The organism is Halomonas sp. MES3-P3E, assembly GCF_002836035.1.
Classification (GTDB): Bacteria; Pseudomonadota; Gammaproteobacteria; order Pseudomonadales; family Halomonadaceae; genus Vreelandella; species Vreelandella arctica.
On record NZ_PJBT01000011.1, the window covers coordinates 1 to 43,526 of the forward strand.

General features: G+C 55.7%; 41 protein-coding genes. 21 read left to right on the plus strand and 20 right to left on the minus strand.

Translation table 11 applies throughout. The annotated features are described in order from the left end of the window. The coding region (locus CXF87_RS03305; protein WP_157826464.1) for an MFS transporter at positions 1-524 on the minus strand (524 nt) is incomplete at its 3' end. A 270-nt stretch (positions 525-794) separates the two neighbouring features. On the opposite strand from CXF87_RS03305, the gene yccS reads away from it, so the two are divergent. After that, a complete protein-coding gene (yccS, locus tag CXF87_RS03310) occupies positions 795-2,999 on the plus strand; it encodes a YccS family putative transporter (RefSeq protein WP_101145459.1) in 2,205 nt (734 codons plus the stop codon). Here the strand turns inward: yccS and recG are convergent. Together recG and CXF87_RS03320 are read right to left on the minus strand one after the other, a co-directional pair. Beyond that, positions 2,996-5,074 carry an ATP-dependent DNA helicase RecG gene (recG, locus tag CXF87_RS03315; RefSeq protein WP_101145460.1) on the minus strand — a complete coding sequence of 693 codons (2,079 nt, stop codon included), beginning with the start codon at positions 5,072-5,074 and terminating at the stop codon, positions 2,996-2,998. The genes yccS and recG overlap by 4 nt on opposite strands. Further along, positions 5,071-6,000 carry a hydrogen peroxide-inducible genes activator gene (locus CXF87_RS03320; RefSeq protein WP_101145461.1) on the minus strand — a complete coding sequence of 310 codons (930 nt, stop codon included), beginning with the start codon at positions 5,998-6,000 and terminating at the stop codon, positions 5,071-5,073. The genes recG and CXF87_RS03320 overlap by 4 nt, the downstream gene beginning before the upstream one ends. Positions 6,001-6,234: 234 nt before the next feature. On the opposite strand from CXF87_RS03320, the gene CXF87_RS03325 reads away from it, so the two are divergent. After that, positions 6,235-7,116 (plus strand): SDR family oxidoreductase, encoded by an 882-nt coding sequence (locus tag CXF87_RS03325; RefSeq protein ID WP_101145462.1) that lies wholly within the window; start codon positions 6,235-6,237, stop codon positions 7,114-7,116. Positions 7,117-7,125: 9 nt separating this feature from the next. Here the strand turns inward: CXF87_RS03325 and CXF87_RS03330 are convergent, their stop codons facing one another. The 4 genes from CXF87_RS03330 to gmk form a co-directional block, all read right to left on the minus strand. Next, a complete protein-coding gene (locus CXF87_RS03330) occupies positions 7,126-7,515 on the minus strand; it encodes a RidA family protein (protein WP_101145463.1) in 390 nt (129 codons plus the stop codon). A gap of 109 nt (positions 7,516-7,624) precedes the next feature. Next, entirely contained in the window at positions 7,625-9,757 is a 2,133-nt protein-coding gene (locus CXF87_RS03335) for a RelA/SpoT family protein (protein ID WP_101145464.1), read from the minus strand. 30 nt (positions 9,758-9,787) lie between these two features. Beyond that, a complete protein-coding gene (rpoZ, locus tag CXF87_RS03340) occupies positions 9,788-10,045 on the minus strand; it encodes a DNA-directed RNA polymerase subunit omega (RefSeq protein WP_007112267.1) in 258 nt (85 codons plus the stop codon). A gap of 119 nt (positions 10,046-10,164) precedes the next feature. Next, positions 10,165-10,797: a guanylate kinase gene (gene gmk, locus CXF87_RS03345; RefSeq protein ID WP_101145465.1), complete on the minus strand. Its 633-nt coding sequence runs from the start codon at positions 10,795-10,797 to the stop codon at positions 10,165-10,167. A 149-nt stretch (positions 10,798-10,946) separates the two neighbouring features. Here gmk and CXF87_RS03350 point away from each other — a divergent pair, with 149 nt between their 5' ends. After that, positions 10,947-11,642 (plus strand): extensin-like domain-containing protein, encoded by a 696-nt coding sequence (locus tag CXF87_RS03350; protein ID WP_101145466.1) that lies wholly within the window; start codon positions 10,947-10,949, stop codon positions 11,640-11,642. 14 nt (positions 11,643-11,656) lie between these two features. Here the strand turns inward: CXF87_RS03350 and CXF87_RS03355 are convergent, their stop codons facing one another. Further along, the gene (locus CXF87_RS03355) at positions 11,657-11,908 is read right to left on the minus strand and encodes a hypothetical protein (protein ID WP_101145467.1); all 252 of its coding nucleotides are present in this window, start codon (positions 11,906-11,908) and stop codon (positions 11,657-11,659) included. Between the two features lie 113 nt (positions 11,909-12,021). Further along, a complete protein-coding gene (locus CXF87_RS03360) occupies positions 12,022-13,233 on the minus strand; it encodes an MFS transporter (RefSeq protein ID WP_101145468.1) in 1,212 nt (403 codons plus the stop codon). 184 nt (positions 13,234-13,417) lie between these two features. Between CXF87_RS03360 and CXF87_RS03365 the strand changes: the two genes are divergently transcribed. Continuing rightward, on the plus strand, positions 13,418-14,029 hold the full coding sequence (locus CXF87_RS03365; RefSeq protein WP_101145490.1) for a DNA-3-methyladenine glycosylase family protein: 612 nt from the start codon (positions 13,418-13,420) through the stop codon (positions 14,027-14,029). A 146-nt stretch (positions 14,030-14,175) separates the two neighbouring features. Here CXF87_RS03365 and CXF87_RS03370 read toward each other — a convergent pair whose 3' ends face one another. From CXF87_RS03370 to CXF87_RS03390, 5 genes are all read right to left on the minus strand, one after another. Then, positions 14,176-15,051 (minus strand): pirin family protein, encoded by an 876-nt coding sequence (locus CXF87_RS03370; protein ID WP_101145469.1) that lies wholly within the window; start codon positions 15,049-15,051, stop codon positions 14,176-14,178. 112 nt (positions 15,052-15,163) lie between these two features. Further along, entirely contained in the window at positions 15,164-16,204 is a 1,041-nt protein-coding gene (locus CXF87_RS03375) for a zinc-dependent alcohol dehydrogenase family protein (RefSeq protein WP_101145470.1), read from the minus strand. A 62-nt stretch (positions 16,205-16,266) separates the two neighbouring features. Beyond that, on the minus strand, positions 16,267-16,842 hold the full coding sequence (locus CXF87_RS03380; protein ID WP_101145471.1) for a histidine phosphatase family protein: 576 nt from the start codon (positions 16,840-16,842) through the stop codon (positions 16,267-16,269). Positions 16,843-17,069: 227 nt separating this feature from the next. Next, positions 17,070-17,933 carry a YicC/YloC family endoribonuclease gene (locus CXF87_RS03385; protein WP_101145472.1) on the minus strand — a complete coding sequence of 288 codons (864 nt, stop codon included), beginning with the start codon at positions 17,931-17,933 and terminating at the stop codon, positions 17,070-17,072. Positions 17,934-18,049: 116 nt separating this feature from the next. Then, positions 18,050-19,066: a substrate-binding domain-containing protein gene (locus CXF87_RS03390; protein ID WP_101145473.1), complete on the minus strand. Its 1,017-nt coding sequence runs from the start codon at positions 19,064-19,066 to the stop codon at positions 18,050-18,052. Between the two features lie 315 nt (positions 19,067-19,381). Between CXF87_RS03390 and CXF87_RS03395 the strand changes: the two genes are divergently transcribed. The 7 genes from CXF87_RS03395 to rph all read left to right on the plus strand — a co-directional run bounded on the left by CXF87_RS03395 (position 19,382) and on the right by rph (position 26,339). Continuing rightward, on the plus strand, positions 19,382-20,059 hold the full coding sequence (locus CXF87_RS03395) for a substrate-binding domain-containing protein (RefSeq protein ID WP_198555990.1): 678 nt from the start codon (positions 19,382-19,384) through the stop codon (positions 20,057-20,059). Then, on the plus strand, positions 20,034-20,351 hold the full coding sequence (locus CXF87_RS21720) for a hypothetical protein (protein ID WP_198555991.1): 318 nt from the start codon (positions 20,034-20,036) through the stop codon (positions 20,349-20,351). The genes CXF87_RS03395 and CXF87_RS21720 overlap by 26 nt, the downstream gene beginning before the upstream one ends. Positions 20,352-20,444: 93 nt before the next feature. Beyond that, on the plus strand, positions 20,445-21,932 hold the full coding sequence (locus tag CXF87_RS03400; protein WP_198555992.1) for a sugar ABC transporter ATP-binding protein: 1,488 nt from the start codon (positions 20,445-20,447) through the stop codon (positions 21,930-21,932). Next, positions 21,925-22,923, plus strand: coding sequence for an ABC transporter permease (locus CXF87_RS03405; protein ID WP_101145475.1), 999 nt, complete (start codon positions 21,925-21,927; stop codon positions 22,921-22,923). Before CXF87_RS03400 ends, CXF87_RS03405 begins: the two co-directional genes overlap by 8 nt. Then, a complete protein-coding gene (locus tag CXF87_RS03410; protein ID WP_198555993.1) occupies positions 22,920-23,909 on the plus strand; it encodes an ABC transporter permease in 990 nt (329 codons plus the stop codon). The genes CXF87_RS03405 and CXF87_RS03410 overlap by 4 nt, the downstream gene beginning before the upstream one ends. Before the next feature lie 12 nt (positions 23,910-23,921). Then, positions 23,922-25,478 (plus strand): FGGY family pentulose kinase, encoded by a 1,557-nt coding sequence (locus CXF87_RS03415; protein ID WP_101145476.1) that lies wholly within the window; start codon positions 23,922-23,924, stop codon positions 25,476-25,478. Positions 25,479-25,616: 138 nt separating this feature from the next. Beyond that, complete coding sequence (rph, locus tag CXF87_RS03420) at positions 25,617-26,339, plus strand: ribonuclease PH (RefSeq protein WP_008959048.1); 723 nt, start codon at positions 25,617-25,619, stop codon at positions 26,337-26,339. A gap of 108 nt (positions 26,340-26,447) precedes the next feature. On the opposite strand, the gene CXF87_RS03425 is transcribed toward rph, so the two are convergent. Beyond that, positions 26,448-27,215 carry an exodeoxyribonuclease III gene (locus CXF87_RS03425; protein ID WP_008959049.1) on the minus strand — a complete coding sequence of 256 codons (768 nt, stop codon included), beginning with the start codon at positions 27,213-27,215 and terminating at the stop codon, positions 26,448-26,450. 141 nt (positions 27,216-27,356) lie between these two features. Here CXF87_RS03425 and pyrE point away from each other — a divergent pair, with 141 nt between their 5' ends. After that, complete coding sequence (pyrE, locus tag CXF87_RS03430; RefSeq protein WP_101145477.1) at positions 27,357-28,022, plus strand: orotate phosphoribosyltransferase; 666 nt, start codon at positions 27,357-27,359, stop codon at positions 28,020-28,022. Here pyrE and CXF87_RS03435 read toward each other — a convergent pair whose 3' ends face one another. Then, positions 28,023-28,493 carry a tRNA (cytidine(34)-2'-O)-methyltransferase gene (locus tag CXF87_RS03435; RefSeq protein WP_008959051.1) on the minus strand — a complete coding sequence of 157 codons (471 nt, stop codon included), beginning with the start codon at positions 28,491-28,493 and terminating at the stop codon, positions 28,023-28,025. Positions 28,494-28,592: 99 nt separating this feature from the next. Here CXF87_RS03435 and rep point away from each other — a divergent pair, with 99 nt between their 5' ends. Continuing rightward, the gene (rep, locus tag CXF87_RS03440; protein ID WP_101145478.1) at positions 28,593-30,662 is read left to right on the plus strand and encodes a DNA helicase Rep; all 2,070 of its coding nucleotides are present in this window, start codon (positions 28,593-28,595) and stop codon (positions 30,660-30,662) included. A gap of 107 nt (positions 30,663-30,769) precedes the next feature. Here rep and CXF87_RS03445 read toward each other — a convergent pair whose 3' ends face one another. Together CXF87_RS03445 and CXF87_RS03450 are read right to left on the minus strand one after the other, a co-directional pair. Continuing rightward, the gene (locus tag CXF87_RS03445; RefSeq protein ID WP_101145479.1) at positions 30,770-31,633 is read right to left on the minus strand and encodes a c-type cytochrome; all 864 of its coding nucleotides are present in this window, start codon (positions 31,631-31,633) and stop codon (positions 30,770-30,772) included. 184 nt (positions 31,634-31,817) lie between these two features. Next, positions 31,818-32,753 (minus strand): GNAT family N-acetyltransferase, encoded by a 936-nt coding sequence (locus CXF87_RS03450; RefSeq protein ID WP_101145480.1) that lies wholly within the window; start codon positions 32,751-32,753, stop codon positions 31,818-31,820. 114 nt (positions 32,754-32,867) lie between these two features. On the opposite strand from CXF87_RS03450, the gene CXF87_RS03455 reads away from it, so the two are divergent. The 8 genes from CXF87_RS03455 to CXF87_RS03490 all read left to right on the plus strand — a co-directional run bounded on the left by CXF87_RS03455 (position 32,868) and on the right by CXF87_RS03490 (position 39,931). Beyond that, complete coding sequence (locus CXF87_RS03455; RefSeq protein ID WP_101145481.1) at positions 32,868-33,509, plus strand: thermostable hemolysin; 642 nt, start codon at positions 32,868-32,870, stop codon at positions 33,507-33,509. Further along, positions 33,493-34,953: an AMP-binding protein gene (locus tag CXF87_RS03460; RefSeq protein WP_101145482.1), complete on the plus strand. Its 1,461-nt coding sequence runs from the start codon at positions 33,493-33,495 to the stop codon at positions 34,951-34,953. Before CXF87_RS03455 ends, CXF87_RS03460 begins: the two co-directional genes overlap by 17 nt. Continuing rightward, the gene (locus CXF87_RS03465) at positions 34,950-35,642 is read left to right on the plus strand and encodes a TenA family transcriptional regulator (RefSeq protein WP_101145483.1); all 693 of its coding nucleotides are present in this window, start codon (positions 34,950-34,952) and stop codon (positions 35,640-35,642) included. The genes CXF87_RS03460 and CXF87_RS03465 overlap by 4 nt, the downstream gene beginning before the upstream one ends. Beyond that, complete coding sequence (locus CXF87_RS03470; RefSeq protein WP_101145484.1) at positions 35,629-36,471, plus strand: SDR family oxidoreductase; 843 nt, start codon at positions 35,629-35,631, stop codon at positions 36,469-36,471. The genes CXF87_RS03465 and CXF87_RS03470 overlap by 14 nt, the downstream gene beginning before the upstream one ends. Beyond that, on the plus strand, positions 36,468-37,133 hold the full coding sequence (locus CXF87_RS03475) for a hypothetical protein (protein ID WP_101145485.1): 666 nt from the start codon (positions 36,468-36,470) through the stop codon (positions 37,131-37,133). The genes CXF87_RS03470 and CXF87_RS03475 overlap by 4 nt, the downstream gene beginning before the upstream one ends. A gap of 11 nt (positions 37,134-37,144) precedes the next feature. Continuing rightward, a complete protein-coding gene (locus CXF87_RS03480) occupies positions 37,145-37,819 on the plus strand; it encodes a response regulator transcription factor (protein ID WP_101145486.1) in 675 nt (224 codons plus the stop codon). Further along, positions 37,816-39,201, plus strand: coding sequence for an ATP-binding protein (locus CXF87_RS03485; protein WP_101145487.1), 1,386 nt, complete (start codon positions 37,816-37,818; stop codon positions 39,199-39,201). Before CXF87_RS03480 ends, CXF87_RS03485 begins: the two co-directional genes overlap by 4 nt. A gap of 130 nt (positions 39,202-39,331) precedes the next feature. Continuing rightward, a complete protein-coding gene (locus tag CXF87_RS03490; RefSeq protein WP_101145488.1) occupies positions 39,332-39,931 on the plus strand; it encodes a CBS domain-containing protein in 600 nt (199 codons plus the stop codon). 92 nt (positions 39,932-40,023) lie between these two features. On the opposite strand, the gene nhaD is transcribed toward CXF87_RS03490, so the two are convergent. Beyond that, complete coding sequence (nhaD, locus tag CXF87_RS03495) at positions 40,024-41,490, minus strand: sodium:proton antiporter NhaD (RefSeq protein ID WP_101145489.1); 1,467 nt, start codon at positions 41,488-41,490, stop codon at positions 40,024-40,026. Positions 41,491-41,860: 370 nt separating this feature from the next. Continuing rightward, on the minus strand, positions 41,861-43,526 hold a 1,666-nt coding region (locus CXF87_RS03500; RefSeq protein WP_157826465.1), incomplete at its 5' end, for a Tn7-like element transposition protein TnsE.

Below are 43,526 nucleotides of genomic sequence, written 5' to 3' on the forward strand. Positions count from 1 at the left end.
GCCATAAAAGCCATCAAATAAAACACCGCCTCAACGCCGTAAAAATAGCCTGCCAAGGCTGCTAACACGGCAGCGGTGGCATTGCCGCCATGGTTATAGGCCTGGTTTTGCCCCAACTGATGAGCAAGCCCCGTCTGGCCCACTAAGCCTAGGGTTAAGCTGAGCATAGCGGGGCCAATGGCCGCCGCGGCGATACCCGTGGCAATCTGTGAAAACGCAATAAACCAGGTTTGTGGCCAGAACAATAGGACCAGATTGACGGTGGCTACCAATACCGCACAGCCCACCACCAACAAACGTTTATAGCGTGTAGCATCTGCTAACATACCGGCGGGCGTTGTCGCTATCAGGCTAGCAAACCCGGCAATGGTCATCACGAAGCCGATTTCAGCGGGCGACCATCCCAGCGCCACAAGGTAAATGCCTAAAAACGGACCGAGGCCATCGCGCACATCGGCCAGCGAAAAATTTACCAACGACAATGCACGCGTCGAGCGTAAAACGGCAGGCTGCTGATTATTCATGGATGTTCCTATCACAACGACTACCGATCAAAATGTGGCTACCATCAGCATCAGGCAAGCCGCGCGAAGCAACAATGACAGCAATATCTTATACCAACCCAGTACGTGAGTAGGACAGCTGAATTTCAACGTATAGCAATTTAAGGTATGGCAAGCAGCAGAATAAGCGCATGTCGCTAAACGTTGATTGAACCGGTAGCGACAAACGCCCCGGCCACCCTCTATACTAGCAACTTATACTAAAGTCTAAACAACATCCTAAGAGACCCTATGCCCATTTCTTTGCCGCTGCGGCGCCTTTGGACGCTGGATAAATTCGCCTACAGCCTGCGCGTGTTTATAGCCTTCAGCGGTGCGCTGCTGTTTAGCGGCTTAATGGGCAATGTGGCTCTGGTGATTCCCCTCTTTCTGGGCATCATCGCCTGTGCATTGTCTGAAACTGACGACAGCTGGCAAGGTCGCTTTCAAGCCCTGATGGTGACGCTGGTGTGCTTTACCTCGGCGTCTTTTATTGTCCAGTGGCTGTTTCCCTGGCCGTGGCTGTTCGTGGTGGGCCTGGGCATTTCAACGTTTACCCTGATCATGCTGGGCGCTATCGGGCAGCGTTACGCCACGATAGCCTCCGGCACGTTAATCCTGTCGATTTACTCGATGATCAATATTGAGCAGCACGGCGGCGTTGATGAAGATGTGGCCACGCGCCAACTGCTGCTGTTGGCGGGGGCGGTCTGGTACGGGTTAATTTCGATCGTATGGTGCGCGCTATTTTCGCGCCAACCGGTGAAGCAGAGCATGGCGCGAGTGTACAAGGCGCTGGGCGAGTTTCTGATTCTGAAGTCGGCGCTATTCGAGCCGGTGCGGGGCGTAGACGTGGAGGCGCGCCGGGTAGCACTGGCACGCCAGAACGGCAAAGTGGTCGATGCCCTGAATCAAGCCAAAGAGATGATTTTTAGACGGCTTGAAGGCCAGCGCGGAGACCGCAAGCTTAACCGCTACCTGCGTATCTACTTTATCGCTCAGGACATTCATGAACGCGCCAGCTCCACTCACTACCCGTACAGCGCGCTCAGCAAAGCGTTCTTCCATCATGATGTGCTGTTTCGCTGCCAAAGGCTGCTGGATCAGCAGGGGCGCTCCTGTCGCCAGCTAGCCAAATCGCTGCTACTCAACCGGCCGTTTGACCATCAGCAGAGTGAAGAGGCGCTGGCCGATTTACACGCTTCGATTGAGAACTTACGCGACCGAGGTAAGCCCGAGTGGCGTCCGCTACTTTATCCACTAAGTGCGCTGGCAGATAACCTAGCCACGTTGGAAAACCAGCTCGCCAGTGCCCACAATCCTGGTGTCAGCGATGAACGGCGCGACAGCTCGCTTTATGACCGCTCACCGTCCAGTGTGCTGGAAGCATGGAAGCGGGTGCGCCTCAACTTTACCCTTGGCTCGCCCACCTTTCGTCACGCCGTGCGGCTCTCGATTGCGTTAATGACGGGCTACGGGATTCTGCAATGGATCGACCCCGAACAGGGTTTCTGGATTCTGCTCACCACCCTGTTTGTCTGCCGACCCAACTTCGCTACCACGCGACGCTTCTTATCACAGCGGATTATGGGCACGGTCCTGGGGCTGTTGGTGGGCTGGGCGTCGATCAGCCTTTTCCCGCACCCGCTGGTGCAGAGCATGATCGCCGTGGCCGCTGGGGTGTCGTTCTTCGCCAACCGCGAAAAACACTACGTGATTGCCACTGCCTCCATCACGCTACTGGTGCTGTGCAGCTTCAACCAGGTAGGGGATGGTTTTGACCTGATCTTGCCCCGCCTGTTTGATACCTTGATTGGCTCGCTGATCGCGGGCTTAGCGGTGTTTTTTATTTTGCCCGACTGGCAGGGGCGCAGGCTTTACCGCGAGGCCGCCAATGCGCTGAATAACCACCGCCGCTACCTGGAAGAGATTATCCATCAGTACGAGGAAGGTAAGCAGGATGACTTGGCCTATCGCCTAGCCCGGCGCAATGCTCATAACGCTGACGCGGCACTCTCCACGCTACTCACCAATATGCTCCACGAGCCAGGGCACTACCGTAAACTGGACGCAGACAATGGCCTGCGCTTTCTGGTGCTCTCCAACACTCTGCTTAGCCACCTTTCAGCACTAGGCGCCCACCGCCATCAGTTGGCAGATGATGAAGACGACGCCACTTTGGTACCGGTAGCAAAACGCATTGGAGAGCTGTTGGGTCAGATCGCAGAACAGCTGAATAAACGCCAGCCGATAGAGGCGCTAACGGATCAAACCGCCAAACTGTTAGCCCAATTAGAAGGGCAGAATACCGCTATTACGGATGAAAAAGCCGTCGCCCTTTATCGCCCTATTCAGAGCCAGCTCCGTCTTATTACAGAGCAGCTCGCCCCGCTAGGCGAGGCGGCAAATCGATTAGTGGGAAGCGAAGCGCCCACCGCCAGCAGTACAGCGGCTTAAACCTGCCCATAGCGCCCTGCGGCTTCGCCTAACCAACGGCGTACCAGCACGGCGGTAATCTCAGGATTGCCCTGTAGCGTTTGGGCCATGGTGCTCACTCGTTCCAGAAGGTCGGCATCGCGTTCCAGGTCGGCAATTTTCATCTGTGCCAAGCCGGTTTGGCGGGTGCCGAGTACTTCGCCGGGGCCGCGGATTTCCAGGTCTTTCTCGGCGATGCGGAAGCCGTCAGTAGTTTCGCGCATCACTGCCAAGCGCTGGCGGGAGCTTTTCGACAGCGGCGGATGATAGAGCAGCACACAGAAGCTTTCCGTGCTGCCGCGGCCTACCCGGCCGCGCAACTGGTGAAGCTGCGAAAGCCCCAGACGCTCGGGGTTTTCGATAACCATCAGGCTGGCGTTGGGCACATCCACCCCCACCTCAATGACCGTGGTAGCCACCAGCAGATCCAGCTCCCCCGCTTTGAAGGCAGTCATCACCTCGGCTTTCTCGCTTGATTTCATCCGTCCATGCACCAAGCCCACCGCCAACTCAGGCAGCGCCTCCGTTAGCTCATCACGGGTAACTTCGGCGGCCTGACACTGCAGCACGTCGGACTCATCAATCAGCGTACAGACCCAATAGGCCTGACGACCCTCGCTGCAGGCCAGTCGAATGCGCTCAACCACTTCGGGGCGGCGCTCATCGGGCACCACCACGGTTTTCACCGGCGTACGGCCGGGAGGCAGCTCGTCGATCACCGACACATCCAGATCCGCGTAGGCGCTCATGGCCAAAGTGCGGGGGATCGGCGTAGCAGTCATAATCAATTGGTGCGGGGTAAGCCCGCCCGCTTCGCCTTTCTCGCGCAATGCCAGGCGCTGGTGCACGCCAAAGCGGTGCTGCTCATCAATAATCGCCAGCCCCAAGCATTCAAAGTGCACGTCGTCCTGAAACAGCGCATGGGTGCCCACCACCATACGCGCACGGCCATCGGCAATCGCTGCCTTGGCATCCAGCCGCGCTTTGCCTTTAAGCTTGCCCGCCAGCCACGCCACTTCAATACCCAGCGGCTCAAACCAGGCTTTAAACGAGCGGTAGTGCTGCTCGGCGAGGATTTCAGTCGGCGCCATAATCGCCGCCTGACAATTGCCCGCCAAAGCGCTCAGCGCGGCCATGGCGGCGACCACGGTTTTTCCCGAACCCACATCACCCTGAATCAGCCGTAGCATTGGCGCCGGGCGGCTTAAATCGTGGCTGATCTCTTCCAGCACGCGGCGCTGGGCGCCGGTTAGCGCAAACGGTAATTGGGCCAAAAAGCGCGCCTGCAGGCTGCGCCCAGAGGGCAGCGTGGGCGCGCCATCGGCCTGAATACGCAAGCGAACCTCGCGCAGGCTAAGCTGGTGAGCAAGCAGCTCTTCCAGCGCTAAACGCCGCGTGGCCGGGTGCTGGCCGCTGGTGAGTTGCTCGATGTTCACATCGGGCGGTGGCTGATGTAACAGGTGCAGGCTGGCGTGCAAGCCCGGCAGCTGAAAGCGCTGAAGCAGCGTATCGGGAATGACATCGGGCAAGGCCTCGGGGGCACTGTCGAGAAGCCCAAGCGCCTGTTGAGCCAGAGCGCGCAGCCGGGGTTGGTTCAAGCCTTCCGTGGTGGGGTAAATGGGTGTGAAATACTCATCGACCGGCGTTTCACTGCCACCACTGAGGCGGTATTCGGGGTGATAGATCTCTAAACCGGTTGCCCCGGCCCGCGCTTCACCGAAGGCGCGTACCGTCGCACCAGGGCGTAGCTGTTGCTGCTGGGCAGGCGAAAAGTGAAAAAAGCGCAGGCTCAGAATGCCGCTGGCATCACGCAGGCGTACCAACAGGCTGCGGCGGCGACCTTTAACCACATCGCAGGCGGTCACTTCGCCTTCGATCACCGCCTCCTGCCCTGCCCGCAGCAGGCCAATCGGCGTCAGCCGCGTACGGTCCTGATAGCGCAGCGGCAGGTGAAACAGTAGATCGCTGACCCGCTCAATCCCCAGCCGGCCAAGCTTCAGCGACAACGCTTCGCCCACGCCTTTCAGCGCGGTGATGGGCGCGGAGAGATCGCTCATGGGGCGCTTTTCACGGCCTGAGTAGGCTGCTGGCAGTGGCTGATCGCCTGAATCAGCGCCTCAATGGCTTTAGGGCGTGGAAAGCTCGCTCGCCAGGCAATCGCCACGGTGCGCGACGGTGCTGGCGCCACAAACGGCCGACTGACCAGTAGGGCGTTTTCATACTGATTAGTGCCCAACGCCGACTGCGGTAGAACGGTAATCCCCAGCCGGGAAGCGACCATATGGCGAATGGTTTCCAGCGAGCCCCCTTCCGCAATCAGCGTGTTGTTAGGACTGTTGAGCTTTTGGGTAATCGCCGGGCAGGCTTCCAGAATCTGATCGCGGAAGCAGTGACCTTCACCGAGCAATAGCAGGCGCTCTTCGAGTAAATCCTCTTTATTGATCGCTTCGCGCGACACCCAAGGGTGATTGGCGGGCATCAATACCTCAAAGTCTTCCTCGTAGATGGCCTTTGTCACTACATCGGTTTCTGTAAACGGCAGTGCCACAATGATGACATCCAGCTCACCGCTTCTGAGTTTGGCGCGCAGCGTGCCAGTCATGCCTTCTTCAATATACAGCGGCATCTGCGGGGCCGCATTTGCCAGCGCAGGGACCAGATGAGGAAACAGGTAGGGCCCGATCGTATAAATCGCGCCAATGCGCAGCGGGTTGGCCAACTGGTCTTTGCCGCTACTGGCCAGCTCGAAAATCAGCGTGCTCTGTTCCAGCACACGCTGCGCCTGAGCAACGATCTTTTCACCCAGCGGGGTAACTTGTACGGTGGACTTAGAGCGCTCAAATAGCGGCGTTTCAAGCTCCTCCTCCAGCTTTTTCACCGCCACGGAGAGTGTGGGCTGTGAAACGTGGCAGCGTTCTGCCGCGCGTCCAAAATGGCGCTCCTGGGCGAGGGTTACGATGTAGCGAAGTTCTGTTAAAGTCATAGCGGTGCCAGTGGCATCCTCTCGTAGCAGCTTGTGACTAGGGTATGTACGAAAACAGTGTTTGTACGAAAATAGTGTTGTACGAAAAACCTAGCATCATAGCAGTCAGCGGGATGGTAAAGGACAAGCAAGCTCTGCCGACGGTTTTCTCACCCGACAATGACACAGTTCAATGTCAACGTTGGTAGAGACTTTGCATCTAATAGGGAATATTAATCAAGAGGAGTGAGCACGGTGAAGCTAACCGTACTGATTATCGGCTGTGGCGATATTGGGATCAACCTTGGGCGCGAGTTGCTTGAGGAAGGGCACCAAGTGATTGGGATGCGGCGCAACGTCGAGGCCTTAAAAGGCACCGGCATTAAACCGCTGAAGCTGGATTTAAACGACCTCGAAGATGCCGATGCCAAAAGTCTTCCTCACGCCGACTATGTGGTTTATACCGTCAGCGCTGACCGTTTCGAAGAAAGTGCCTATCAAACCGCCTACCCAGAAGGGTTAAAGCGCGTTCTGAGTGTGATGGAGCAGCACAAGACGCCACCACGCCGGGTGTTTTTCGTCTCTTCAACCAGCGTACATGGCCAGCAGGAAGGCGAAGTAGTCAATGAAGAGAGCCCCACTGACCCCAGCAGCTTCTCTGGCACATTGATGTGCGAAGCCGAACAGGCGCTGATCAATCATTCGCTCCCTGGCACAGTCATTCGCTTCTCAGGCATTTACGGCCCAGGTCGTGACCGGCTGATTCATCAGGTCGCTGAAGGCCGCGTGGCGGCAATCACCCCAGTGATCTATTCTAATCGCATTCACCGCGACGACTGCACCGGCATTATCGCCCACCTGATTCGCTATCAAGAGAGCGGTGAAACGCTGGCCGATATCTACCTGGGCAGCGACTGCGAGCCGGTCACCATGCATAACGTGATGACGTGGTTGGCGACTCAGCTTAAAGTAGAGGCCACCGAGACCATGCAGTCCCCTTTGCGCCGTCGGACCAGCAAGCGTTGCGATAACCAGCGCATCTTGAGCACTGGTTATCAGTTCCGCTTCCCCAGCTACCGCGAAGGCTATTCACAGGTGCTCAAAGAGGGCGGCTTCCTAGAGGTGAACCAGGTCTAACCGATTAGGTTAATCGCCAATCACCATCACCGCTTCCGCTTCCACCTGACTGCCTTTGGGCAGCGCTTTCACGCCAACAGCGGCTCGGGCGGGGAAAGGCGCGGTGAAGAACTCTTCCATGACTTGGTTAACAATCGCAAAGTTATCCAAGTCGACCAAATAGAGATTCAGCTTAACGATATCGCTCAGCGAACCTGCCGCTTCTTCACACACTGCTTGCAGGTTGGTGAAGACCTGACGTGCCTGAGCTTCAAAATCCTCAGAGACAATCGTCATGGTGGTAGGGTCTAGCGGAATCTGGCCCGAGAGATACACCGTGTTCCCCGCTTTAATAGCCTGGGAGTACGGGCCAATAGCAGCGGGTGCTTTGCTGGTGTTGATAACAGCCTTATTGCTCATGCGATGTCTCGCTCCTTCAGTGGGTAATAAGTCGTTCTAATTAGTGCCCTGCCCACTCAGCCAATAGTAAACACTACCGATATACCATCAGCATGCTGTTATAGGCGTATTAGTTGGCGAGTCGGGTAATTTTGCTAACGTTGGGTAGATTTCGGATGCGTTTAATAATGCGTGCCAGATGCACGCGTCCTTTCACTGACAGCGTCAAATTAACGGTGGAAAGCCGGGCATCGCGCTCTTCAATGCCGATACGCTCGATATTGGCATCGGCATCGGTGACCAGTCCGGCCAGTTCTGCCACCAGCCCTCGGCGGCTCTCAATTTCAATACGCAGTGCCACCGGGAAGTCTTCATCAATCGTGTCCGACCATTCCAGCGCGAAGAGCTTATCGGGGTCGTTTTTATCCGCAACGTTTTTACATTCGGCGCGGTGAACGACCAAGCCTTTGCCGGTAGAAAGGTGGCCCACCACAGGGTCGCCCGGTAGCGGGTGGCAGCAGCGCGCAAAGTTAGTCACCATGCCTTCACTACCGCTGATCACCACGGCTTTGCTGCCTTCAATTCCCGCGGGATGCTCATAAGTATCATCACCGTGGGCGGCATCCACTAGGCGCCGAGCCACCACGTGCGTCATACGATTGCCTAGCCCCAGCGATTCCAATAGAGACTCTTCTGAAGAGACATCCAACTCTTTAAAGGCGCGTTTAATGGCGCTTTCATCCAGCTCTTCCAGGCTGGTATCAAACGGCGCCAGGGCTTTATTGAGCAAGCGCCGACCCAGCATGACAGCTTCGGTCTGCTGCTGGTATTTCAGCGCATGGCGGATAGCCGAGCGCGCCTTGGCGGTGGTCACAAAGCTAAGCCAGGCAAGGTTCGGGCGCGCACCAGGGGCGGTAATAATTTCCAACGTCTGGCCGCTCTCTAAGCGTGTCGAGAGCGGTGCCAAGTGACGGTCAATCCGGCAAGCAATACAGTTATTGCCAATATCCGTGTGTACGGTATAAGCGAAGTCGATCACGGTCGCGCCTTGCGGCAGCTCCATGATGTCGCCTTTGGGGGTAAACACGTAGATATCATCAGGGAACAGGTCGTTTTTAACGTGTTCGATAAACTCTAGCGAATCGCCAGCGTGGCGCTGCATCTCCAGCAAACCTTTCACCCAGGCGCGAGCACGAGCGTGGCTGCCTTCGGCAATCGGGTGCGACGTTTGCCCTGCCTTGTAAAGCCAGTGAGCGGCAATACCGTTATTGGCCATCGCTTCCATCTCACGGGTACGTATCTGTACCTCAATAGGCATACCGCGAGAACCAAACAAGGTGGTATGCAGGCTCTGGTAGCCGTTCGCTTTGGGAATCGCAATATAGTCTTTAAAGCGCCCCGGTACCGGCTTATAGAGGTTATGCACCACGCCTAAAATTCGGTAACAGCTGGCCACATCTTCGGTAATGATGCGAAATCCAAACACATCCATAATTTCGGCGAAGGGCTTACGCTGGTCGCGCATCTTCTTGTAGATCGACAGTAGATGTTTTTGCCGGCCAATCACTGTGCCGTTCAGGCCATCTTCATCCAGGCTTTTTTGCAGCGATGACTGGATTTCACGCATCGCGCTGCGCCGATGCCCACGCGCTTTAGCCACCGCACGCTTAATGCGTTCGGCGCGCATCGGGTGAATCGCTTGAAAAGAGAGATCCTCAAGCTCAACACGAATCGTGTTGATGCCCAACCGCCCGGCAATGCGGGCATAAATTTCCAGGGTTTCGCGGGCAATGCGGCGCTTTTTATCAGGGCGCAAGGCGCCCAGGGTGCGCATGTTATGCAGCCGGTCGGCCAGCTTAACGATGATAACGCGGATATCCCGCGACATCGCCAGCACCATCTTCTGGAAATTTTCCGCCTGGGCGACGGCTTTGTCTTCAAAGGTGATTTGGGTAAGTTTGGATACCCCATCGACCAGTTCTGCTACCGGTTTGCCAAACTGAGCCTCCAGGGCCTTTTTGGAAACGCCGGTATCTTCGATAACGTCATGCAGCATGGCGGCCATCAGGCTTTGATGGTCCATGTGCATATTGGCAAGAATATTCGCTACCGCCAGCGGATGGGTAACGTAAGGCTCGCCGGAACGCCGCCGCTGGCCGTCGTGGGCCTGCTCAGCATAATAAAAGGCACGTTTGACCTGCTGGATTTCATCCGGGGGTAAATAGCCGCCGAGTCGATCGGCCAGGTCATCAATGGTGAACATCTACCGCGCCTCTATCGGTTCGTTGCAACGTTAGTCGTCGATATGAGTAGGCGCCATGGCTGGGCGCGGACGCACAGCGGCTTCAACTGGCTCGTCCAATACCGTGTGATCCACCAGGCCTGCGGCAATTTCACGCAGCGCCATGACCGTGGGCTTGTCATTTTCCCATGGCAGCAGCGCATCGCGGGAGCCACGCGCCAGCTGACGAGCGCGCTGGGTGGAAATCATCACCAGCTTGAAACGGTTTTCAACATTTTCAAGACAATCTTCAACGGTTACGCGAGCCATGGGAGCCTTCCTGTTATGACGGAACCGGGCCGACACCGTAGAGAACGGCGCCGACCCAGTGAAAAAAATGGTGCGACAAAAATAGTGCAACGCAATAGAAAGTAGTAGAACCTGATAGATTACTCGACCGCAGGCGCCTGTGACAAGAGTGCAGCTAACAGTGGCGCATGGCGCTCACACATTACCGGGCGGCTTAAACGTCGGCTGATGACTAATGATTGTAACTCTTGCAGCGCCGTCGTGAAGTCATCATTCACTACCAAGTAATCATATTCGTGGTAATGGGACATTTCGCTTATTGCATCGCGCATACGCCGGGCAATCACCGCATGCTCATCGGTGCCACGGCTAGCAAGGCGCCGCTCTAACTCTTCGCGTGAAGGGGGAAGTATAAAAATCGACACCGCATCAGGCATTTGCTCACGCACTTGCTGGGCGCCCTGCCAATCGATCTCCAGAATAACATCCTGCCCAGCTGCCAGTAATACCTCGACCGCCTTCCGCGAAGTACCGTAGTAATTATCAAAGACGTTGGCATACTCAAAGAACTCGCCGCGCGCGATCATCGCTTCAAACTCAGCCACATCGATAAAATGATAATTCACGCCATCCACTTCACCCTCGCGCTTGGCACGTGTGGTATGCGAGACCGACACCTGAATCCCATCCAGGCTTTCAATTAGCTCGCGCACCAAGCTAGTCTTGCCAGCACCCGACGGAGCAGAAACGATAAAAAGCGTACCTTGGGACATGAAGCGCGTTCCCCTCAGTTGGCAAAATAAGTAGCGAAAATAAGTAGCAAAGAACAGTAAAGCGACTGCAGCAGAGCAGTAAGGCTGCGCAGTATCGCACACCCATCGCTGCGACTGTAGCGTTGGCAGCGACATACAGGGAGGTAAGCATGCGCAGTACGCTATTTATTTTAGGCCTGATTGCACTGGGTGTAGCCCTGCAAAAAGGCATTATTGAGATTCCCCGCCACTGGGCGCCCTGGGCTCCGCTACACATTGACGACCCCATCACACCGGTCACTCAACTGAAGCTAAGCCGCTTGGCCGATGACCGCGCCGGCTGTTTAGCGGCGTTAGATACGGTGCCCGAAGGCGAGCTGCGCTACACGCCGCTGGCCGATTACACCCCCACGGCAAGCTGCCCGCTTTCCAATGTCGTGCGCATGCAATCAAGCGATGTGGCATTTAATCGGAGCTTCGTGGCGTCCTGCCCCATGGCACTGGCGTGGGTGATGTATGAACGCCACGCGTTACAGCCTGCCGCCGAGGAAATTATAGGCAGCCGGGTGAGTCAGGTTAACCATGTAGGCAGCTTTGCTTGTCGTAACGTGTATGGCCGCGAAACGGGCAGACGCAGCGAACACGCCACCGCCGAAGCGCTGGATGTGGTGGGGTTTCAGTTTGAGAATGGCCAGCGTATTACGCTGATTAACGACTGGGATGATGAAGGTGCAACGGGGGAGTTTTTACGCGCCGCGCGGGATGGTGCCTGCAAGACCTTCGGCAACATATTAGGGCCGGATTACAACGCCGCGCATGCCGATCACTTTCATATGGGCATGCGCGGATTTCGTCTGTGTCGCTAACGTATCAACCGCCCTTATTCGAGGTTGATATCGTCTTCATCCGTAGCTGCACCGGTGGCGGCGCCAATACCACCGCCAATGACAGCGCCTTGCGTCATACTACCGCCTGTAGCTGCCGCTGCACCAGCGCCCACGGCCGCACCTACGCCAGCACCACTAGCAGTCCGCTCGCCGGTAGAGGTACCACAGCCTGCCAAGCCGATAGTCAACGCTACCACTGCGCCTAGAGTCACTGAACGTGTCGTTTTAAATACTTGAGTGTGCATACTCATCTCCTTATGGGTTGCTGCTTTTTCACCTTAGAGAGGATTCGCCGTCTTTGCCATATTAATTATCACTGTTCGATAACTATGCAAAGTTTATGCACAATTAGCCAACGCTAGACACGCTGGGCCACGGCCCCATAGGTGCGCTTTTCCAGCCAGCGCCCAGCCGCAAAAATCACTAAGCCGCACAATGCCAATCCAGCGCCCACCAACCCGGTGCTCGACCAGCTAAATCCCGCACTGATCGCCAGGCCCGCTAGCCACGCCCCTAAAGCGTTAGCCCCATTAAAGGCCGCATGATTGAGTGAGGCCGCCATGGTTTGTGCATCTTCCGCCACATCCATCAAGCGGGTTTGTAAAGACGGTGCCAGCGCCATGCTGGTGCCCACCAACCCGACAAACAGCAACCCTGTCCAGGTGTTATTGGCTGCAAAGTAGAACAGCCCCTGAACCACCGCACACCACACTAAGATGAGCGGAATAGCGCGCATCAGGTTTTTATCCGCCATGCGCCCGCCGATTAAATTACCGGCAATGGAACCCAGACCAAAAATCACCAGCACCAGCGGCCCCAGCGCTTCGCTCATGCCCGCCTGCTGGGTCAACGTCGGCATCACGTAACTAAAAATCGCAAACATGCCGCCACAGCCAATGCAGGCGAGGGCTAATGCGACTAATACACGCTGTTTTAATAATGCGGAGAGCTCGCGTAGCGGGCTCGCAAAGGTATCCACCGGCTGAACCGGCACATAAAACCTGATTAACAGGGCGGTGAGCAGCGCAATGCCCCCGACCCCCACAAACGCGATTTGCCAGCCAAACAGATTTCCTGTCCAGGTGCCCAGCGGCGCCCCAATCAGAATCGCCACCGTTAAGCCCATCATCACCCGGGAGATAGCCCGCGCCCGCTGGTCGACCGGCACCGCCCCCGCCGCCACCAGCGCCGCGATGCCAAAATAAGCCCCATGCGGTAAGCCAGCCAGAAAACGCAGGCCCACAAATGACCAAAACCCCGGCGCCATGGCACTGGCAATATTGCCCACGGCAAATACCAGCATCAGCACGATCAACAGCAGCCTTCTGGGCGCCCGTGCAGCCAGCGCGGAAATCAGCGGTGCGCCGACCACCACGCCCAGGGCGTAGCTACTAATTGCATAGCCCACCTGGGGCACGGTCACGGCTAAATCGCCCGCCACGCGGTTCATCAAGCCCATGATGACAAACTCGCTGGTGCCGATACCAAAGCCACCCAGCGCCAACACAAATTCAGCCAAGCGCGGGTTACGCGCCAGCCCTTGAGACGACGATGCTGTCGTATCCTGCATGTTTTTCTCCTTGGGATATCGCACTGGTGGCATCTCGGTTAGCGTTAAATGATCGCAGGATTAGACGAAAGTAGAAACACGCCGCGCTCAAAAAGTTAGCGGGCAAAGAAGATAAGCGCCGCGGTTTCCCACTTCTACGCTCGCTTTGCTAGTGTGAGGCTTTTACTAAACGCGTGAGGCAATGATGACGCCCGACACCATTGAACAAGCCATGCAAGCGTTAGCTCAAGCCGACCCAGATATTGCCCGCGCCTACCCATTGGTCGGGCCTCCTGGCCCACGCCAGCGCGACCAAGGCTTTGCGACGTTTTTCAGTACTATCGTTAGCCAGCAGCTCTCCACCGAAGCGGCTCGCGCCATTATGGGCCGCGTCAATACGCTGCTGCCCGAGCTGCACGCCAAAGCGGTCATGGAAGTAGAAAGCCAAGCACTGCGCGATGCGGGGCTCTCCTGGCGTAAGATCGAGTACGCCAAAGGCCTCGCGGAAGCGGAACTGGCGGGCACCTTTAGCGCCGATGGGCTTGAGCACCTGAGCGATGAGGAAGTGATTACCGCGATCACTCAGCTGCGTGGCTTTGGCCGCTGGAGCGCCGAGATCTACCTGATGTTCTCGCTCAAACGCCCGGATATTTTCCCAGCGGATGATCTAGCCCTGCGGGTAGCGCTAGGCCGCCTTAAAGGCATGGACGACAAACCCACGCCCAAACAGGCGCGCCAGCTCGTCGAACACTGGGCACCCTGGCGTAGCGTGGGTTCGCTGTTTCTGTGGCACTACTATCGCGGCGAGCCGCTTTAAACAGTAGGCTCAGCCTGAAAACTGGCTGCGCTCGACCATACGGCGTTAAAAATCGTCTCAAAGTACTCATTTACACAACGTAAACTCCGTCTTTTCACCGATTTTTGCCTTGTCTGGCCTTCGCTCGCCGACTTTTCAGACAGAGCCTAAGCATCCAGGCCGCCAAATTTGCCGTTCTGGTAATCGTCGACCGCCTGAACGATCTCTTCGCGGGTATTCATCACAAACGGCCCGTGGGAGTAGACCGGCTCATCAATCACTTCGCCATGGCCAAACAGCAGACGCGCATCGCTGCTGGCTTCGATAACAACGCTATCGCCATCGCGGTCTACTTCGATCAGATGGTGAGGCTGAACCGGCTCACCGCCCACTTCGACATCACCATTCACAACGTAAAGAAACACCTGCCGCCCAGGGGCAACGGGCAGCTGTTCATGGGCGCCGGCAGGCAATTTCAGCGTCGACATAAACACGCCGGTGAGCGTCTCGATAGGGCCAGCGTGCCCCTGCCACTCACCTGCAATCAGGTTCAGCTCACCGCCGCCGGGCAGCGCAATGGCAGGTATGTCCGCCTGTTGCAGCCCCACATAGCGCGGCTCCCTCATTTTCAAGCGGGATGGCAGGTTAACCCATAGCTGCAGAATTTCCAGCGGGCCACCCTCACGTAAAAACTCAGGCGGCGAAATTTCCGCATGCACGATGCCGCTACCCGCGGTCATCCACTGCACACCGCCCGCGTTGATCACGCTTTGATGCTTAGCGCTATCCGCATGGGCCAGTGAGCCCTCTAAAATAAAAGTGACTGTTTCAAACCCACGATGCGGATGCGGGCCGAACGGCAGCCCACGGTTATTGGCCGGATAGGTCTGCGGGCCATGATGGTTAAGAAACAGAAACGGATCGAGCTGTTCAAGCTGTGGCCCCGGTAGCGGCCGCCGAGTAATCAGATCACCAATATCGTCACGCTGGGCCGAATGTTGGGCGATAACGCGACGCGCTGACTGAGTAGTGTCTAATGGCATAAGTGACTCCTTATCAATACGCCCAGCGTAAAACCTCAACGCGCCGATGAGGAGCGAATAATTTGCCCCGTTTCATTGAAGGAAATTGTTATTAAACGTCTCAGCGTTTTCCTCAAAACTCGGTCACTACTGTTACGCCCGCCCCTTCGAACTTATCCATGTTCATCAGCGCATCAATCGACTGCTCAAGGGTGATCCGTTTGCCGATCAGCTTTTCAGGCGCCAGCTTTCCTGACTGTATCATCGCCAGCATGGCGTCATAGCGATGCGCCTGCATGCCATGACTGCCCAGTATTTCAAGCTCGTGGGCAATGACTTTACTCATGGGAATGGCCGGTGTGCTGTTCTCAGCCAACATCAGCCCGACCTGCACATGCTTGCCACGTTTACGCAAATTGCTGATGGAGTTAAAGCAGGTCGTTGGATGCCCCAGCGCATCCAGCGATACGTGAGCGCCTCCCCGGGTTATCTCCGCAACCGCTTCCACCATATTGGCTACCTTGGCGGCATTCACCGTGGCAGTGGCGCCCAATTGACGGGCCAGATTAAGCGCCTCTTCCGAAATATCGACGGCGACAACGTTAGCGCCAATCGCATTGGCAATCATCACCGCCGATAGACCTACACCACCACAGCCGTGGACGGCCACCCACTGGCCTGCCGCTGTTTTGCCCTGATCCACCACTGCCCGAAACGAAGTGACGAAACGGCAACCCAAGCTAGCCGCCGTTGCAAAATCCAGTGTTTCTGGCAGCGCGACCAAATTCACATCAGCGTAGTGAATACTCACATACTCGGCAAATGAGCCCCAATGGGTAAAACCGGGCTGAAACTGGCTATCGCACACCTGATGATTGCCGGAGTGGCACTCAGGGCAAGTACCACACCCACCCACGAATGGAACCGTGACACGGTCACCAATGCGCCACTTTTTTACGTCTTTGCCCACGACTTCAATCACACCGGAAAGCTCATGCCCCGGCACATGGGGAAGCTGGATATCGGTGTCATGCCCCACCCAACCATGCCAATCGCTGCGGCAAACGCCGGTCGCCATGACGTTCACCACAACGCCGTGCGGCTCAGGGGTAGGATCAGGCAGTTCCTGGATCTGTGGTGGGGCGGAAAATTGCTCAAAAACAACGGCTTTCATTCAGGTCTCCTACACTTATCGCTTTTGTACTTTATAACGGCTCCTGTGGATAAGAAGCGAATTTATTGGCTATTAATGCTTAACCGCCCCACTACCTGAAACGAATCACCCGTTGGACGCACCACGATCATCTCACCCGAGCTAACGCCGCCGCCAATCAGCGCAGTGATATTCACCTGATGGGTGACCAGCAGCAAATTACCCGGCCCCCGCCATGCGGCAATCTGCTCTTGGGCGGTTTGAGTAATTGACGCCTGATCGCCGCGCCCGCGAAAGAACGAATCCAACCAAGGGGTAGATGTTATAGGTCCCAGCGCCATCAACTCAGCGGTATCCAGCGCCCGGCACCAGCTTGATGAGTACACCGCCGCAATGGGAATATCCCGCTCACGAAACGCGCGGCCAGCAGCTTCAGCCTGAGCACGCCCAGCCGCAGAAAGATTGCGCTGAGTTTCGCAACGGCCACGCTCAAATCCCGGCGGGTCGCCAATGCCAGGGGCCAGGGAATGGCGCATTAGAATCACCAAGCCACCCTCTTCGAGTGCTTGCCAGGTGGCGTCGTTTGCCTGGGCGCTGAGTGGTAATGTACACAGCACAGAGAGCAGTAGCGTTAAGGTGAGGTGGCGTAGGGTGGGCATAGAAGGGTTCTCTATCGGTGGCGTGTCACTAGCAGCGCTGTAGACTTTATAAGCTGCCTACAGTATTCAGTTGCTATCAAGCCTTCCCCACTCAGGATACAACGTCTCTCGAATTGAGCGAGGCTCATTACTGCATTCTGCCGCAGTGTAAAATGCCCATGCCAACGCAATAGCATGGTCTCCCACTCAACTGTCACAACCAGTAATGGCCAATGTTATAGGCAGCCTCACTCAATATTCTGAATCTGCTCCCGCATCTGCTCAATCAGCACCTTTAACTCCACCGCGCAGCGGGTCGTCTCTGCCACCACGGATTTTGATGAGAGCGTATTAGCTTCCCGGTTGAGCTCCTGCATCAGGAAATCCAGGCGGCGGCCTTTGGGGCCTTTTTGGGCGAGCTGGTGGCTCACTTCTTCGATATGCGCCGTTAAGCGGTCTAGCTCTTCATCCACATCGGCTTTTTGGGCCACCAGCACCAGCTCGGCTTCCAGGCGTTGGGGGTCGAGTTCGGTTTTGGCGACTTCCAGGCGTTCCAACAGCTGGGCGCGTTGGCGCTCCAGAATCTGCGGTAACAGGCTGCGCACTGTGGCTACCTGCTCACTTGCCGCCGCCAGGCGGGTGGTAATCATTTCGGCCAGCTTGTCGCCTTCACGGGCGCGGGCGTCAATTAGCTCATCCAGCGCTTGGTCAAATAGCGCTTTGGCGGCGGCTTTGATGGAGTCTTGATCCAGGTGCTGGGTTTCCATTACGCCGGGCTGATTGAGAAGCGCGAGCGTGGTGGGCGGCACGGCGCTGGGCACCTGCTGCTGAATGGCGGCTAGGGCGTCGGCAATCTCTTTTAACCGCTGGACGTTCACCGCCGGCGCTTGAGCAGTTTCAGAACTCTCGAACCGCACGCTGCACTCCACTTTGCCACGGGCCAGGCGAGTACGCAGTGCTTCGCGCAGCACCGATTCTAAATCCCGTAGGCTTTCATGTAGGCGAAAATGTGGCTCTAAGTAGCGCTGATTCACCGAGCGAATTTCGACCTGCAAGGTGCCAAAGGGGGCGGCCTGCTCGGTGCGGGCGAAGGCGGTCATGCTGTGCGTCATGGAAAAACCTGTAGAGAGATTAGCGTGTCAGAAGTGTAGAGCATTCGCTAACACTCTTGTTTGAATTGACGCGTCTATTTATTCGATACGTTGAATACTGAGCCAAAGTACGGAAATCAAACACCCATGATGTCTGGCTGCACCTCAATAAGCAGACTGGCATCCGGCGATGGCGTATCCATCACCTCGAAGACGCGGTCGATCATCTCGCCCACGTTTTGTCGTGCCATGATCAGGTGAGGGTGAAACGCAGCGGCCAGCGGGTCCCAGTCAAAGCAGCCAACAATCACATCGTCAAGCTGATAGCCGCCCCGCTGTAGCCAGCGCACGATTCCCTCAAGCGAAATCGTTGAGTTGACGAACATCGCGCTGGGAAGCGTAGCGCGGTGGCGTATATACGCCTCTAGCGCGACCTGGGCCTTATCGGCGGCATAGTCGCAGGGAATGATGTCTGCCTCCGAGGTGGAAAGCCCGCGTTCAGCGCGAGCCTGGGTGAATCCAGCAATCCGCTCGCGGGTATTGTGATCCTCCGCACGGCCACCAATAAACAGGATGGCGTTGTCACTTGGCGCTTGGCTGGCTAGCTGATCGAGAATGGCGTGGGTCAGCTTTTGCGCGCCCTCTCGGTTATTGGAAATAATCGAGGGGGCCTTACCGCCGGGCAAATCCAGGTTAATACTCGCCACTCCGCTCTCATCGCACATCGCTGAAATCGTGTCGGGATCAGTGGCCCCGGTACTGACTAAACATTCGACCCGGTAGGCGAGCATCATGCGCGCCGCCTCGCGCTCTTGGGTCGGGTCTCGGTTGGTACAAGCGACAATCGCAAACAGCCCACGGCGCCTCGCCTGGGCTTCGAAATGTTGGGCAATCGAGCTGAAATAGCGATTGTCGTAGAGCGGCAGAATCATGCCAATAATCCCCGAACGCTCCCGGCGCAGCGCACGGGCCTGCATGTTGGCTGAATAGCCTTCCGCTTGGGCGAGGGAAAGAATTTTGCTAGCCAGTTTTTTGCTGATGCGACGGCGCTGCCAAGTGCCGTTGAGCACGGCACTGACGGTACTAGGCGACGTTTCTGCCAACCTCGCTAAGTCGTAAATAGTCAGCCGCTTGGCTGAAGAGTCGCTAACCACGGGGCAGCTCCTTGCGATTAGATAAAAGTAGCATTGACGTGATGAAGGAATAGATCAATCCTACATATTGCACAACCGATTGTGCACGCTCGGTTAAATGACAATAACGATAGCGATGACGCATCGCTTAGGTACCACTCAACGTATCCAGCACTGTGTAAAGTTTCTGTGCATTAAATTCCTATGCATTGTGAGGCTCCAAAGCGTCTGCGTCATTTCATTTGACCATGGCGCAACGTACAGCAGCACTATTAAAGCGCTTCAATGCACGCTATTCCACTGACTGGGTTAGCCAACAGCAAGCAGGAAATCACAATGAAATACAAAGCACTTCTTACCGCGGCTACGCTAACAGGCATTATCGGCAGCACCAGCGCAATGGCTCAGGAGTCTCCTACTATCGCCGTGGTCGCGAAGGTGGGTGGCATCCCCTGGTTCAATGCCATGGAGATGGGCATTGAGCAGATGGGTGAAGAGCTGGGTGTCGAGGCCTATATGGTGGGCCCCACCAGCGCAGACCCGGCCCTGCAGGTACGCGCGATTGAAGATCTGATCAGCCGCGGTGTTGATGTCATCGGCGTGGTGCCCAACGACCGTGAAGTACTGGAGCCGGTGCTTGAGCGCGCGCGTGAGCAGGGCATTATTGTGCTGACGCACGAAAGCCCTGAGTCAGTGAATATCGATTACGACTTTGAAATGATTTCAGCGCAGCAGCTCGGCGAAGAGCACGCCAAACTGCTGGCTGAGACTACTGGATGCGAGGGCTCCTATGCTGTTTATGTGGGCGGACTGAGCGTGCCCGCACACAATGCCTGGGCAGATGCTGCCGTGAACTGGCTGGATGAAAACTGCGCAGGCTTGAGCCAAGCGGCTGAACGTTTCGGTGTGGCTGAGAGCGTCGACGATAGCCGTAATACCACACTTGACCTGCTGCGCGCTCATGAAGACCTGGCGGGCATTATGTCATTTGGCAGCCAAGGCACGTGCGGTTAAAGAGCGTGGCTTAGAGGGCGATGTCGCCGTCATGGGGCTTTTCTCACCGGGTCAGGGGCGTCGTTTGGTACATGAAGGGGTTATCACAGGTGGTTTCCAATGGAGCCCACTGGAAGCAGGTAAAGCGTTCGTCGCCCTCGGGGAGATGCTCTATAGCGGCGAAGAGATTACCGATGGGGCTGAGTTGCCAGTGCTGGGCGACATCACTCTAGACGGCCACACAATCTATGCCTCGCAGCCACTGGAGCTCAATAAAGATACCGTGGATGAGTTGGCAGAGCTCGGCCTTTAAGATCGCGCTTATTCGTTTGGTGTAAATGCTGCCGCGCTCAATGAGCGCGGCAGTTATGTTAAGTGAGTCGTCATGTCTAGAGAGGAGCCGCCGATGAGCGAGATCGCGATTCGAGCGCGTCATGTTAGCAAGGTATTCGGACAAAGCCGGGTGCTGGATGATGTCGAATTCGAACTTCGCCGCGGAGAAGTCATGTGCCTGGCGGGCGAAAACGGCTGCGGTAAAAGTACCCTCATTAAAATTATCAATGGCGTTTACAAGCCCGAGCCAGGTATTGAGTTTACGTTTGGTAATGAAACCCTCTCCACCATTAGCCCGCTAGAGGCGCGCAGCCGAGGCATCCATGTCATATGGCAGGATTTGGCGCTCTTTCCGCACCTCACTGTTGCGGAAAATATCGTCTTTGATGACTACGTTGCAAAGCCATGGCGGCCGATTTCGTATAAAAAAGCGCTGCAGCAATCGCGCGAGATTATTCAGCAATTTGGTTTGAAACTGGATCCCACGGCTCGCGTTGAAGACCTTTCAATTGCCCATCGTCAGTTGGTCGCGATTTGCCGGGTGTTGCGCGCAGGGGCCAGCATTATCTTTATGGATGAGCCCACCGCTTCACTCACCTTCAAAGAGGTGCAGTCGCTGCTGGCCATTACACGCTCGCTGGCAGAAAAGGGCATTTCTATTGTGCTGGTCAGCCACCGCTTGTCAGAAGTACTGGAGGTGTGCCAGCGGGTAACCGTGCTACGTAACGGCCAATTGGTGGGTACCTTTCCCACCGAAGGAATGACCCAAGCGCGACTCTCCACGCTGATGACAGGCCTTGAGCTTGAGCTCACCCCACGGGCTAAAACCCATCAGGGTGAACCGGTACTGGAGCTTAAGCACCTGAGTCGTGCAGGCGAGTTTGAAGATATCTCTTTTACCTTACATCGCGGGGAAATTCTTGGTTTAACCGGCTTGCTGGGCGCTGGGCGTACCGAAATTGCCCACACCATTTTTGGTATGACAAAGCCCACATCGGGCGAGATTCATAAGGATGGTCAGCCGCTCAAGCTACGCTCTAACCGTGATGCGGTGCGCCATAAGATCGCCTACCTCTCGGAAGACCGGCTCCATCTTGGCCTGGTGCAAAATCAGTCGATCAATATGAATACCGCCGTGACGGTGCTACCGACGCTTGAGAAACCGCGTTTTTTCCTCTCTCCCCTGCGCATTAAGGCGCTTACCGCCCGCTGGATAGAGCGGCTTAAAACCAAGGTAAGTGATGCCGAACTGCCGGTCTCATCGCTCTCTGGTGGCAACCAACAGCGCATTGCGCTTGCCAAGTGGCTGGCGACCGAACCTGACGTTCTCATTCTCGACTGCCCAACGATTGGCGTCGATGTGGGGGCTAAAGCGGGTATTTTCGACATCATCCGCGGTCTTGCCGACCAGGGCGTAGCGATTATTTTGATCTCCGACGAAGCGGGGGAAATCTGGATGAATACTGACCGCGCGCTGGTTCTGCGCGAAGGGCGCATCGTTACCGAGGTGGTCCCCTCTGAAACAACGGAAGAAGCGCTGGAGGCGATCATCAATGCGTAATCTTTTATCGCGCACACGACTCGGCACCGAAGGGGTGCTGCTGAGCATTATTCTGGCGCTCTCGGTAGTGCTGGCGCTGACCACCGACAGTTTCTTAAGCCTTCAGAACCTGTTTGACCTGCTTAACAATCAGTCGGTCAATATCATATTTGCCGTCGGGCTGGTGGTCGTACTCATCGCGGGGGGCATTGATATCTCCTTCGCGGTGGTGGCGTCGGTGGTGCAGTATGTCGTAATGACACTGCTCATCGAAACGATGGGCGGCGGCAGCTGGCCGCTGGGCATCATCCTCTCAATGCTCGTGGGCACCCTGCTGGGGCTGTTTAATGCGCTGCTGATTCACCGTTTTCGTATTGTCTCGATTATCGTCACCATCGGCACCTTTAACCTGTTTTTCGGGCTCTTGATGTACTTCACGGGCGGGGTATCGATCTACGATATTCCCGACTGGCTCTACTACTCAATTCCTCTGCTAGACCTACCCGCCGAGCGCGGTTCGGCCACGCTCTACTTTCCCGTCGCCGTCATGGCGGTCATGGTCATGCTCACCTGGTTCATTCTGGCTCGCACAGGCTTCGGACGTGCGGTTTATGGCTTTGGCTCGAGCTCCGAGGCCGCGCGCCGTTCAGGCGTGAATGTGTGGAAAATTCACGCCTTCGCTTACGGCTGGCTAGGGCTATGTGCAGGCGTGGCAGGTCTTATGCAGGCGCATACCGTGCAAGAGGTAGTGCCTAACGCCTTGATCGGCCAGGAACTGCCCATTTTGGCTGCGGTAGTGCTGGGCGGCGCAACGCTGGGCGGCGGGCGAGGCTCGGTGCTGGGTGCGGTGCTGGGCGTGCTGCTACTCGCCGTGGTGCAAAACGGCCTTAACCTGCTGGGCGTCACGCCCTACGCTTTCCGCATGATTGTTGGGTTGATTATTTTAATCGCGATCACGACCAGTAATTTGGGCAACCTGTTGCCCCGTTCAACCAGGGCGCAAAACGTATGAACAAGCCGCTAAACATGCCATCCAGTGCTGGCGTACGCCTGAGTGGTGATAGCATCGAAGTGATGGCCATGACGGCCCTTTTGATCATCAGCATCGCGTTTTTCTCACTGCTGGCCCCGGGATTCCTCTCCGCGACAAATTTCAGCTCAATGTCGATGCAGTTGCCAGAGCTTGGACTTCTGTCACTGGCAATGCTGGTACCGATTATTTCCGGCGGACTCAACCTCTCGGTTACCTTTACCGCTAATATTGCTGGGCTCACCACCGCCTGGCTGGTACAGGGGTTACTGGCAGGCATGGGGATTCTCAGCGTGCCGATGGCGATTATGGCTGGACTTGTGGTGGGTGCTGCCGCTGGCTTTCTCATTGGCTTCATCGTTGCCTATGTGGGCGCCCATCCCATTCTGGTGTCGCTAGGTGCAATGATTTTTCTCCAGGGTATGGGCGAGTTTTTAACCCGCGGTGGCGGCATTTCAGGTATGCCTGAGGTATTTCAAACTATCGGTAGCGGAAGCTTTCTAGGCGTGCCAATTCCCATGCTGATCTTTCTCGCCGCCGCTGCTGGGCTGATGTACGTGATGCACTTTACCCGTACAGGGTTCTCGATCTATATGCTCGGCTCCAATCCCCGCGCGACTGAGTACTCGGGCATTAATGTTAAGCGCGTGCTGATTACCGTCTACACGATTTCCGGTCTGCTCGCCGGCCTCGCAGGTATGGTGATGCTCGCTCGCTTTAACTCCGTACGTGTCGGCCACGGCGAGAGTTACCTGCTGATTACCGTGCTGGCCTGTTTTCTGGCCGGGGCGAATCCCTTTGGCGGCTTTGGACGCGTACTCCCTTTGGTGCTGGGCTTGATGAGCCTGCAGGTAATCGCCTCAGGTATGAACCTGATGGGCGCCAGCCAGCATCTGGCCACCGCCGTGTGGGGTGCTTTTCTAATTATTGTAATGGCACTGCGTATGCCGTTTATTAAACAGTCTTGAGTAAGGTTTTCCATGAGTCATCAAGAACATGTTCTAGGCATTGATATCGGCACTGGCAGCGCTCGGGCGGGCATTTTCACGCTAGATGGCGTAATGCTGGCCGAAGCGAAAACCCCGATTGCGATGCATCGTCCTGCCGAGCATCACGTGGAGCAAAGCTCCACGGATATCTGGCGCGCGGTATGCAGCGCGACCCAGCGAGCCCGGCAGGCTGCCGGTGTAGCTCCCGAATCCATCACCAGCATGTCGGTAAGCGCCACCTGCTCGCTCGTTCTGTTAAATCAGCAAGATCAGCCGCTTAAGCTATCACCCGGTGATGAAGCATGGAATATCATTGTCTGGATGGATCACCGTGCCACCGCAGAAGCCGCTGAGTGCACAGCCACCGATGCGGCACCAATGGCCAACTTGGGTGGTGTCATGTCGCCCGAGATGCAGATGCCCAAACTGATGTGGCTAAAGCGTCACCGCCCAGAGCTTTATGCCCAGATTGGCTATGCGGGTGATCTTGGCGACTGGCTGGGCTTTAAATGCACGGGTTCCTTTGAGCGTTCGGTCTGCATGCTCGCCTGCAAGTGGACGTTTGATCCTCGGCCTGGGCATGGCTGGGATCACGATTTTCTAGGTCAAATCGGTATGCAGGATGTGCTCGAGCGCGCCCGCCTGCCCGACCAAGCCCTTCCGATAGGCGTAGCGCTTGGGCAGTTGACCGAAGAAGCCGCCGATGACTTGGGACTGACGACTCGGTGTACCTTTGCCGTGGGCATGATTGATGCCTATGCGGGTGCACTTGGCACGCTAGGCAGAAGTCTGGCTGATGCTCCCGAGAAACGCCTTGCGGTGATTGGCGGCACTTCTACCTGCCATATCGGGGCACAACCCCTTCGGCAAGAAGTACCCGGCGTTTGGGGCCCCTATCCAGGTGCGCTATGCGACGGTTTTGTTGCCAACGAAGGCGGGCAGAGTATTACCGGGGCGCTGCTGGATCACTTAGTGGCGATGTTCGCCGCGGGCAGCGAATTTGGCGACGATGTTCACGGCAAGCTCTCTGAGGTGCTGCTTGAACGACTGGAAAACGGCGACCCTGCACCGCATACCCACGTCTGCCCCGATTTCATCGGTAACCGCTCACCGCTAGCAGACCCGGAAATTCGCGGCGTGATCACCGGGCTCACGCTAGATACGCCACGAGAGAGCTTTATTAAGGTCTACTGGGCGGCCGCCACCGCGCTGGTGTACGGCACACGTGCGATTATCGAGCGACTTAACGCACATGGTTACGCCATTGATACGCTGCACTTAAGCGGTGGTCATGGCCGCTCGGCGCTGCTACGCAAGCTCTATGCCGACGGTACCGGATGCCGCGTTATCCTATCCGATGCACCTGAACCCGTACTGCTTGGGGCAGCCGTAGCGGCCTTGGCTGCCAAGGCCAATGGTGAGGTACTCAGCGTTGCCAATGGCCTCGCCCCAGGCGAGCAAATATTAGAACCCGAATTAGCAATGCAAACACTGCACACGACGCGCTATGCCGCTTTCAAAAAGCTTTACGAAGGGCGTCTCGACTAACGTCACCAATAGACTTCATTGCGCGAGCTGGACGTTAGCCCATCAGCGCACTCCCAGACGTGTACAATGGAGGGCTTTTACTAGTTACGCGTTTATTGAGAGGTACTATTTGTGAGCAGCGCTAAGCGTCCTGATGTTGTGCGTCCCAGCGGTCGCGAAGCCGACCAGCTCCGTGATATTCGCCTGACCCGCGATTACACCCGTCATGCGGAAGGCTCTGTGCTGGTGGAGTTTGGCGATACCAAAGTGCTGTGTAATGCCAGCGTAGAAGCCGGTGTGCCGCGCTGGCTGCGCGGCAAAAATCAGGGCTGGGTCACCGCTGAGTACGGCATGCTACCCCGCGCGACCCACACCCGTAGTGGCCGTGAAGCGACCCGCGGCAAGCAAGGCGGCCGCACGCTGGAAATTCAGCGTTTGATTGGCCGCAGCCTGCGTGCCGCGGTCAATTTAAAGAAGCTGGGTGAGTTCACCATTACCGTGGATTGCGATGTGATCCAGGCCGATGGCGGTACCCGCACCGCAGCGATTACCGGTGGCTGCGTGGCGCTGATCGATGCGATCCGTTATCTACAGCGCGAGAAAAAGATCAAAGCCGACCCTTTCAAGCAGTTGGTCAGTGCTATTTCCGTGGGTATTTATAAAGGCGTGCCGGTGCTGGATCTGGATTACCCGGAAGACAGCAAAGCCGATACCGATCTAAACGTGGTGATGACCGAAACCGGCGAGTTAATCGAAGTGCAGGGCACCGCCGAAGCAGGTGCATTCAACCGCGCCGAGCTAAACGGCATGCTTGATTTGGCCGAGAAGGCAGGCGATGCGCTGCGCGACCATCAGCGCGAAGCGCTGGGTATTCGTGGCTAAAAATTAACGCCCGCCACAATGCAACAAGCCGACCCAAGGGTCGGCTTGTTGCTTATTACCACTTATTACCTACTGACTGCGACGCGGGAAAAGTTCGTTGCCTAGCGCTTAGAGCGCTAGGTCGTACTCAATGATCAGCGGTGCGAACTCGGAGAAGGTCGCATCGTAATCAATCCACGCGTCGACCACGTGGCGACGGAAGTTGGGGCCGACTAATTGATAGTCGATCCGCCAGCCTTCCTGGCGTTCACGGGGCACGTCTTGGTCAAGCTTCGGCCACCAGGTGTACTCGCCTGCATCGCGGTTAATTTCGCGGAAGGTGTCGATAAACCCAGTGGGGCCAAGCACCTGATCCATCCAGGCGCGCTCTTCCGGGCGGAAGCCTGAGGTCAGTTGATTGTCCGACCAGTTAGCCAAGTCGACGGTTTTGTGGGCAACATGCCAAGTGCCGCAGAGGATGTATTCGCGACGTTTGCGAGACATCTTCGTCAGGTACTCCTGGTACTGCTCCATAAACGCCTGTTTGGCTTTTTGGTCACTTCCATCAGGCATCAGGAAAGAGACAATACTGAAGCGTTCATAATCCGCCTGCAGAAAACGTCCTTCATGATCACACTGAGGAAACCCTAGGCCATACATAATCGCCTTGGGGATTTTGCGGCAATAGAGTGCCACACCGGAGAAACCATCCTCTTCGGCATCCAGGAAGTAGCCTTCATAGCCTTCCGGATACAGAATGTGGTCACCCAGTTCAAAACTTTTTGCCTTGATGTTCTGCACGCAGACTACGTCGACATCCTGCTGAGCCAGCCAGTCCAGGAAGCCACGATCGACGGCATCACGAATACCATTGACATTGATGCTGGCAATTTTCATAAATCGTCCCTTTTGCGTCGCTGCTGTATGATACCCGACGTTTAGACGTTTGGGTAAAGGCAGCGACTAAAACTTGCCATTTACCCTACTTTTATTGTTGCTTTCGTGCCGATTTAAACCTACCGCCTAGTGAGGAACGCCGTGGCTACCACTCTACAACCCTACCAGCGCGATTTCATTGCCTTTGCCATTGAGCAAGGCGTGCTTAAGTTTGGCGAGTTTACGCTTAAATCTGGCCGTGTCAGTCCTTACTTTTTTAACGCCGGGCTTTTTCAGACCGGGCGCGCGTTGGCCAAGCTGGGGCGTTTTTACGCTCAAGCAATTGTCGATAGCGGCATCAATGCCGATGTGCTGTTTGGCCCCGCTTACAAGGGCATTCCGCTGGCAGCGGTTACAGCGGCGGCACTGGCCGACCATCATGATATTGATATGCCCTACGCCTTCAACCGCAAAGAGGCTAAAACCCACGGTGAAGGTGGCAATATCGTGGGTGCCGAGCTTTCCGGCGATATTTTAATTATTGATGACGTGATTACCGCGGGCACCGCGATTCGCGAAGTGATGACGTTGATTGAGCAGAGCGATGCCCACGCCGCTGGAGTGATCATTGCGCTTGATCGTCAGGAACGCGGCCAGGGCGAACAGAGTGCGATTCAGGAAGTACAGGCTCAATACGGTATGCCGGTGGTCAGCATCGTTACTCTTGAGCAAGTGCTCACTTACTTGGAAGAGCATGCTGGAGGCGAAATGCTCGCCTACGCCGAAGCGATCAGGGCCTATCGTGACCGCTATGGGATTACGCGCTGATTAGACCGGTAGCGCGCCAGTGAAACCTTGCTGGCGCCACGCTTCGTAGCTCACAATAGCCACGGCGTTGGAGAGGTTCAGGCTACGGTTGTTGGGCTGCATAGGCAGGCGCAGTTTGTGCTCAGCGGTTAGCGCTTCGTGTACCTGGGCCGAAAGCCCAGCGGTTTCAGAACCAAATAGCAGCACATCGCCCGGGGCAAAGTCGGCATCGCTGTAGGTGCGCGTGCCTTTGGTGGTAATCGCCCAGATGCGCCGCCCCTGCATGGCCTGCTGAAAGGCGTTAAAATCCGCATGGCGAGTGACGTTGTCGAGATCACGGTAATCCAGCCCGGCGCGACGCAGCTTTTTCTCTTCCAGGTCGAAGCCAAGCGGCTCAATCAGGTGTAACCGGCAGCCATTGTTGGCAACCAAGCGCATGATATTGCCCGTATTGGGCGCCATGCGCGGTTCAAAAAGCGCTACTTCAAACATCTCCACCTGCCTGTTTATTATGCCTTCGCCAAGCGGCTGATTGTACTTGAAACCGTACTTGAAACCGACTAGCAACTCTCGTAGAGGATGACCGACGCCATGACGCCTGCCACGCCCAAGAGCATTCTAAGTCGCATTAAAGGGCTCAACCCGCGCCAGCAGGAAGCCGTGCGCTACATCGATGGCCCCTGTTTGGTGTTGGCGGGCGCAGGGTCCGGTAAAACCAGCGTTATCACCACTAAAATTGCCTATTTGGTGCAAGAGTGCGGGATGAGTGCGCGCAAAATCGCGGCGGTGACCTTCACCAATAAAGCCGCCCGGGAGATGAAAGAGCGCGTCGGCCAGATGTTGCACGGCAAAGAGGGCCATGGGCTCACGGTCTCCACCTTTCACACCCTGGGGCTGAATATTATCCGCGGCGAGCTTAAAACCCTCGGCTACAAGCCCGGTTTTTCGTTGTTTGACCCGGAAGATGCCAAGGCGCTGCTACGCGATTTGATGAACAAAGATGCCCAAGTGGACGCCGAGCAGATCAACGCCGTGCAGAGCAAAATTTCCACTTGGAAGAACGACTTGGTACTGCCCAGCGATGCCCTCTCGTTTGCTGCCGACGACGATGAGCACTTTGCCGCCCGGGTGTATGAAGCCTATGTACGCCACCTGAAAGCTTACAACGCGGTGGATTTTGACGACCTGATTCTGCTGCCGGTGGTACTACTGCAACGTGATCCTGAAGCGCTGGAGCGCTGGCGGCGCAAAATCCACTACATGTTGGTGGATGAGTATCAGGACACCAACGTCTCCCAGTACCTGCTGGTGAAACTGCTCATGGCCGAGCGCTCCACCTTTACCGTGGTGGGTGACGATGATCAGTCGATTTACGCCTGGCGCGGTGCACGGCCTGAAAACTTGATTACCCTGGGTGAGGATTTCCCGCGCCTGAAAGTCATCAAGCTGGAGCAGAACTACCGCTCTACCGCCACGATACTGCGCGCCGCCAATACGCTGATCGCCAATAACCCCCACGTTTATGAGAAGACGCTGTGGTCTGATATGGGCGACGGCGCGCCCATTCGGGTGATCGTGAATCGCCATGAAGAGGCGGAGTCTGAGCGGGTCGCCAGCGAAATGCTCACCCGGCGCATTAAAGAAAAAGCCGAGTGGCGGGACTTTGCGGTGCTTTATCGCGGTAATTTCCAGGCACGATTATTAGAGCTTAAGCTGCAGCACTACCAAATTCCTTACAAGCTCTCCGGTGGTACGTCGTTCTTCTCGCGTAATGAGATCAAAGACACCATGGCTTACCTGCGCCTGCTAATTAACCCCGCGGACGACAACGCCTTTTTGCGCATTGTGAACGTACCGCGCCGTGAAGTGGGCCCTGGTACGGTAGAGAAACTCGCCAACTATGCCACTGAGCGCTCGATATCGCTGTTTGCCGCCTGCCACGAGCTTGGGTTGGAGCAAGTACTGCCGACCCGAGCGACAGAGCGCTTAAGCCGCTTTACCCACTTTATTGATGGCGTGCGTAAGCGCATGGATCAAGGCGATGCCATTGCCGCGATTCGTGACATGCTGCGGGATATGGATTACGAAGCCTGGCTGTACCAAAACGCCAGCGCGCCCACCGTGGCCGAGCGCCGCATGGCCAACGTGTGGATTTTGATCGACCAGCTAGAGAAGTCGCTTAACCGGGACCCGGAAGAGAATACCGATTCCACCGATACCGAAACCGACGGCGTTCAAGCGGCTATTTCACGCTTGGTACTGCGCGATATTCTGGAGCAGCAGGCGGAAGAGGATGACTCGGATAGAGTGCAGCTACTTACCATGCACGCCTCCAAAGGGCTGGAGTTCCCGCATGTCTATTTGATGGGGCTAGAGGAAGACCTGCTGCCCCACCGCAACGCCATTGAAGTAGGCACCGTGGAGGAAGAGCGTCGTTTGGCCTATGTGGGTATTACCCGGGCGCGGCGTACGCTGACGTTGACGCTTGCCCGCCAGCGTAAAGCCTACGGTGAACTCATGGACTGCCAGCCGAGCCGCTTTTTAGAAGAGCTGCCCGCCGAGGACCTGGAGTGGGAAGGCCGAGCAGATAAAGAAGACCCAGAGAAAAAACAGGCCCGGGGTAAAGATGCCATTGCCGGGCTGCGCTCGCTGCTGGGGTGATTGATAAGATAGGCAGATAAAAGTAATCCACAGGGCGGTGACTAAAACGCCCTGTGGATAAAGTTACCAAGCTGAATAAAGCTGCTGTTTGTCGTTACTGCTTAACGTTACTGGGCTTCCGCCATTAAGTAATCGACAACGGCCATCACTTCTTCATCCGATAGGTTGGGATTGCCGCCTTTGGCTGGCATAGCGCCAATGCCGTTAATGGCGCTGGCGTAAAGCTCATCAGCCCCTTTCTCTAAACGCGCCGCCCAAGCTTCGGAGTCGCCTTTGGTGGGAGCACCCGCAACGCCATTATCGTGGCACGCCACACAGCCAGAGCTTGCGTAGAGGGCTTCACCGTCTAAATCGCTACCGCCACTGGCTTCTTCGGATGCGGCAGCGTCTTCTTCACTCGCCGCGTCGTCGTTAGCAGCCATCTCTTCTTCAGCCGCAGCATCACCTTCAGCAGCGGCGGTCTCTTCAGCCGCTCCCTCGTCTGTTGCTGCCTCTTCAGAAGCAGCGTCATCACCACCGCCTAATTCTGGTACTTCCATTACCGGTTCAACCATATAGGCAACCGCTGCTTCGACTTCTTCGTCGGAGAGGCTAGCGTTGCCGCCTTTCGCTGGCATGGCACCAATACCGTTAATCGCGTGATCTAACAGCGTGGCGAAACCTTGTTCGGTACGTTCAGCCCAAGCCTCTTCATCACCGCGGATGGGTGCACCCGCAGCGCCGGATTCGTGGCAGGCGCTACACACGTTGCCGTAAATACCTTCACCGTCGATATCACCGCCACTGCTGGCGCTATCGCCTGCAGGTGCGGCTGCGGTTCCACAGTCTTGACCTTGCAAACAGAGTTGACCCACCGGCGCTAAACGCTCGGCAATCGCATCACGTGCGGCATCATCTTGGGCATAAACACTGGATGTGCCCGCCATGAAGCCGAGGGCCACCAGCCCGCTCATGATCAGCTTAGCTTTCACTCTCACCACCTCTTGAGTATTGTCATCAAACGTTTGTTCTTAACCCCTGTGCGCGGCAGCGCCACAATCGACGATGCACCGACGAGACGCCAAGACGTGCGTATGGGGCTAGTATAACGGCAACGCAAAGCGCAAGAAAATGCTACTAAGCGCGCCTATGCCACCAACGACTGCTATTTAGGCCTTATTGAGGTGCTTCACTCCTTCCGCCACCCCCTTTCCACGCTAATAAACGCTGCTGTGCATAATGCACAAAACCAGCCTCTTGATAGAGCCGCTTGGCCGGCAGGTTGACGCCATCCACCACTAGCATCACCTCTTGCACACCCGCCTGCTGGGCAAGCTCAAGAGCGCTATTCAATAGCGCGCGGCCCAAGCCAATCCCACGCCATTCAGGCGCTAGCCCCATCAACATAAGCTCCCAACGGCCTAACGACGGGCGTGGCGCCAGCAGCAAAACACCAGCCACGGCATCTTGATAATTGACGGTGTACCAGTGCTGTGGCGCCTGGGGATCCTGTTGATGGAACCCGGTCAACAACTCTTGCACCGAGAGTACGTCGCGCAAGGGGCGACTATCCAGCGAATCGTGCCCCACGGCGGCCAACAGGGCCAGCTGTTGCGTTTGCGAAAACTCGCCAAATGGCTGCAGTGACAATGGCCTTGCTTCCTTCATTACTAAACGGCGGTGACTGCTACCGGTTAAATGCGCCAGGTTGGCCAAGCGCTGCATGCCATGCTCTAGCAACAGCGCTTCTGTTTCAGCGGCCTGGGGTGAAAGCGTCAGATGGCAGAGGCGAATAGGCTGATTATTTACCCACCTATAGGCGGCATGTAGCAGCGCGCGGGCATGTGCGCCTTCGGCCTTGGGTAACCACAGCTGGGCCATGTTCATCGGCAAGGGTTGCACCCAGATAGCGCCCCTTAGCTGTCCCGCGTCAAGGCTTATCCATAACCCGCCCCACTGTTCGTCTGGCTGATCGTACGTTGTCTTTACCGCCCCGCTCAGAGCGGTTTGCTGCTCAGGATCATGAGCGGCCGCCAACTGCAGCAGCGCCTCGCGACGTAGCGAGGGAGGACACTGCACGGTCTCAAGGGGCGTTACCTGCGAGGAGGTCATCTATGCGTTACCTCTCCATTGCTCGGTCAACACAGAGATAAATATTTATCCCTGCTTAAGTTTTCGTTAAGTAAACCCGCCCAGAGTGTCGGAAAACACGATGGAGATCACCCGATGGCTCGCCTACGTTCACTCCCCACTGCGCTGGCAACACTGGATTGGCACGAAGCCCTCAATTGGCAGGAAAAAGCGATGCTTCAGCAACTGATTCAGCAACGCTTCGCCCAGCAACACAGTGCTTATATCCAGCATTTTCTGCCCCGCCTGTTTGGGCTGTGGCAGGCGGGGCAACCGCAAGCGGCGGTAGGGCTGCGCCTTGCCAGCAGCGGGCCACTCTTTCTGGAGCGCTACCTGGATGGCAAGGCCGAACAGGTTATTAACCATGGGTTTCAGCAGTCACTTGCCCGTCGAGATATTGCCGAAATTGGCAATCTGGCCAGCCTGCGCCCTGGCTTACAGCGGCAGCTGTTTATCTACCTCGCTCATCAACTGGCGGCGGAAGGCATCGCTTGGCTGCTATTTACGGCCACGCCTGAAGTCGCCAACGGCCTGCGCCGCCTAGGGCTTGAACCACAACCGATTACCCCTGCCGACCCTAATCGACTAGGCGAAGAGTCGCATCTCTGGGGGCGCTATTACCAGCATCGCCCCTGGGTGATGGCCGGTGATCTTCGCAGCGCCATGCACACGCTCCAGGCTCAGTCAGCCTCCACAGAAACAGATAGTGAAGAGGTACTGCATGCTCGCCTTGCCTAATGCGCTAATGGCGCGGCTTGCCCACCATGCCCAGCAAACCCCACAGCGTACCGCACTTAGCGATGGTGAACAGACTTTGTCGTATGCAGATGTCATTCACCACGTCGCCCAACGACGCCAGCGCTTACGCGATGTTAACGCACGACGTGTTGCGCTAGCGCTGGATAACGGGCTGGAGTGGGCGCTATGGGATTTAGCCCTGATGGCCGAAGCGTGTGTGGCCGTGCCTATTCCCGGTTTTTTCAGCGAACAGCAGCGCCGCCACGTGGTTCAGCAAGCGGGCCTGGATAGCTGGATTGGGCATGGCGGGGAGCCCTCCGGTTTTCAAGCCACCCACGACGCAGCCATTGCCCAGCGCCGGGTTGATCATTTCCCTGCGTTACACGCAGGCACCACGCGCATCACCTTTACCTCGGGCACCAGCGGCACCCCCAAGGGCGTGTGTTTGGATAATGCGGCGCTGCTGACCGTTACCGAAAGCCTGGCGGAAGTTGTGGCACCGCTTGATATACGCTGCCACTTAGCCATGTTGCCCCTCTCCACGCTGCTCGAAAATATCGGTGGGCTTTATTTACCGCTATGGCTGGGTGCCTGCAGCATTTTACCGGGGATGGCCACGTTAGGTTGGCAGGGGGCTAGCGGTTTTAACGCTCAGCTCGCCCTTGATGCCATTGAGCGCTACCAACCCAACAGCATGATTTTGGTGCCTCAACTGCTTCAAGCGTTGGTCAGCGAGTCCACAACGGCGCCCGATAGCCTGCGCTTTGTGGCGGTGGGCGGCGCGCAGGTTGCCAACACACTGCTCTCTCAGGCCCGGCGTGGCGGATGGCCGGTCTATGAAGGCTATGGTTTATCCGAAGGCACCTCGGTGGTCTGTCTTAATCGCCCAGGAGAACCAAGCTGCGGCGTTGGTAGCCCACTGCGCCACGCCCAGATCCGCATTGATCGCGAAGGCCAGCTGCATATTCGCGGCGCCTTGATGCTGGGTTATATCGGCGAAGCGCCTTGCGGCGACTGGTACGCCACGGGGGATACCGGTCAATGGCAGGATGACACCATCGTGCTCAATGGCCGCCAGCGGGAAGTCTTTATTACCGCCTATGGCCGTAACGTCAACCCGCAATGGGTAGAGGGCGAGCTCTGCACACAGCCTGCCATTGCCCAAGCCATGGTGTATGGCGAGGCCCTGACCGCTAACCGCGCGCTGATCGTGCCCGCTACGCTCCATACCACCAATGCCCAAATAGACGCTGCCCTCAAAGCAGTCAATCGCACGCTACCCGATTACGCCCAGGTGCATGAGTGGCAGCGCGCCGCCCCCTTTACGCCCCACAACCAACAACTCACGGCCAACGGCCGCCTACGCCGCGACACCCTGCTAGCCGCCTATGGCCACTGGCTAAGGGCCGTCGTGACCGATACACCCAAAGGAGTAACACCATGACCGCTTACCAACAGCTGCAAGACGCTACCCAAGACGCTCGTCACTGGTTGCTGACCACCCCCATCGTGACCCGCGCTCTGGCGGGCAATGTTTCCCTAGAGGAGTATCTCGCCTTTTTAGGTCAGGCGTATCATCACGTTCGTTTCACCGTGCCACTAATGATGGCCTGCGGCGCACGTCTGCCCGACCGGCTCGACTGGTTACGCACGGCGCTGGTGGAGTACATCGAAGAGGAGCACGGTCATGAAAAATGGATTCTGGACGATATCCGCGCCGCGGGCGGGGATGCAGATGCCGCCGCTGCCGCCCTGCCAGACCCCGCCACTCGGTTAATGGTGGCCTGGATTCGTGACGCTGTAGAACACGGCAACCCGGTGGCGTTTTTCGGCATGGTGCAGGTGCTGGAAGGTACCAGTACCGCGCTTGCCACCCAGGCCGCCGAACGCTTACAGGATAGCCTTTCGCTTCCCAACAATGCCGTGCGCTATCTCACCTCCCACGGCAGCCTGGATATTGGTCACTTGGCCTTTTTTGAAGAGCAGATCAATCAGCTAGGTGCCGACGATCTGGCCGTGGTGATTGATAGCGCCAATATGTTCTACCGCCTGTACGGGGCGATGTTTAGAGGCATCGAAGCCCGCTGTCAGGGTGGTCGCGCGGTGGAGGAACTTAGTCATGCGCTTGCCTAGCCTGGCTTGGCCTAGAAAAAACAGGCTGCCCGGCGGATGGCCGGGCCAGCGAATTTTAATCACCGGCGCCAGCGGCGGTATTGGTATGGCCCTGGCCGAAGCGCTGGCGCAGCGGGGCGCGCACCTACTGGTAAGTGGTCGCCAACAAAACGCGCTGGCTTCGTTAGTCGACCGTTTTCCCAAGCACATCACCGCCGTTAGCGCTGATCTAACCAACGCGAGTGATCGCAGCCGCTTAGTCAGCGCTGCGCAAGAGGCAAGCTGCAATATGTTGATTAATGCCGCTGGCAGTAATCAGCAGGGATTTTTTGATACTGCCAGTGACAGCGATATCGAACAGCTGGTGGCGATTAATCTGACCGCCACCCTGCAACTGACCCGCGCGCTGCTTCCCCAGCTAATGGCTGGCCCCCGAGCGACGATTATCACCATTGGTTCGACGCTCGGGCGGCTGGGCTACCCAGGCCAAGTCACTTACTGCGCCACCAAATTCGCCCTGCGCGGTTTTAGCCAAGCGCTGCGCCGAGAGCTGGCCGATACCCGTGTGCGGGTGATGTATATCGCCCCACGGGCCACCCGCACCGCGATGAACTCGCCACAAACCGAGGCACTCAATGAGGCGCTGGGCAATACCATCGACTCTCCTGACGCCGTTGCCCTGGCCATTATCAATGCCGTGGAACAGCAGCGTGAGGAACTACAAATTGGCCTGCCAGAACGCTTCTTTACCCGCTTGAATATGCTATGGCCAGGCGCTGTTGACCGGGCCCTGTTACGCCAACTGCCCGTCATTCGCCGGTTCGTTGCCACCAAGGAGTCTTCCTCATGATTATGCTAGCTTTCAAAACGCTGCGTACCACGCTACTGGCTAGCGCCATTGGCTTGATAAGCCTTCAGGGGTTTGCCAGCGAGGTCGACAGCGCGACTGTCGCCGCATCGCTTACCGAACTACAGCAGCGTTGGGCGGAAATTAACTATACGCTGCCGCCGGGTGAACAGGCGGCAGCCTTCAGCCGCTTGGGCGACCAGGCTGAACAGCTCGTCAAACGCTACCCGGACGCCGCCGAACTGCATATCTGGGCCGGTATTATCCGCTCGACAGAAGCAAGTGCCAGTGGTGGGCTGGGCGCGTTGGGGCTGGTAAAACAGGCTAAAAAGGAGCTTGAAACCGCGCTGGAACTGAACCCGCTGGCGCTGGATGGTTCGGCCTATACCAGCCTGGGTGCGCTCTATTATCAGGTTCCCGGCTGGCCACTCGGCTTTGGCGATGAACAAAAAGCCGAATGGCATTTGCAAAGAGCCCTTGCGATTAACCCCGAAGGGATCGACAGTCTCTATTTCTGGGGCGACTATTTACATGAGCAGGGTCGTGATACAGAAGCGCGTCAGGCATTGGAAAATGCACTAGTAGCGCCACCCCGGGCGGGGCGTGAATTGGCGGATAATGGCCGCCGTGACGACATTCGCCAGTTAATGTCAGAACTCGAATAATAAGGATCCCTATGCGCATTTTGCTGGTTGAGGACGACCCCAGTTTAGCCTCGGGTATCCGTTTAGCGTTAAAACCCGAGCACTACACGGTGGATCACCTTAGCGACGGAGCTACCGCGCTGAATGCGCTAACAGAGGGAGAACCGTTTGACGCGGTGATACTGGATTTGGGCCTGCCGCGTATGGATGGAATGGCGGTGCTGAACGCTGTCAGGCGCCACGGTAGCCAAGTTCCTATTTTGGTCCTGACAGCCCGCGATGCAGTAGACGACCGCATCGCGGGGCTGGATGCAGGCGCCGATGACTATTTAACGAAACCTTTCGAAGTGGCGGAGCTGAAAGCCCGACTCCGCGCCTTGCTGCGCCGCAGCCAGGGCCAGATCAGCAGCATATTGAACTGTCGAGGCATCCGCCTGGATCCGCACACCTTGAACGTCAGTTATCAAGGCCAAGACGTCAGCCTATCGAGGCGTGAGTTGACGCTGCTGCAAGAGTTTATGAGCCACCCTGGCCGGGTGTTTACCCGCGATACCTTGACCCGCCTGGTCTACGGCTGGGACGAGGATGTTGAGAGTAACGCCATTGAGGTGCATATCCACCATTTACGCCGCAAGCTGTTTACCGACGTCATTCGCACGGTGCGCGGCATTGGCTATGTGATGGATAAGCCAAAGGATGACGTATGACGTCTATTCGCCAACGCACCCTAGGACTGGCGCTACTGGTATTTGGCCTAAGCATGCTGGTAATCGGCTTTGTCAGCTACCGTTATGCCGCCCATGAAATAGAAGAACTTTACGATGCCAGCCTGGCGCAGAATGCACGCTTGCTGGAAGGGTTGTTACAGGCACCACTGCCGGATGCTGACCGCAATGTGCTACTAAACAGTCTGGAAAGCGCCTTGCAGCGCGCCCGTCAGTCCGACAAGCGCTTTGCGGGCCACCGCTACGAAAGCAAACTGGCCTTTCAGCTGTGGGAAAATGAGCAACTGCTGCTGCGCTCCGCCACGGCCCCTGAAGCGCCCCTTGCCCAACAGCCCATCGGCTACTCAACGCTAACCGTGGGCGAGCACGATTGGAGGGTGTATGTACTGGATGTGCCGGACTCCGCAAGCCGTGTGGTGGTCAGCGAGCGCGAAGACGTGCGCGGCGAACTGATCAGGGCGGTGGCGCTTAGAACGCTGTTGCCCGACCTGATTGGCCTGCCACTACTTACCGCGCTGCTATGGTGGTCGATTGGCTGGGGGCTGGCGCCGCTATCGCGTATGGCGGAGCAGATACGCAATCGCGATCCGCATAATTTGCAGTCCTTAACGCTTAGCCCGCTGCCCCAGGAGTTAGACACCATCTCGGGGGCGCTGAACCGACTTTTGGAACGCCTTCGGCTCATGCGCGTGCGCGAGAAACGTTTTATTGCCGATGCCGCTCACGAGCTGCGCACCCCTTTGGCGGTACTTGATTTGCACGCCCAAAATGCCCTGGCTGCGGATAACCTCGAAGATCGCCAGGAAGCGCTCAACCACCTGCGCGGTGGGGTTGCCCGAGCCACGCGCCTGGTTACCCAGCTATTGACGTTGGCGCGCCTGGAGCCCGAGGAGGAGTCGCAGCCTGAATATCGCCCGGCCAACCTACTCAGTGAAGCGCGGGAGACCCTGGCCAAGCTTTCGCCGCTGGCCGCAGAACGCGAACAGCAGCTGCTGCTCAATGCCGATGAGCAGGCGGAGTGGTTAACCTTGGAAGAGCCGGGCGCGATTGAAACCCTGGTACAGAACCTGGTGGGTAATGCGATTCAGCATTCGCCTATTCAAAGTACGATCACTATCACGCTGGCGGCAACGCCACGAGGTTTTCAATTAATGGTGGATGATGAGGGCCCCGGCATACCGATCAATGAACGCAAAAAAGTGGTGGAGCGTTTTCAACGTGCAGGTCCCAGCGCAGGGTCTGGGTTAGGCCTTTCTATCGTCGAACGGCTAGTCAAACGACATGGCGGTACCCTTCAGCTTGAGGATGCGCCCAGCGGGGGGTTGCGCGTACGTATTGCTCTACAGCGCCCACAAGAGACGTAATATTTTCTTTGCTTCCTAAGCTGAGTTTTATGCATCTCTTAAGGTTGTGGTAAGAATTGCGTGCAACTGTGGTGTAACACGGTGAGCCAGATAGCCACGGCTCACTTTTACTCCACAAGAAGGCCCCCCGATGAACCAAGTAACCTTTTCACCTAAACCCTTAACCCAATTAAGCTCGGCTCCCCTACTGGCCATGCCAGCGGCGAAGCGTTTATCACCCACCAGCCCAGCGATGACCGTGCTTACCGATTTTTCTCAGGTAGTGCCTCAATCCGTTAAAGCCGATACGCCGATAGACGACGCTCACCTTAAGATGCGTCACGGCGGCGTGCGGTTGCTGTTCGTCATGGATCAGCAGGCACACTGTATTGGCGTTATTACTTCCAAAGAGGTGATTGGTACACGCCGTATTAATATTGCGATGCAACAGCGTAACCTCAGCCGCGAAGAAGTCACCGCTGAAATGATTATGACCCCGTGGCACAAGCTAAGCGCCATGCCTATTTCTCAGCTGGGGTCACTGACGATTGAAGACCTTGTGCTATCGATGGAAAGCTTTACCGACCAACATCTCTTGATCACTGAGTACAACGATAGCCAAGAACTCAGAATTCGCGGCATTATCTCCGCAAGCGATATACAGAGCGCGGTGGGTAAAGATATCAACCCGGTGCCAATGGCCAAAAGCTTTGCCGACATTTGCCATGTCATTACGGGCCACGACTTATAAGGATTGGCGTTTAACGACATTATTGACGCCCGCTAACGAAACGCCCCGCATTGAATAAACAATGCGGGGCGTTTTAGTTTGCTATATAGCGCTTAAAACAACGCGGCGTTAATCCATAAATGCGCCGCGATGCTGGCAACATAGCCTAACAAAATGGCTGGCACCCAGCGTAGGTGAACGGCAAAGGTATAAATACCGCGTGCCTGACCCATCAAAGCAACGCCCGCAGCAGAGCCCATCGAAAGCAAGCTGCCGCCCACGCCAGCGGTTAGCGTAATCAACAACCAGTTGCCCTCAGACATATCCGGGGCCATGGAAAGCACCGCGAACATGACCGGAATGTTATCCACAACGGCCGAAATAAGCCCCAGCACCACGTTAGCCCACACCGGGTTCCAACTACCGTAAAGCGTTTCGGAAAGCAGGCTGAGGTAACCCATAAAGCCTAGGCCACCCACGCACATCACCACCCCGTAGAAGAACAGCAGCGTGTCCCACTCGGAACGCGCAATACGGCTGAAAATATCAAACGGCACCACACTACCCAGCTGTTCCAGCTTCTTCCAATCGCCCCGGCGCGAGTAACGCTCCCGCTTGCGTTCAAGCGAGCGCGGCAGGCTGCGGCGCAGGTAATAACCGAAGAACTGCAGAAGGCCTAAACCAAACATCATGCCCATCGCAGGCGGTAAGTAGAGGATCGAATGGCACAGCACCGAGATTGCCACGGTGATCAAAAACAACACGATAATCCGCCGTGCGCCGCGCTTAAGCCACACGTTCTCTTTCAGCGAGGCAGGCTGACGATTGACGATGAAGAAATTCATGATCACCGCAGGCACCATGAAATTAATGATCGCCGGAACCAGCAGCGCAAAGAAGCCGGCAAACGGCACTTGGCCCGCCTGCCATACCATCAGCGTAGTGATATCGCCAAACGGGCTGAAGGCGCCGCCCGCATTGGAAGCGACCACCACGTTGACGCAGCAAAGGCCGATAAACTTCTTATCGCCTTCGGCTACTTTAAGAACTACAGCGCACATCAGCATGGCGGTAGTCATATTGTTGGCGATCGCCGAAATACCGAATGCCATGACCCCGGTAATCCAGAACAGGCTGCGATAGCTGAAACCTTTGCGCACCAGCCAGGAACGTAGCGCGTCAAACACGCGGCGCTCTTCCATAGCGTTGATATAAGTCATCGCCACCAGCAGGAACAGCAGCAGCTCAGCGTATTCAAGCAGCGTTTCACGGAAAGCGGCTTCTGCCTCTTCCGGCATCCCCGCTTGTACGTAAACCCAGGCGACCAGCGCCCAAATAAGGCCAGCCGCGACCAGTACCGGCTTGGACTTGCGCATATGCAGTAACTCTTCACTCATCACCAACGCATAGGCGAGCACGAAGATCACGACAGAAGAGATACCGGTTAGCGTAAGGGTAAGATCAAGAGGCCCAGCGGCGGCATAAGAGAGAGAAGGAAAGATAAAAAGCGAGCAGGCGAGCAACAACCAAGCGACCCGGCTAGCATAATGCCGAGTTGCGAGGACGTTTGGTGGTTTCATGGCGATATTATCCAATCAGGAGGGGGGAAAGACCGCCACGATAATAAGCACCCTAACGACATGCTGCAACGCAACGGTTGCGCATAAGATGCGGCGTATTGCCGCATCTTGTAAAGCGTTTTTATTAGTTTAACTAAGTGTCGGAAGCGAATAAAGTTTGATAAAAAAAGGGCTAATTTCGCTCAAAAATTGATCAGCCTGGCCGTAAAGTTTGATATTTTTTTAAGCCCACCAGGACATAGACGTGAAAATAGAAGATAATAAAGTTTGATAATTTTATTAACTATGCCCATAAATGGATCCGCATATCATGTTGCAACAGCTCTCAACACTACACTTCCTCGCCATCTCCAATAAGAAGATGGCCTAATCAAAGCTCAGTCTGTTCACCCTGTTGAACTTGATCTTCATAGGTCTGTAACTGCGGCATCATATCCTGAATTCGACGGTCGAGACTAGCTACCCAGGAAGCGTGGTAAACTTTTGCTGGAACAGGGTCACCGCCATAATATTTATTTGGATGTCGATTCAGTCTAAATGTAGCCGCATGCTGTTTAATTATAGCCTTATCCCACTTGACACCATTTTTGAAGCAACCTTCTAATATATCCGTCAAACTGGCATCACTGTCTCCACTAAAAGAAATTAACAAATTACTTAAAAAGTGTTTTTTAATTATTATTTCAGTGTCGACATCTACAATAGTAAAATAAATACCTTTATATTTCACCACTGCTATATGGCATCTGATAGGTTCATCATTTATTGTATCTAATTTTTTTTCATTGTTTGAAGAGTTATTTAAATTGTAACATTTCATAGTTTCTACTGTGTAAGAATATTTTTTCTTAAGGTCTTTAATAACTTCTTCAAAGATGAAAAACTTTTCTGTCGGCTTTATCTCAACAAGTTTACTCTTCTCATCCGGCTCGGGCTTTCCTTGAAAGTCATTAACGTTGGTATTATTTTCTAGCTCACGAGCATCACCGTGATCAAGGCTGTTGCCGGCACTCACTTTATCATTAATGACCTCAGCATCTTCAGCTGGCTTAGCCGATGGTTTCTTAGACGTCTTATCGGTACTTTTACTAATCGAAACACCAGGGTTTAAGCTAAAACTAAAAGTATTATCATTAATAGTATATGCTCTTTTTGTTTTTGAAGGTGGGATATTTAAAGCCATTTCCGGGTTATTATCCATACGCTCAGAAAACTGCCTTAAAAAATTGTCATGCAAACCCTTGCTACTCTTGTTTTTAAAATCCGGATGAAAAACTTTAATTTCTTTATCATGGAATTTTTTAGGATTCTGAACACCCACTGCTTCCCTTACAACAAAAACCTGCCCTAAGTTAGGAACATGTTCAATTTCCCCTAGAACTTTTAATTTCCAATTTTTCATATTTGGTGGTGAAAAATCAAACATCCATTGAAGGGTGTTTTTACTTATCCAGGCTTCATATATAGACCCAAAGCTTCTTTTCACGTCTTCGTCGAGCAACAGCCAGGAAAAGTGTGCTCTTTTGTTTTTGCTCTCAAGTTGAGAAACGGGATATTTAGCAACCCAGTCAACATTAATAATGGTAGTCTCGTCTGTTTCTTCTATTCGAGCAATACTGAGTAAACCATTAGGTCTAAATGCTGCCCTTACAAGATGTTTATTATGAAAATAAAGAACACGAGCAAGCTCCATTTTGGAGATAATAATAGTTTCATCTCCATTGATTACCTTTAACCACTTTCTATCTGCATAAACAATATTTTCGATATTATCGCTAATGTAGAACTCTTTGTTATTATTGAAATGAGTGCCAATACGTCTGGCATCGTTATAAAAGCTCCCTTCCACCAACATTGGAAGTAAATTAATAGAGACAAAGCTTTCTGGATGTCCAGAAAATTTAAGCGATACATATATATCTTTTTGGAATAGCTTTTTTACCCTAATGCTAAAAGAACCAATTCGTATCAGCTCTGAGTTTTTTGGGAGCCGCTTAAATCCAGTAAGGAATACCTGAATCCGTGAGACCGGCCCT

Bases quoted from the DNA above. Each gene is read 5' to 3' on its own strand.
- yccS (WP_101145459.1), top strand. From the start codon at position 795: ATGCCCATTTCTTTGCCGCTGCGGCGCCTTTGGACGCTGGATAAATTC.
- recG (WP_101145460.1), bottom strand. From the start codon at position 5,074: ATGAGCGATCTCTCCGCGCCCATCACCGCGCTGAAAGGCGTGGGCGAA.
- CXF87_RS03320 (WP_101145461.1), bottom strand. From the start codon at position 6,000: ATGACTTTAACAGAACTTCGCTACATCGTAACCCTCGCCCAGGAGCGC.
- CXF87_RS03330 (WP_101145463.1), bottom strand. From the start codon at position 7,515: ATGAGCAATAAGGCTGTTATCAACACCAGCAAAGCACCCGCTGCTATT.
- CXF87_RS03335 (WP_101145464.1), bottom strand. From the start codon at position 9,757: ATGTTCACCATTGATGACCTGGCCGATCGACTCGGCGGCTATTTACCC.
- rpoZ (WP_007112267.1), bottom strand. From the start codon at position 10,045: ATGGCTCGCGTAACCGTTGAAGATTGTCTTGAAAATGTTGAAAACCGT.
- gmk (WP_101145465.1), bottom strand. From the start codon at position 10,797: ATGTCCCAAGGTACGCTTTTTATCGTTTCTGCTCCGTCGGGTGCTGGC.
- CXF87_RS03350 (WP_101145466.1), top strand. From the start codon at position 10,947: ATGCGCAGTACGCTATTTATTTTAGGCCTGATTGCACTGGGTGTAGCC.
- CXF87_RS03355 (WP_101145467.1), bottom strand. From the start codon at position 11,908: ATGCACACTCAAGTATTTAAAACGACACGTTCAGTGACTCTAGGCGCA.
- CXF87_RS03360 (WP_101145468.1), bottom strand. From the start codon at position 13,233: ATGCAGGATACGACAGCATCGTCGTCTCAAGGGCTGGCGCGTAACCCG.
- CXF87_RS03365 (WP_101145490.1), top strand. From the start codon at position 13,418: ATGACGCCCGACACCATTGAACAAGCCATGCAAGCGTTAGCTCAAGCC.
- CXF87_RS03370 (WP_101145469.1), bottom strand. From the start codon at position 15,051: ATGCCATTAGACACTACTCAGTCAGCGCGTCGCGTTATCGCCCAACAT.
- CXF87_RS03375 (WP_101145470.1), bottom strand. From the start codon at position 16,204: ATGAAAGCCGTTGTTTTTGAGCAATTTTCCGCCCCACCACAGATCCAG.
- CXF87_RS03380 (WP_101145471.1), bottom strand. From the start codon at position 16,842: ATGCCCACCCTACGCCACCTCACCTTAACGCTACTGCTCTCTGTGCTG.
- CXF87_RS03385 (WP_101145472.1), bottom strand. From the start codon at position 17,933: ATGACGCACAGCATGACCGCCTTCGCCCGCACCGAGCAGGCCGCCCCC.
- CXF87_RS03395 (WP_198555990.1), top strand. From the start codon at position 19,382: ATGAAATACAAAGCACTTCTTACCGCGGCTACGCTAACAGGCATTATC.
- CXF87_RS03400 (WP_198555992.1), top strand. From the start codon at position 20,445: ATGAGCGAGATCGCGATTCGAGCGCGTCATGTTAGCAAGGTATTCGGA.
- CXF87_RS03405 (WP_101145475.1), top strand. From the start codon at position 21,925: ATGCGTAATCTTTTATCGCGCACACGACTCGGCACCGAAGGGGTGCTG.
- CXF87_RS03410 (WP_198555993.1), top strand. From the start codon at position 22,920: ATGAACAAGCCGCTAAACATGCCATCCAGTGCTGGCGTACGCCTGAGT.
- CXF87_RS03415 (WP_101145476.1), top strand. From the start codon at position 23,922: ATGAGTCATCAAGAACATGTTCTAGGCATTGATATCGGCACTGGCAGC.
- CXF87_RS03425 (WP_008959049.1), bottom strand. From the start codon at position 27,215: ATGAAAATTGCCAGCATCAATGTCAATGGTATTCGTGATGCCGTCGAT.
- CXF87_RS03435 (WP_008959051.1), bottom strand. From the start codon at position 28,493: ATGTTTGAAGTAGCGCTTTTTGAACCGCGCATGGCGCCCAATACGGGC.
- rep (WP_101145478.1), top strand. From the start codon at position 28,593: ATGACGCCTGCCACGCCCAAGAGCATTCTAAGTCGCATTAAAGGGCTC.
- CXF87_RS03450 (WP_101145480.1), bottom strand. From the start codon at position 32,753: ATGACCTCCTCGCAGGTAACGCCCCTTGAGACCGTGCAGTGTCCTCCC.
- CXF87_RS03455 (WP_101145481.1), top strand. From the start codon at position 32,868: ATGGCTCGCCTACGTTCACTCCCCACTGCGCTGGCAACACTGGATTGG.
- CXF87_RS03460 (WP_101145482.1), top strand. From the start codon at position 33,493: ATGCTCGCCTTGCCTAATGCGCTAATGGCGCGGCTTGCCCACCATGCC.
- CXF87_RS03465 (WP_101145483.1), top strand. From the start codon at position 34,950: ATGACCGCTTACCAACAGCTGCAAGACGCTACCCAAGACGCTCGTCAC.
- CXF87_RS03470 (WP_101145484.1), top strand. From the start codon at position 35,629: ATGCGCTTGCCTAGCCTGGCTTGGCCTAGAAAAAACAGGCTGCCCGGC.
- CXF87_RS03475 (WP_101145485.1), top strand. From the start codon at position 36,468: ATGATTATGCTAGCTTTCAAAACGCTGCGTACCACGCTACTGGCTAGC.
- CXF87_RS03480 (WP_101145486.1), top strand. From the start codon at position 37,145: ATGCGCATTTTGCTGGTTGAGGACGACCCCAGTTTAGCCTCGGGTATC.
- CXF87_RS03485 (WP_101145487.1), top strand. From the start codon at position 37,816: ATGACGTCTATTCGCCAACGCACCCTAGGACTGGCGCTACTGGTATTT.
- CXF87_RS03490 (WP_101145488.1), top strand. From the start codon at position 39,332: ATGAACCAAGTAACCTTTTCACCTAAACCCTTAACCCAATTAAGCTCG.
- nhaD (WP_101145489.1), bottom strand. From the start codon at position 41,490: ATGAAACCACCAAACGTCCTCGCAACTCGGCATTATGCTAGCCGGGTC.